This window comes from Priestia sp. YIM B13489 (assembly GCF_042787645.1).
GTDB lineage: Bacteria > Bacillota > Bacilli > Bacillales > Bacillaceae_H > Priestia > Priestia megaterium.
The window spans coordinates 3,098,777-3,154,461 of record NZ_JBHZOQ010000053.1 but is presented as its reverse complement, the minus strand read 5'-3'; the positions used below and the strand labels follow the sequence as shown (position 1 = coordinate 3,154,461).

The following is a 55,685-nucleotide window of genomic DNA, read 5'->3' as shown; positions in this document are numbered from 1 at the left end:
GCCGGGATGTTTTTTTTACCAAAGCTTATTCCACCTTTTGGGTATGTAATAGAAGTTGGAGGTTTCTTATATTTAGCTGCTGGTGCCGTAACACTCATCGTTTTAAGGTGGTTAAATAGTAAATATCAAATTACAAAATGAGATATAGGAAGCAGCGAAATGTATTGTTTAGTCTATAATCAAGAGCATTTTTAAAGAAATTTCATAATTTACGTCTATCTTGGGACAAGACATACTAAAATAATTAAAAAGGTGTTCAACGCATGAACACCTTTTTGGTAACACCATTTAAAAATTACTAACTTTAGTACGTTTAAAAATTAACCTTAGGTTCTGTACCTAATTTAATGCGTTTGAAGTTTTTAATATGCTTCCATGTAATAAAAACAAAAATAACGGCTGCGAATACCATCAATACTACATCACCTATATAGAGTGATACCAAAAAGGCAACCAATGCCCCAATAGGTGAAGACAAGGATACGTATTTAGAAATTTTGAGAGAAATTAAAAAAGCTAGAATCCCTAGAATGAAAGCTAATGGTGAAAATGCAAGGAATACACCAGCGGCAGTCGCTACAGATTTTCCTCCTTTAAACTTTGCAAAAATCGGATAGCTATGTCCAAGAATAGCAATAAATCCAGGGACAAGCATATGCAAGTGACTATTCATCATAAGCGGTAAACAGACAGCTAGCGAGCCTTTTGCTATATCGCCGATCAACACTATAATACCTGCTTTCTTTCCTAAAGTACGAAAGGTATTAGTGGCTCCTAAGTTACCGCTTCCGTGCTTGCGAACATCGGTTTTGTAAAAGCCCTTTCCAATCACTAAAGCAAAAGGAATGGACCCAATTAAATAAGCTAATAAGATAATTATAGCGTTTGTTAATACGTTCATTGTTGGCACCTCAAATTGTGTTGTTATTATTTATTTTATAGCAAGATATCAAGAGTAAAGTTTATTTTGTTTCTGAACACTTCTATTAGTATGTATTACTTCCCAGCGAGTAAATTGTGGTTTCTTAAATAGTGGAAGGTAGCTTTTATATGGATAGAGGGTGCTGGCAGTTTCGGTAGAGTATTTGTAAATTCAACTGTATTCTTAGCGGAATAGCTTCATGACTTTATGTTAAGATATTTTTGGATTTTCAAGCCTTCCTACGTATTAGGACGAATCCATATGTCCATTATAAATATGTAAAAAAAGCAAAGAGGATAGGCGGAAAGGCAAAAATAAAAAAACTTGCTACAATAACAGCAAAGTTTTTTGCGCATCAGCCGTTCTGATTTTTTCTACAAAAATAAAAACTTGTAATACAATTTTTAAAATATAACATAAATGTTTAAGGATTAAAAGATATTTTGGGTATATTGTATTAAAAGAAATGTGTTTTAATATTTTTTTATAAAAAATAAGACAAAGAAATTAACAAATCAAAAGAAATATAATAAAATGTAAAACGGTGTTTCGAAATATTAACTTCTTAAAGTTGAAAGGGGTCCTGCACTTGTTGTGGACAGATATCAAAGAACGAGAAGTAGTTATGTACAAAAACTGCCAGGCGAAAATTTTAGAAAAAAAGGTGCCGAATAAAATAGTCGTGCGCAATCTAGAATTCCCGGAAAAAGGCGATTGGATATCAGCCGAGCTTGATTTTGAAGCTGTTGAAAAATTTGAGAAGAGTCGAGAACACTAATACGAAAAACATTTTATAATACTTCTATTTGTTATATAAGAAAAAGCCGAGCTTACATTTTGAGTTCGGCTTTTTTGTTTATGTGTAATTCGTTTTCTTTACGAAGAGCTCCTCGTTATTATATATAAAACCGCGCCTTTTCCTCTCATTCATTTTCCACTATTACACTAGTCCCGTACAAAAACGTATCTTTATAAGGGACTATCGATTTATTTTTAGTACACGTATTTTTGCCACTTTTTTCATATACAACCGTTCAGAAATAAAACCTCTGTGCATACATTGAAGACAAAGGGGGAGGATACATTGGGAAAAACAAGTCGTATATTGAAATGGGTCAGCGGGGGATTAGAGGCTCTTTGGGGGATTCCCCTCCTGGGCGGCACCTTGGTTATAAGCCTAGCCTACACGCCGCTTATTCTAATGCTCGCATTGCACATCGTAGGTTTAGTATTTGCGATTAAAACAAACAAAGTTCGGACAGGGCATATCATGGGAATTGTCTGTTCTGCTATTGCGTGGATTCCAATTGTCGGCATGATTATGCATATTTTAACGGCTATTTTCTTACTGATAGAAGCAGCCAAAGATAACGAGCCATCTGAAGACGCAGCATAAAAGAAAAGCCGCCTGATTTTTAGGTGGTTTTTTGTATTTTTTAGCAAAGACTTGAAGGCTCTATTGTTTTAGAAAATCCTTTTTATGTTAGAATATTAGAAGTATTTTCCGGAAAAAGGGGGTAAACATAATAGACAAAGCCAATCAAAAAAACAAAAGACTGTTTACAGCAGGACTCATATTAGTCGCTCTTGTAAGCTTTATATTTTTACTATGGAGTAAAGGATGGGTAATTCCTAATGCGATAAGTGCCAACCGCTATGATGTAAAAGGCGTAGACGTATCTTCTTATCAAGGGCAGATTGATTGGAGTGTGCTGAGTAAACAAGATATTCAGTTTGCTTTTATCAAAGCAACGGAAGGAAGTTCATTTCAAGATCCTTTATTTAAACAAAACTGGGAACAAGCAAATCGGAAAAACATGCGGATCGGAGCTTATCACTTTTTTAGCTACGATAGCAAAGGTTCCACACAAGCGGCTAATTTTATCAAAACGGTCTCTCTTAAAAATAACGATTTGCCTCCAGTGATTGATGTAGAATTTTACGGAGATAAAAAACAAAGCCTGCCGTCTCAGAAACATGTATACAAGGAGCTTTCTAGCATGATTAAACATCTTGAATCTCATTATGACAAGCGCGTCATTCTTTATACGACGCCTAAAGCGTATAACTTGTATATTAAAAACAGATATCCTGAGTGTGATATTTGGATTCGCGATGTTGTGAAAAAGCCTACTCTTGAAGAACAGAAGAAATGGGCGTTTTGGCAGTATACGGACAAAGGGCGGTTAAGCGGCTATAAAGGTAAAGAAACGTTTATTGATGTAAATGTGTTTAACGGAAATCAAGCAGAATTTGAAAAATACTAGTTTACTAGAAAGGTAAGAGATGGAGGAAAAAATAATGCCTACTTATAACAAGCTAGTGCGAGATAAAATTCCCACGATTATTGAACAAAGCGGAAAAACCTTCAAATCACGCGTGCTCCAGCGAGAGGAATATCAACATGAGCTGACGAAAAAGGCAAAAGAAGAACTTCAAGAGTACGTAGAAGCCCAAACGCATCAGGAGGCAATTGAAGAGCTCGCGGATTTACTGGAAGTTATGCAGGCGCTAGCAGCTGTGCACGGGGCCACGCCAGAACAACTTGAGAAAGTGCGTGAGGAGAAGGCCAGGGAGCGCGGGAAGTTTGATGATCGGATTTATTTAGTGGAAACAGAAGAAGTGTAGACCCGTGTTTTGTTATCTTAAATTGGTCACCGTCCTTCCTTAGTATTTCTCTTTTCAACCCAGTTACAAAATCCCCTCTTGAAATTTTGTTCACCAAACAAGTAAACTAAAGACATAAGTTTGGTAAAATTGGGATAAGAAATTCATGAGGTAGGGGAGAACAAGTCGATGGAGATGGATCAAGAGAAATTTAATAAGGTGATTGAAGCGGCAAGGATGTATTATATTCTTGATTATAATCAAAGTGAAATTGCAAAAAAGCTTGGTGTATCAAGGCCTACGGTTTCTCGATTGCTGCAGACAGCAAAAGAAGAAGGCATTGTTCAAATTAAAATTGTGGATTCATCTATCAATAGTGAAAAATTGTCTTCTCAACTTGAACAAAAATTCAATTTAAAAAAAGCAATAGTCACACCGGTGCCTCAATATGAAAATCACATTATTAAAAGTCATCTAGGCGTGGCAGCAGCTGACTATCTCTATGACATCGTAAAAGACGGAGATATTATTGGGGTGACGTGGGGAACAACTCTTTATCAAGTGGCCATCGATTTAAAACAAAAGTATGTGAATGACGTGCAGGTTGTGCAGTTAAAAGGCGGAGTAAGCCATTCGGAAACGAGCACGTATGCTTCTGAAATTATGTACTTATTTGGAAAGGCATACAATACGCCTCCTATGCATCTTCCTTTGCCTGTAATTGTCGATCACGTGGTAGTCAAAAAAGCAATGGAAACGGATCGTCATATTAAGCGCATTTTAGATCTAGGCAAACAAGCCAATATTGCCGTCTTTACTACGGGACCCATTAAAACCGATTCGCTGCTTTTTCAGCTTGGCTACTTTTCCGAACAAGATGTAGAGATGATTTCCTCGCGAGCAGTAGGAGACATTTGTTCACGTTTTTTTGATAAAGATGGACAAATTTGCAATGAAAGCCTGGATGAACGGACGCTTGGACTTGATCTGGAAGAACTAAAGAAGAAAGAGTACGCCATTTTAGTAGCGGGCGGGGATCAGAAAATTGACAGCATTTACGGAGCACTGCAAGGGAATTTTGCAAATGTGCTCGTTACAGATCAGTTCACGGCGCGCTTTTTGTTAGATAAACAAGAGTAAGGGAGATGAAAACGCTGTTTTTTCAAGAGCAAAAGCTTCATCGGATTGAAATAGTAGAAGATATTGTATCTTATTCGGCGTCATCTCTGCAGGCGCAGCGAAACCGGTATCCTTTTCAAACAGACATCTCAAAAGACGGAGTGATTGCCAAAGGAACCACGGGCTATATCATTAAACGGTGGGGAAAAATGTACTTCTCCCCTTATGCTAATCAAAAAGGAATTGAACGGTTTACGCCGCCTGATCAGCCATACGTATTAATTCCTTATAAAAAGGTAAAGAATAAGTACCGAATCATGTTGTCATTTGTGATAAAAGCTGAAAAATAAGGGAAGACTTCCGAGTGCGGAAGTCTTTTTTTATTCACTAAAACAGCAGCTATAAATATTTTTGAACAAATGTAAATATATATGTTTACAATTGTTCAAAGCTATTATATAGTAAGGGTGTAAGTTGTTGAAAACGTTTTAGTGGATGCACAATATGCAGATACTTTTAGGGGGAAAACGTCATGAGAATGGTTGACTTAATTGAAAAAAAACGTAATGGACATGAATTAAATAAAGCTGAAATCGATTTTATTATCGAAGGTTATACAAAAGGGGATTTACCTGATTATCAGCTATCGGCATTTGCGATGGCGATTTACTTTCAAGGAATGACGCAGGAAGAACGCGTGAATTTAACGCAAGCAATGGTTGAATCAGGCGATCAAATCGACTTATCAAAAATTGAAGGTATTAAAGTAGACAAACACAGCACAGGCGGCGTAGGTGATACAACAACACTTGTATTAGGACCTTTAGTAGCTGCGGTTGATGTACCGGTTGCCAAAATGTCTGGCCGCGGCTTAGGACACACTGGCGGTACGATTGACAAACTTGAAGCAGTGCCTGGCTTCCACGTTGAAATTACAAATGAAGAATTCATTCGTTTAGTAAATACGAATAAAATTGCCGTTATCGGTCAAAGCGGAGACTTAACGCCGGCGGATAAAAAACTTTATGCACTTCGTGATGTAACAGCAACGGTTGATTCGATTCCGTTAATTGCAAGCTCAATTATGAGTAAGAAAATTGCAGCTGGAGCAGATGCCATTTGCCTGGATGTAAAAACTGGGAACGGCGCGTTTATGAAAAAGCTTGAAGATGCTGAAGAATTAGCAAAAGCAATGGTTGAAATCGGAAAAGGCGTAGGTCGAAACACCAAAGCAATCATCTCAGATATGAGCCAGCCTCTAGGTTTTGCGGTTGGTAATGCGCTTGAAGTGAAAGAAGCGATCGACACGTTAAAAGGCGAAGGCCCTGAAGATTTAACAGAGCTTTGCTTAACATTAGGAAGTCACATGGTTGTACTTGCTGAAAAAGCAAGCAGCTTAGATGAAGCGCGTGCAATGCTTCAAGAAGTAATTAAAAACGGAAAAGCATTAGAATCGTTCAAAACGTTCTTAAGCGCACAAGGCGGAGACGCTTCTGTTGCAGACGATCCGTCTAAATTACCGGATGCAGCGCACAAAATTGAAGTGCCAGCAAAAGAAGATGGCTACATTTCAGAAATCGTTGCAGAAAAAATCGGCGTAGCAGCAATGAAGCTAGGTGCAGGACGTGCAACAAAAGAATCTGAAATCGACTTAGCAGTTGGTATCATGCTTAATAAAAAAGTTGGCGACCAAGTGAAAAAAGGTGACTCTCTTGTTACAATTCACAGCAACAGCGAAAGTGTACAGGAAGTAATGGATATCGTCTATGATTCTTACAGCACGGTCGCTGAAAAAGTGGAAGCTCCAACGTTAATTTATAAAGAAATTCATTAAGAGACAGAGAGGAAGTACAAAATGAGTCAAAACATTACGGGTATTATTGATCATACATTATTAAAAGCAGATGCGACAGAAGAGCAAATTACGGTTTTAGCACAAGAAGCAAAAGAATATTCATTCGCTTCGGTTTGTGTAAATCCAACGTGGGTAAAAAAAGCAGCTGAGTTATTAAAAGATGCTCCAGAAGTGAAGGTATGTACGGTAATCGGTTTCCCTCTTGGAGCTACTACTTCAGCAGTAAAAGCATTCGAAACAACAAATGCAATCGAAAACGGTGCAGATGAAGTAGATATGGTAATCAACATCGGCGCGTTAAAAGATAAAAACTATGACTTAGTGCAAAGCGACATTCAAGCAGTAGTAGATGCTGCAAAAGGCAAAGCGCTAGTAAAAGTAATTATTGAAACAGCTCTTTTAACAGACGAAGAAAAAGCAAAAGTTTCTGAGCTAGCTGTAAAAGCTGGAGCTGATTTTGTTAAAACGTCAACGGGCTTTTCTACAGGAGGCGCAACGGTAGAAGACGTAGCACTTATGAGAAGAACGGTTGGACCAGATGTAGGTGTAAAAGCTTCTGGAGGCGTTCGAGGCTTAGAAGATGCAAAAGCAATGATTGAAGCTGGTGCAACACGTATTGGTGCAAGCTCTGGCGTATCAATTGCAAAAGGTCAATTAAGCAATTCTGATTATTAATAAATGACAGCAGGTTAGTACTAACTAACCTGCTGTAAACTAAGCAAAGGATGATGACTGTGGAGCCAAAACAATTAATAGATGAAGCAATCGCAGCAAGCAAACAGGCACATGTACCATATTCTCACTTCCATGTTGGTGCAGCTCTTTTAACAACCGATGGGAAGATTTATCGTGGATGCAATATTGAAAACGCTTCCTATGGATTGACGAACTGTGCTGAGCGAACGGCAATCTTTAAAGCTGTTTCAGAAGGGGACAAACAGTTTTCAGCTATTGCAGTTGTAGGAGATACGGACGGACCAATTTCTCCTTGCGGCGCATGCAGACAAGTATTAGCTGAGTTCTGTGATGATCACACACAAATTATCTTAGCAAACCTAAAAGGAGATTTTGTGATTACCAACATCAACGAAATCTTACCGGGCTATTTTTCATCAAAAGACTTACAAAAATAAGTAAGCAGTGGAGGATACTATGAAATATTTAATTGGCATCTTAGGGTTACTCGTTGTCTTTGGATTAGCGTATCTTGCAAGTAATAACCGTAAAGAAATCAAATATAAACCAATCGTTATTATGGTTGTGATTCAAGTTCTTTTATCAGCTTTACTTCTTAACACAAAGTTTGGTTTGATTATTATCAATGCGATTGCCAGCGTTTTTGGAAAGCTGCTTTCATACGCAAACCAAGGAGTAGAGTTCGTATTTGGAGGCATTGCGAATAAAGGATCAATGCCGTTTTTCTTAAACGTGCTACTTCCGATTGTTTTTATCTCTGTCTTGATTGGGATTTTACAGCACTTTAAAATCCTTCCGTTCATTATGAAATGGATTGGCTTAGTTCTCAGCAAGATTAACGGAATGGGAAAATTAGAGTCTTATAACGCAGTAGCTTCCGCGATTGTAGGTCAGTCAGAAGTATTCATTACTGTTAAAAAGCAACTAGACAAACTGCCGCCAAATCGTTTATATACGCTTTGTGCATCAGCTATGTCGACTGTTTCAATGTCAATTGTCGGTGCTTATATGACAATGATTGAACCAAAATACGTAGTAACAGCAATCGTTATTAACTTATTTGGCGGATTTATTATTTCTTCTATTATTAACCCTTACACAGTAACGGATCAAGAAGATATTTTAGAGGTACAAACAGGTCATAAGCAAACGTTCTTCGAAATGCTTGGCGAATACATTATGGATGGATTTAAAGTAGCAATTATCGTAGGTGCGATGCTAATTGGTTTCGTTGCGCTGATGGCTGCGATTGATAACGTGTTTGAAATGTTATTTGGTCTATCGTTCCAGCATCTTCTTGGCTATGTGTTTGCACCGTTTGCATTCATCATGGGTGTTCCTGCTTCAGAAGTTGTGGCAGCGGGTGGAATTATGGCAACAAAACTTGTAACAAATGAATTTGTGGCAATGATGAGCCTGTCGGATATGGCTTCAACATTCAGTGCTAAAACGCTTGGAATTGTATCTGTATTCTTAGTATCATTTGCTAACTTCTCATCAATTGGAATCGTGTCAGGAGCTGTTAAAGGCTTAAGCGAAAAGCAAGGAAATACAGTAGCGCGCTTTGGTCTTCGTTTACTATACGGAGCTACGCTTGTAAGCGTACTGTCAGCAATTGTTGTCAGCTTCATTTTATAAGTGTAATAGAAACAGAAAGAAAAGCAGTTTCCTTTTCAAAAGGAATTGCTTTTTCTTTTTTACATGTAAACTACAACTCCGCACATCCTAAAGAAAAACATCGACGCAGAGGAGGACAAGAAAAGCTGGGGGCTTTTCTTACTGAAAAATGGATCAAATTGGACTGTTGCTGTCAGGTGCAGCTTTATTTTTAAACGGACTGATGCTGCTTGGAAAAGCAGATGAAAAAAACGTAGGCGTATTTAACTTATTTGTTGGAGCTTTTCAAGTTATTGTTCCGTTTTATTTAATTATTACGTCAGATCAAAGCAACTGGATTTTGTATGAAAGAACGGCAATCTTTTTATTTGGCCTTACGTATTTGTATGTAGGGGTGACTGTATTAAAGGGAATGCAGGGAACAGGACTTGGCTATTACTCGCTTTGGGTATCGATTATCGCTTTAGTGTACGTTACGGTTTCTCTTGTTCACTATCATGACGTAGTTAATGCCATTACATGGATTCTTTGGTCGTTTTTATGGTTTTTATTTTATGTGCTTAATACGAGCAAAAAAGATGTATCTGCATATGTGGGGAAAGTGGCGATTGTCCAGTCGTGGGTGACGTTGACGATTCCAGCGCTGTTTTCACTAACAGGCGTATGGGGAAATAAGGATATGTACAATATGTGGGGAATCGTGCTGGTGGCGTCTATCATTTATTTCGTATATCTAGGGTATCGACTATTCTTTTCTCAGCCGCAAAAAATGATTTTGAAATAAAGTATTTACAAAAAATAGATAATAATGGTAAGATGTTAGAAATTAAATGCCGTGAAGAGAAAAGTAGACAGCGCGTATTCTTAGCAGAGAGCTCCGGAAGCTGAAAAGGAGCAAGAAAAACGCTGTTGAAACAAGCCTCTGAGCAGCGCATTGGATCTAACGTGATAGTGCGACGGCTGCTTCCGTTACAAAGCTAGAGTATAAGCGAAAGCCGTACTCGATAAGGTTTATATGGCGACATATGAACAAACTAGGGTGGCACCGCGATTCATAATCTCGCCCCTAAGACAAATGTCTTGGGGGTGGGATTTTTTTATTGATCGAAATCAATAGTGAAGCGGAGGCCTTTCTTTTATGAAAAATAAGCTGTTGTCTTGGAAATACCCGTGTTTATTACTGTTTGGAATTGGCATTAGCAATATCGGGGACTGGATTTATTTAATTGCTTTAAATGTCATGATGCTTGATATGACGAATTCGCCGCTTGCGGTTTCAGGGCTATACATGATAAAGCCGCTTGCTGCGCTATGTACAAATATATGGTCTGGAAGCTTAATTGACCGCATGAACAAACGGAAGCTTATGCTGTTTTTAGATTGGACGCGCGCGGGGATTATTGCTTGCTTTCCGTTTTTCTCATCCATACTGATCATTTATGTGCTGGTATTTATCATGAGTATGGCAAGTTCAATGTTTCGGCCAGCATCGATGGTTTATATCACAAAGCTTATTCCACGTAAAAAACGAAAAAGATTTAATTCGCTGCGCAGTTTGATTGATTCAGGCGGTTTTCTTATTGGGCCAGCCGCAGCAGGTGCGCTATTTATGATTGGAACGCCAGCGTTTGCCATTTATGCTACTGCTGCAGCGCTGGTATCGTCAGGAGTGGTTACTTTGTTTATGCCGAACCTGGATACAAAAACAGAAGTTAAAGAAAATAAGCTGTCTGTAAACACCATTCGAGAAGATTGGAAAGCGGTGTTTCGTTTCAGTAGAGCCAACAGATACATTATCACCATTTATGTATTATTCAGTTTCTTAATGGTCATGGCCACGGCAATTGATTCTCTTGAAGTTTCATTTGCAACAAAAGTCATTCCTTTGTCCGAAAGCGAATACGGATTTTTATTAAGCATAGCAGGAGCTGGCATTATGATTGGAGCAGTTGTGAATACACTGTTTGCTAAGAAGCTGTCGACGAACTTTCTCATAGGCGCCGGCAGTGTAGGGGTGTCGCTTGGTTATTTGCTGTATGCGTGTTCCTCTTCTTTTCAAACTATCGGAGCAGGATTTTTTAGCTTATCTTTTGCGTTAGCTTTTGCAAGTGCTGGTTTTCAAACCTTTTATCAAAACAGTATTCCCGTTGACATGATGGGTCGAGTAGGAAGTATATATGGACTGCTTGAGTCACTCCTGATCATTATCATGACTTTTTTATGCGGCATGGCTGCGCACATCTTTTCGATTCAGGAAGCTGTAATTGGTGGAAGCCTGGTTATGTTTTTAAGTACAATTGTATTGTTTTTGTGCACGTTAAAGCCGACGTTTTATAAAGTGAATTTGGTCAAAAAGCAAAGAATCTAACGCACGGGTACTAGTGGACAAATAAGCTAAGAAGCCGATAAAAAGAAATGAATACAGGATAAAGGATGGAAAAGCACAGTGAAAATGAAAGATGCGTTAAAGAAAAAAGGAATGTTTGTTAAAAAATTACCGAATCAAGGTGAATTCTTTCGAAAGCGATGGGAAAATGAATTTGCAAGTGCTTTAAGCGCATCGCAAAAAAAGAAAATTTATATGGACCAATTTTTGTGGCATGCGTTTAGCTATGAAAAGCTCCCTTGCTTGCAAGGAGAACAAGCGGTTCAAGCGTTCGAACAGCAAATAAAGAACGACTGTTATTTGCTGTTTGAGCATGATGAACGAGTGCTGCAGCTATCTAAATGTAAGCATCTAACAAGCGCTGATTTAAGTGAAAATACAAACATGTATTTAGAAGATTTATATGTCGTAGATAAAGACTTTACATGGACTTATGTGATTACGCATGAAAGCTCATGTGGGCCTTACTTTTACCGAACATAAGTGAAGATATGGCCTGCCGTGTTTATTAACACGGCAGTTTTTTCTATAAAAAAAACATTTTATTAATTAAAAGTAATTACAGGTATAAAATGGTTTTTAATCTAAAAACTTTGAGTATTTATTACTAATTATTATCCATCTCTCTCCTATATTTATATTACCATTTGGGATTTTTTCAAAAAATAGGATATAAAATTAAATTTTTGTATGCTAAGGTAATTACTGCTAGTAAGCTTGTCTTACAAAAATTGTTTTAAAAAAGGAGGTTTTTGTATGAAATGGTATTTACATGTACTAAAAAATTATGCAACGTTTCAAGGGAGAGCAACGCGTAAAGAGTATTGGATGTTTATCTTATTTAATTTTATTATATGGTGTGTGCTTTCAGCTATTGAACTTATAACAGATATGCCTCCGTTTTTGCGTATAGTTTATCTTGTTGCAGTCCTCATTCCATCTCTTGCTGTGACGGCACGCCGACTGCATGACATAGGAAGAAGCGGCTGGTGGCAGCTCATTAGTATTATTCCGATTGCAGGAGTTATTTGTCTATTAATTCTTCTTTGTCTAAGAAGTGAGTCGCAGCTAAATCGTTTTGATGTACCTAATAAAGTTGCGTAGGACTTAAATGATTAGGTAGTTTAATTTAATAAATAAAGAGAGGGTTTGTCATGTACTGGTATATAAAAGCGTTAAAAAATTACGCGACGTTTCGAGGAAGAGCAACGCGTACGGAGTATTGGATGTTTACATTATTTGCTTATATCTTTACGCTTGTTCTATACGCCTTGGTTTTTATTGATTCAATTGCTCTACTTGTATCTATTTTAATATTGCTCTATGGAGTAGCAATGATTCTGCCTTCACTTGCTGTTACTGTTCGCCGGCTGCATGATACAGGAAGAAGCGGCTGGTGGTATTTAATTAACTTTGTTCCAGTTATCGGAGGCATTTGGCTGCTCATCTTACTTTGTCAAAGAAGCGAAGTAACAGCCAATATTTACGATACAGACACGCAGGCATCTTAACCAGAGTAGTTTATTAGTTTAAAAGTTAATAAACTAATAGACAAATTATTTTTAGCTAAAGAAAACTCCTGTTAAAAAGGAGTTTTCTTTTTTTTATTTTCCCACACGCTGCTGGGAAGTTCTTTTCGAAGAACAGGTGCAATATCATCTGCAAAGCGCTCTAGCTGTTCGCGCTGTTCTGCTTCGCTTAGACCGTCTACGCTGATGCTCAGCACTTCGTTTCCATAAGCATGGTGATAGTCTATTATTTTTTCAATGATTTGCTCAGGGCTTCCTACTAAAGCAGGACCATGTTGAACGATATCTTCTAGTGACGTGAACGGCGATTGATTATGTTTGGCTGCTTCTGTATTGCTAAAGGCGTTATAATACGGGCGATAGCGGCGAATCGCTTCTTCCGCTGTATTAGAAATATAGAGGCTACTCGCCCCCGAACCGACGATGGCCTTGCGTGGGTCATGGCCATAATAAGCCAAACGTTCGCGGTAGTGGTCAATCAGCGCTTTATATTTAGCCTGAGGATGGAAGGAATTAGATGAAAATAGCGGCTCTCCGTATTTAGCCGCCAGTTCTGTAGACAGCGGGCTTGACGCGCTTCCATGCCACACGGGAATAGAAGTTTGAAACGGACGAGGCTGAGTCGTAACGTTTGTCAAAGGCGAACGATAACGGCCACTCCACGTGACATTTTCTTCTGTCCAAAGCTGTTTTAAAAGAGCGTATCTTTCAGCAAGAGATTCCCATTGTTCTTCTTCTGTAATACCAAAAAGCGGATAATGACGCGGGTCATTGCCTTTTCCGATAATCAGTTCAAGGCGTCCACTCGATAGGTGATCAAGCGTTGCATAATCTTCAGCTACTCGTACAGGGTCTAAAATGCTTAGAACGGTAACGGTCGTAAGGAGACGGATGTGTGACGTTTTAGCCGCAATTGCACTTAAAACAACAGGAGGAGAAGAAGACAAAAAAGGAGTTCCGTGTCTTTCGCCGACTCCGTAAGCATCAAAACCTAACTTTTCTGCCAGCACTGCTTGATTTAACACATGCTGAAACTTTTCTTGAGCAGTGAATATTTCTCCAGTAACCGGGTTCGGGATGTTTTGAATAAGACTAAATAAAGCAAATTTCATACGTTTTACCTCCAAAAGATAAAATGGTAGACGACAATAAAAAAAGCAAACGTACACGCATTATCGTGTCCATTTGCCTCCAGTTGACTGGTAGATATGTAGGTTCAATGTTTTATTAGTTGTATCTTAAGCGGTAGACACCGGGCTGTCAAGATAATCTTTTTCTAAAAACCTACTTGATTTATCGGTTAACTAGTATTATGATGTGAATAATCTTACACGAAGTAAGCCCACTGGTTAACCAGAGGCTCTTGATGAAGCAGCTGCTTCATCAAGAGCCTCTTTTTATTACATAATATAGGGATTTAGGGGAGGAACGTATGAAAAAATATTGGCTGTTTTTACTTTCAATTGTAGTAGCTGTGAGCGTGGCAGGATGCGGAACAAACGCATCTTCAAGTGCAGGAGAAAAGAAAGAAAAAGATGTTCAAACGATTGTGGTTGGAACAGGCACTCAGTTTCCTAATATTTGCTTTATCGATGATAAAGGCAAACTGACCGGCTATGATGTAGAAGTAGTAAGAGCAATCGACAAAGAGCTAAAGGATTATAAATTTGAATTTAAAACGATGGAATTTTCAAATCTGCTTCTCAGCTTAGAAAGTAATAAAATTGATATGATTGCTCATAACATGGCTCAGAACGCTGAGCGAAAGAAAAAGTTTTTATTTAATGATGAAACATATAATTATTCTCCGCTTTATGTAACAGTTCCTAAAAATCGAAATGATATTCATTCATTAAAAGATTTAGAAGGTAAAAAAATGATTGTAGGAGCTACAAGCAATGCGGCTGTCTATCTAGACAAATACAATCAAAAACACGGCAATAAAATCGATGTAGTTTACGCCGGTCAAGGTGCGGATGATGCCACAACTCAATTAAAAACAGGCCGGGCAGATGCTACGCTTGCGACACCATTTTCCATCGACTTTAGCAATCAAGCGCTGAAATTTCAGCAAAAAACGGTTGGAGATATCGTGATTAATTCAAAAGTATATTTTATGTTTAACAAAAAAGACGAAAAGTTAAAGTCGGAAGTCGATCAGGCGATTAAAAAGCTGAAAAAAGACGGTACATTAAAAAAACTCAGCACAAAATGGCTAGGAGAAGACTATACGGTGCAAAATTGACTATCGCAAAAAAGCAGCTGCCCATACAGCTGCTTTTTTTTGTATGATATAAATCCAATAGATAGAAGAAACGATCTGCAAAGAAAACAAAAATTAGTGTATAGTAGAGCTATAAGTACTATAAAAGCAGGACCGCAGTAGGAGGCAATTCATTGATTACGGATTTACAGCGCGGAGATTTCTTTCAAAAAGGACATCGTTATCGCAGAAAACAAATTCATAAGCTTTATAAAGGACAGGAACAAAGCGAAATATCAACGCCGAAAGCGCATCCATATATTTTTATTTTCACAAAAGAAAGCGGAAGTGAATACGGAACAGGACACGGGTGGAACAGAGATAAAACCGCTTTTTTCTATACAGGAGAAGGCCAAAGAGGATCGATGCAGCTCATTAAAGGCAATAAAGCGCTTCGTGAACATTTCTTATCAGGAAAAGCCGTTTACTTGTTTCACTACGTGGAGCCTGGAGTAGTAGAGTTCATTGATGAAGTGACGTATATTAATCATCAATTAGAAATCATGTGGGACTCAGACGGAGAGCTTCGTGAAGCTATTATTTTTGAACTTGAACGAAATCCTGTGATTGAGGAAAAAGCAGCAAAGCTGGATGTTTCACCTTATTCAACTGAACAGCTTCGCCATATAGCATTAGGAGAAGAAAAAAAGACAAGTATTTACGAACAAACGGCCGCTCTTAAACAATATGTTCACAAACGCGCAGCAGGTATTTGTGAAGCCTGCGGAGAAAGCGCGCCGTTTATCGCAAAAGATGGAAGCTCCTTTTTGCAAATGTACTATCTTTCAAAGCTTTCAGAGAGCGGATTCGCTAAGCCAAAGGACGCTGCGGCACTATGTCCCAACTGTTATAGTCGTCTACGCTACGGGAAAGATAGTGAAGTATATAAAGAAGAGCTGATTACTAAAATTAATGAAAAAGAAGCAAAAAATGAGTAATATTGTCTTTCTTCATTTTATAAAAAACCGTCTCTAGGCAGGGCAGCTGCCGAGGCGGTTTTTTTGTATGTAGAATGACTTCAAAAAATAAAGGCAATAAAGCGTATAAAAATAATGGAAAAACAGATAATGAAAAACTGAAGCTTTTGTTTAGAAAATAGTAAAAGTTGGGGTGATGTGCTGTGGTAGACAAGTATGACTGTGTCATTATAGGTGGAGGAATTGCAGGACTTCAAGCCGCTATTCAGCTTGGAAGATATAAGCGCAGTGTATTGGTTATTGATTCAAACGATGGCCGTTCCAATCTTTGCAAAAATTATCAAAATATATTGGGATGGCCTGAGGGAATAAGCGGGCAAACTCTAAGAGAAACGGGAAGGCAGCAAGCAAAAAGCTACGGCATTCAATTTGCAGAAGAGCGTGTCCTTCAGTGTGAAAAAGAAATAGAAGGGTTTAACGTCATTACAAACTTTGCGAACTACGAAGCAGCTACTTTACTGTTTGCGACGGGAGTAGTAGATCGGATTCCGCCTGAACTTCAGCAAGAGCTATATCCGTGCATGGGAACAACCGTATATGTATGTCCCGACTGCGATGGGTATGAAGTAAATAATAGAAGGGTATTAGTACTAGGGTCAGGAAAAGCAGGAGCCAGTTTATCTCTTACGTTAACATATTGGACAAATGACATTACGTACATTAATCATGACAAAAAAGAAATTGGACCTTTAGCAGATACCTTGATGCAAAAGGGCATTACCTATAAAGAAGCGGCAATAAAAAAAGTCATAGCTGAAGCAGACATGTTAAAAGGAGTTATCCTCGAAAACAATGAATTTATCTATGGAGAAAGAGGTTTTTTAGCGTTCGGAGGAAATAAAGTTCGAACAGAATTAGCGCATGAGCTCGGAGCAGAACTTCTAGAAAATCAGCACATTATCGTAAATCCGCGTACAAAAGAAACAAATGTTTCAAACGTGTGGGCAGCAGGAGACATTGTAGCTCATTCTGAACAAGTGACGGTAGCGATGGGAGAAGGTTTACAGGCAGCTATTTGGATACACAAACGCTTGTTAGAGCTTTATGAAAAATAATTGGTTTTTATCCGTTTCTGCACACGCTACATTCTGAGTGGGAAAAGTCGATTTTTAGTGTTTTTTGTAATAAAACTCTGTACAGTATTCTGTGTTCAATAACCTTTCTTATTCTATTTTATATTACAATCGAATAAGAGAAAAATAAGAAAGAGTGATAATAGGTGTTTATTGGATATGCACGTGTATCAACAGGATTATAAAAATAAAAGGTATTTTCTACAAATAGAAAATACCCCCCGTTGGTTGCTACATTAAAAAGGTTAGGTTTGTTATAGCGTGACTTTATTTACCTGATAGCATGGATGATTTAGGACAATAAAAAGGATTAGATTTTCTCGATGACCATTTAAAAGATGAACTATGTATAAATTTGAGAATAGAAACTTTGCAAAAACGAATAGAAGAAAGTATTAGAGCTTTTGATTTACGAAAAGTTGGATTTATTGTAAATGAATTGGCTAAAGACTCCAAATCTGACGTTAGTAAATATTCTGCACGTTCATTTGCCCAAGCCATAGCAACAGGACATATGAGAAGACAGGCAATGGTTAGCAGTGACTACGCAATAAATAAAGGTAACAAATCTTCTAACACATAACTCCTTAGATTCCTCAACAAAGGAAAGGGTAAGGCAATTAAAGATAATAGATGAATTGTTAGAATCGCCAAGCTGATAATCAACCATAAGAAACAAGGACACTATGTTTTATTCAATATAGTGTTTTTCTTTATTCAAAAAATCAACAATAAAGTTTAACAGAGCCTTATAAAACTATTATTTTTATAAATTAGTTTGTTATTTTACTCCTTTACATAGAAGATGTGATCTTTTTATTTTTAATAAATTTTATCTTATTTAAAGTATATTAACATTAGATACTTTATTATTTACTTAATGTAACGTACTTTCTGAGAAGATAGGAAGGTAATAAAAGTAATGACCATCTTTTGAAATAAATGGGTATGATATATAATAAATCTTTAATCAAAACATTTTGAAGGGAAATGTAATATGATAATTTCTAAGTCACGTAAAAAACATAAAGTGAAGCATCTGGAACCTGCAAGTATCTTGTTCGTGGGGTTTTTAGGATTAATATTGCTCGGCACCGGCTTATTAATGATTCCTGCTGCTACAAGCGATAGACATCATCTAAGCTTTATTGATGCTCTTTTTGAAGCCACTTCTGCTGTATGTGTAACAGGCCTAGCCGTGGTAGATACGGGGACAACATTTACTTTATTTGGACAGCTCATTTTGCTTGTACTCATTCAAGTTGGTGGCTGGGGATTCATGACTATTGGTATACTCATGTTTATTGTACTAGGTAAAAAAATAGGATTACAACAAAGATTAATACTTAAGGAATCTCTAAATGCTTTTTCGCTACAAGGCGTTATTGCATTAGTCCAACGTGTTGTGCTAATTACATTGGCTGTGGAAGGTATAGGAGCGCTTATCCTAGCTATTCGTTGGTCCCAAGAAATGAGCTGGGGAAAGGCTATTTATTATGGCATATTCCATTCTATCTCTGCTTTTAATAATGCAGGATTTGGTTTGGAACCAGATAATTTAAGCAAATGGGTAGGAGATCCAACCGTAAATATTATGATTACGTTACTTTTCATAATAGGAGGGACTGGATTTTTTGTCATAGCAGACATTTTTCAGAAACGAAACATAAGAAAGTTTTCTCTTCACACTAAAATTGTATTAGTTTCAACTATCCTACTAAATACCGTGAGTACACTCATTATTTTTACTCTAGAATATCATAACTCTCATACTTTAGGTCAATTAAGCATGGGGGATAAATGGTGGGCAGCTTACTTTCAGGGTGTAGTTCCTCGTACTGCTGGTTTTAATACCTTGGATATCGGGGCGCTCACATTGCCTTCAAAAGTGTATATGATGGGTCTTATGTTTATTGGAGCGGCTCCAGGTTCAACAGGCGGTGGAATTAAAATAACTACGTTTGTCTTAATATTGTTTGCTTTATGGTCAGTATTGACAAATAAAGAAGAGATTAATGTTTTTCGACGCCGAATTCCTAAATCGCTTGTGTATAGAGCTTTTTCTATTGCTACTTCTGGCATTATTTTTGTTTCTATTATTTTCTTTCTACTCACAATCACAGAAAAAGGTATAGACATGTCTACCCTTTTGTTTGAAACGTTCTCTGCTTCTGGAACAGTTGGATTAAGTGCTAACTTTACAGGAGATTTAAGTCCTATAGGCCGAATTCTGATTACAATTATGATGTTTATTGGCAGAGTGGGACCTCTTACCATTGGCTTTGTACTTGCGATTCGTTCAAACAAACAATCTAAAATTAGGTATGCAGAAGAAAAGATTCTTATTGGTTAAAAATTTATTTTAAATATATAATTTGGTCAACATATTCATGATTTAGGCACAAGTAGCCTAAACCACGAATATCTCTTTTTATTATGAACAAACTACTCAAGGTGCTGAGAATTATCTTCGATCTAAATCTCATTAACCTGTAGAAAAACTCCCTATTTATTGGAGGGAGTTTTTTCTAATTTTAAACTGTATATGATTTTNGGATTTGTTGTACCGTATATTAGTATATATTCATGTTTCTAGTGTCATTTTATCTATTGGTCCTTTCTTTATTCTCTTACCACACGTTAAAAAACTACATAGTTCAAGGGAAGAAGAAACGAATGCCTATTTGAGCACATTTCAATCTGTCGTTAGGCTCGCAAAACATACAGGCCATGTTCTTGTTATAACAGGGATACTCCTTGTTATGTGTGGTCCATGGACGTGGACTACTCCGTGGATTATAATGACACTGCTTTTCCTCTTTTGCTCATTGTTCTTTCTGGCCCGTGCGTTTTCACCAACACTTCGAAAGTACAAGGAGGAAGGGCAAAATAAAAAAGAACTGGCAACTAAACTAAAGCGATCTATTTGGATTTACATCATTCTATTAATGACTATGCTTTAGTTTATGGTTGGTAAGCCGACTTTTTGGTAAAATTATTTACATTTTTCTACGGAATAGGTAATAGTTAGAGTATTTGTAATTGAAATAGTTTAACTATTTATAATCAAATTAGTAAGATTGGTTCTGATTCAAAAACTTCAGATTACTTACAATTATCTTGGGATTTTTGAATCAAAACCCTTATTAATATCCATTTTTCAGAAACCCCTCTTTATCACAAGAGAAGCATCGTAACGCCCTATCTGAGTGAATAAGGCCATTTAAAGAGCCATTTATGCAGTATATTTCTTTTCTACATATAGTACAACTTCCCATAAACTCTTCCATTTTTTAAATCACCTTTTTAAGATGCTACTCTTGTTTTACCATATTCACCTTTATAACCAATGATTTGGATATTGCCTTGATTGAAATAAATTATTATAAATAATCGAGATAACTACTATCAGTAGGGCACCCAATAGAACAGGAATAAGAAACCCCCAACCTACTTGATTGTTAACAGCAACGAGTGCACTAGCTGCTGCTGGAGGATGCATCGTTTGTGTAAGGGCCATTAGAATTAATACAAGAGCTAATACGAGCCCAAGAGTGAATAAACTGTTACCTAATAAACACCAAATAATAATAGCAAAGGTAGTGGCAAGCAAATGCCCTCCGACTACATGTCTTGGTTGAGAAAGAGCACCCTTATGAGCACCAAATACTAAGATACAACTCGCTCCAAGGGGAGCTAATGCCATAGGATAGCCTAGATGAATAGCCATAAAACTAACCGTAATAACAGCAATAAGTGCACCTACAGCTGAAATAATAGAATCAATATAATCAACTTTAGCTTCTTGTCTAATCGTCCCTTTCATTTTTTTTAGATATGCAGCTAATCCTATGCTTGAGTGATGACTCCAATTCTTTTCAAGTTTTTTCTCCATTATAATATCCTATTATCCTTTCTAGCTAGTTTGGCAAGTAATTTTTCAAAACTTCTAACAAATAAAGTTATTTTATAGAAAAACTCTGATTATTTAAATAGATATCTAAATTTTCTTTTTTAGATCTAAAAATTAAATTGAGTTTATTTAATGGTTCGAATTTATCTTGTAAAGTGTACAAAAGCGAGTGAAGCAAAGAATAAAACTTTAAATAAATGGGAAGTACCAAAAGAAAAGATTCATTACGAAGTATGTAGCTATTTTAGGATAAGAAGTAAGTCTATCCTATAGTTAGGCCAGACTAGGGCTATTATCAGTTAAATAAATTTATTAAAAAGCCTAGTTTCAGTCTCATCAGGCTTGAAACTAGGTATCTATTATCATCCCTACCTTATTAAAAAAGCATTGTTTTCTATACTTAATTAATCATCCTATAGATTTACCGCAGATCCAAAAATTCAAAGTGAATATGTTCCGAATTAACACCTAACTCTTTCAAACTTGTTACAATACAATGAAGGAATGAAACTGGACCACAAATATAGTAATCTGCTTCATCGTCAATATATCCTTGTTTACCAAAACGAATATCCTTTACATCTTCTTCAGAGGTGTTTCCATAAACTAAGGATAATTGATAATTCGATAATATGCTCTTCAAGTCTTTTAATTCTTCCTTACATGCTTGAAGGTTTCCATTTCAGGAAGCCATCTATCCAATTTATTACTCAATTATATGATTACTTATATAAACCATAAGTAAATCACCATAACCTAATGTAAAACAATATAGTATAGTAGCTTCAAACGGATAATCAATGAATCCACTTATTAAAACTGTGAACCCTACCACTAATAAATAAGTGCTTATTAATTTCGTGAATCTCTTCTTATCTTTAATATGAAATTGCTTCCATCCAGATAACCATCTAATATATTTCTTTACACCAATAAGGTAATAAAGAAAAAAGAACAAAAATGCTAAACAAATTAAACGATAATTCATGTATAAAAACACCTCTTTATAAGAAATGGTTATTTTCAAAGCTTTATAAAAACACAAAGAGTCAATATGTTCCTTCATATAATAGGTTTCTCTCTTTTTAATACTTTATATCGTTCCCTTTTATTATCATTCTTTTTATTGTTAAGTATTTTAAATTTAATTGTCCTTATTTAGGACTCTTATAAAAAAAATCACCATATGCATGGAAAATCTCTATAACTTGATAACCTATGAGAGATATTGCTGTTAAAGAAAAGAAACCCATAATAAAAAAGCGAATCCACATAATTTATCTTCTCCTTTTGCTAGTATATCGTTAACCATTTTCTTGGCTCTCATCTAACTTAGTATAATTACCCATAACGTATTTATCTTATAAATAAAGTAGGATTTAATGTTCTACTTGAACAGTTATAGATCTACTTCATCATGTAGTAATATCGAAGGTTAAGTAGGTTACTAGATAACCACTCCTGAACTAAAGATAGGTTATCTTACCTTCGTTATTAAAAGAATAAAAGTTATTCACCCTATAAACTTCCATATTTTTTATGTAACCTGAAAAATAAGCCTATTATTTGCTATGATGGGAATTTTAAAGAATAGATGTAGCTTTACATATACAATTTACCGACCTTTACTATACTTTGTTCTGTTATTAAGAATCCTAAAAGTATCTTATCGATATTTATGTTATATGAAAAATATATTTATTGTTATAATGTTATATATATTGCATATGATTGGGTGATTGACATGGATATTAAACAACTAAAATATTTTAAAACCATTGTAGATGAAGGAGGGATTTCGAAGGCTGCCCAAGTGTTACATATGGCACAACCCCCACTTAGTCAACAACTTCAGCGTTTAGAAAAAGAACTTGGAACAACTTTAATTAAACGTTATACCCAGCAATGGGAGTTAACTGAAACTGGAAAGGTATTGTATAGTCATGCTGTTCAGATGTTGCAAGAAAGCAAGATTATTAAACAGGAAATTCAAGAAATGGAAGAAGGACTCAGGGGAACTTTGTCTATTGGTATAGCTTATACCTGCGTTTCTTACCTAATTAAACATCTAAATGCTTTCAGGGAAGTTTATCCAAATATATTTATTAAAGTCTGGCAAGGTGACTCTTCTCATTTAGAAGAATTGCTAATTGAACAAAAAATTGAATTTTCATTGATGCTTCTTCCCCAAAGATTAGAAAATTACCACGTGACATGTTTACCAGAAGAACCCTTTGTGTTAGTAGTACCTCTAATTTGGAAAGAGCGTTTTTCAAAAAACACTGTAAACTTGAAAGATATTATAGATTATCCCTTCCTTATGCTAGGTCATATGAAAGGATACTCCGTATACGAAAATATGTTGAGTAATTTTCATAAACATCAATTTTCTCCTAATATTGTAATGGAGTGTAAAGATATTTCTACGTTACTTTCTTTAGTTGCTTCCGGAGTAGGTATCTCAATTGTTCCAAAATCAGGAATTCAGGCGAGTTTTAAACATGATATCGAAGTTCTTGAAATAGAAAATTTCCAGCTCTACATTGAACCGGCTATTGTATCACTTAAAAAAAATAGTCTTACCAAGGCTGCAAGATATTTTTTAAATCACTTTACAGTTGAATAAGTACTAGTCTAACTAGAAAAGTGAATTTTAAAGCAAACATTTTTTCTAACCAAAAAAGAGCTTCTAGGGAGCTCTTTCTAAAAATGATTATTCAATAATATGGTTACTTATATACACGGTAAGTAAATCGCCATAACCTAATGTAAATATATAAACGGTAGCGTTTTCATAAGGGTAATTTACAAAGCCACTTATTAACAAGGAGATACCTACCACTAATAAGTATGTTCCTACTAACTGAGCAAACCTTTCCTGGTCTTTGACCCGAAATTGTTTCCATCTTGATAGCCCTCTAATATGCTTTTTTATTCCAATAAAATAGAATGAAATAAAAAATACAAATGATAAACCAATTAAATGATAATCCATTAGAAAGACACCTCTTTACAAGAAAATGAGTATCTATACTAAAAAAAGTATATCATAATATGTTGTTATGTTCTCTACCTGATGAAAACCCACCCATTAAATGACAATTTATTGCTAACTCTTTTATTCCTATTTTATCGAAGGCTAAAATAGGAATAAAAATCACAAGTTTTCCGTAACTAGACTAGAGTATTTAGCCGTATTATTAGGCCACTAAGGAAAGATTTTTTCCTATTATTTTATTATTTCTTCTAACATCTTCTGTAATTTCTGTTGGTTTTTCCGAATTGTTTCAACTTCTTCATTTAGCTTTTCTAATTTTTCCGTCATCGGTTCTAAAGCTTCTTGAAGCATTACTTTTAATCGAATAGTTTTTTCGCTTTCTTTTACATCCACTATTACTCGCTCCTTTTGTAAATTAAATTAACTTATCCTATATTTGTAAATTCATTTTCCTTAATATTTGTTTTGATTACTTTCTATTAAATGAGAATGAATTTCTTTCAATTGCTTTTCATCTAAATTAAAGGCATCTGTAATTTTATTGTATAGGTTTTCCGTTATTCTTCTTTTACCAACCTCCACTAAAGCAATTAATGAAAAACTACAGTTAACTACTTGAGCGAAATTACGTTGATTCATGTTGTAACTTTTTCTTATAAATTTAACCATCTCTTTATCCATTTAAATTCCTCCTATATAAAAATCATGACAATGAATATCCCATATATTAATTGCAACCCTAAAAAGTAAAGGGAAATTATAAAAATTAAAACTCTCAGATAAGAAATCTATTGAAAATGAATAGAACAATACTATGGATATAATTAGCATCAATAATATAAGTTAAGATGAAAAGTTTTTTGATTTGAGACCCTTCTATCTTCATAAATCAGAAAACTACTCGATTAGCTTAACAAATTTTCAAACATATCAAAAATATTATTTTCCTTATAATATTATATGTAAAAGATTATAAAGACGCTTATAGACATACTTAAATCTGTTCTATAGTGAAGGAAGCTTCATAGAAACATCCTGTTTAGTATTTTAAATCATCATTATTGATTAAGTTACATTATCAATGAGAACTGTCCATTTAATTACAAAAGCGATTAAGAACTAAAAACATTACCCCTATTTAGAAATAAATCATGTATACCTACACATATCTAGTCTATATAAGAAAGAGTATTGAAAATATCAAAAGCCCCTGAAATTCACAAAGGTTTCAGGGGCTTGACCTGTAGATAATTAAATGGATTGGAGGTCACTTTATTTACTTTTCTCCTAAAATGGCTACAGGGCTAAATACTTCATAATGAATCTGTTCGTTTGGTACATCCCATCTATGCAAGGCTTTCAGAATGGCTTCCATAAAAGGAATCGATCCACAGAAGTAAAAACCGGCTTCTTTTGAAGGAATAATCGATTGCAATAATTCTAAATCAACGTAACCTTCTTTATCAAAATTATCAACCAGTCGATCCTCTTCACTAGGCGAACTATAGCAGGTGAAGGAGGTAACATTTTCGTTATTCTTATCTAATTGAGCCACATGTTCTTTAAAAGCGTGTGTTTTCCCATTGATGGCTGCATGAATAAAGGTGACCTGACGTGTTGGCTGTTTTTCTACGATGGTATTCAGCATACTAAGCAAAGGTGTAATCCCTATTCCTCCACTAATGAGGACAACAGGTTGCTTGCTATCATCAAGCACGAAATCTCCAGCTGGAGCTGAAAACTTAAGCGTACCTCCTGTTTCAACTTGGTTATGTAAATAGTTTGAGACAATCCCTGCTGGAGCACCATCATGGGCATCTTCCCGTTTTACACTGATTCGATAATAATCCTTTCCTGGGGATTCAGAAAGACTATAATGACGAATATGCGTATATTTCTCTCCGGGAACGGCTGCTGCTAGTGTAAGGTATTGTCCGGCTTTATAAGAAGCAATGGCGTTATTATCCTTCGCTTTTAAATAAAAAGACGTCACATTATCGCTTTCTTCTACCTTTTTATCGATATAAAAGCTTCGATATCCTTCCCAACCTCCCGGTTGGCTCTCTGTCTCTTTGTAGAGATCTTCTTCTAGCTCAATAAAAGCATTGGCAATGTATCCGTACGCTTTCCCCCACGCTTCAATAATATCGTCTGAAGCTGCATCTCCCAAAACATCCTTTACTGCTTGAAGTAAGGTTTCACCAACAACCGGATATTGTTCTGCTTTTACTCCGATTGCACGATGTTTTTGTGAAATCCTTTCAATGACAGGTTTAATGGCTTCTAGATTGGTTATATGTTCTCCTGCAGCATAAACCGCATAACCTAAAGCTTCCTGTTGAATCTCTCTTTTTTGATTCGTTTGATTAAACATATTATACAAATCTGGTGCCTTTTCAAATAATAACTCATAAAATCTTTTCCCTATTTGTTTACTATGTTCTTTCAAAACTGGCACTGTTGATTGAACGATCTCAATTGTCTTGGAATCAAGCATGTTACATCATCCACCTTTTAAGAAGTTTGTAATATGTATCAGGACTGAACACTTCAATTAATATACCTAAATTTATCCAATCCTATACGAATCTTGGAGGTCTATAGGTAATATTCACACCTGAAAATCGTTTTAAAACATCGTTCATTTTTCACTTTGAATTATTTTAAGATGTACATGATATACAACCTTGNTGGATTTTTCAAAAGGTGCTACATTTTTTCTTAATTCAGTCGTTTTTTGTTTGCTCATGTGTTCCTCCTTACATCTTTCTTTACATTGATTAGTATTCAACTCTTCTTTATATTTATAGTAGAACATAGTAGCTGGTAATAAAAGATATAAACGTCAAGTAGTTAGTATGACAATTGTCATACATGTGTGAATGTATTTTCTTAATAAAAGGAAAAGGGTATGAAAAAATTCAGTTTCATTAAAGCATTAGCATTATTTCAGTCCTAGCTATTTAAAAGCACTCATCAGTGTGTACCTTTCTAACAGGTTTTGTGCCACTATTTTAAAATATAATGCGAACAAGTAACTACTTCTACTATAATGTCTAGGATTGGAGGTAGCTTTTCAGAGCTATGAAGTTTCAACTGTCGTGCACTTTGTTATAAAACAGAAAAACCTATTGGTTTATCCGGCACCAGTAGGTTTTTCTATTTAAAACAACAAGGATTTTAAAGTATTGGATAGATGCCTCACGGCGTCTTGTTTAGTTTGCTCGTTATAGTAGATATTATTCAATGTAGGCAATCTAAATATAATAAAATGAAAAATAATATTAGATTGTTTTTGTCAGAAATCATAACAAAGTCATAGCTTGCTTATATCGGTTTATATGTAATGTATTAAATCCAAAAGCTGCTCTTTTCTTTTTGAGTATTTTTTCTCAGTTTATTTCAGCTGATACAGCTAGCTGGGTATGTTGGGCTTATGGAACGGAGATCGTTATCGCAGTAGGTTTGTGGTTTATCTAACATTTCTCTCCCTCCCTTATGAATGAATACTATCATAAAAATAAGTAGACCATCCTACTTATTTAAATAGTTAGTTGAACTATAAGGATAAAACATCATAAACAGAGCAAACTACATGAGACGCCGTGAGGCATCAGCCAAAATCCTTACAGCAATAGAGCAGAAAAAACCTACCTTTTTGGATTGAAAAGAGATAGGTTTTTTTCTGTTTTTAGGGTGTATAAGATATACATATTTAGTTAACATAATTACTCTTTCCAAAATACAAACAAAAAAGAACCCTTGTCTCACTATAAGGGGGAACTCCCACGGTTCTTTCTCCGGAGTATGCAGTTTTTTATACATACTTGATTTAAGGTGAGAAATTAGGATTGAATGATAGCCAATTAGCTCTGGTAGCTAAAAAAATAGCTGATTATCTCGCAACACATGAGGAGCAACAAAATGAAGAGCAATACTTGCTGCAGGGGTTATGGAAAGTTGGAAACGAGAAAGAACAGCATCAACTTGCTCATATGCACTTCTTCATTCCGCATTCCCGACATTCACACAAGAAAACGCCACCTTTTACTGAACTTTTGAAGTAAGCTGAGTTGCAGTGATCATATCTTCCACTAATTTTATCCGGCAATTGAGCATAGTCGTATACTTTATAAAAATCGATTTCATGCTGCTATTTTTCTTCCAAGCTGAGCACTTTCTTAAGGATTTGAGTAGGACATCATTCTCCTTCTGATATTGTTCGAAGTGCTTTCACTGGTAACTTAACGAGCATTACCGTTGACAAAGATGTATGTTTTTAAAGAGGATGAATCAGAAAATAAAGTAGTATCATTTTCTCGGTATAGATAAGTAAGATTGTCACAGAATAAAGACGTTGGGAGATTATTTTCTTCCGAATAACTATCAATGGGGTATTCACATAATGAATAACTTACATTGATTAACGTCCTCATTTAATTTTGGACGTAATAATAGAGGCATGCTGTTTTCATCATGGAGTTTAGGAGTTGGGGCTGTTACGACTTATCCAATGACAAGAAGACATGGAAATAAGATGACACCGGCAACTGTACAAACAATGATGAGTAGATCCAATAATTGATAAAACAAATAAAAATGGAGGGAAATGTATGAACAATTTTTTTGGACTCTTTGCAGATGAGAATGAGAATGAGAAAGCACAAAATAATCATGAAAATGAAAAGCTTCGTCTTCATAAAGAGGAATTAGATATCACTAAAAATAAAATAGCTGCAGGAGAGGTAACCTTGCAAAAAGAAGTTATAGAAGAGCAACAAACGGTTGACGTTCCTGTTACTCATGAGGAAGTTGTTATTGAAAGAAGAGCTATTGACAACGAACTCAGCAATTCATCTATTAGTGATGAAGAAACCATTCACATTCCAGTCAGTGAGGAACAGGTTCAAGTAAGCAAACACACTGTAACAACAGGTGAAGTTTCAGCTTACAAGCGCAATGTAGAAGAAACGCAACATGTAGAAGAAACCTTAAAAAGGGAAGAAGCTCATGTTGATACAACTGGGCACGTTAATATAGCTTCCGACGATACAGCGTCTTCTATCGATTAAAAAAGATATAAATTAAACCCAAAAACACTTCCCAAATCGTAAGAACGATTTGGGAGGTATTTTTAGGGGAGTATTTTAAAGGATGACTTTACACCCTCTTTTTACATTGTCTTAAATAGAAAAAAACTAACTTATCTTTATTACAGTAACTATGGAGGCTAAAATATGTCAAAGGACAAAATTGCCAAATATGACTCCAATACGAATGATCGCAAAGTTTCAGAACAAGTTATTTATGATACTGACAATAGTGCAAAGCTCCAACTTCATGAAGAGAAGTTAGACATCTCTAAAGAATGGATAAAAACAGGAGAGGTAACCATACATAAAGAGATTTTTACGGAAGAAAAAACCATTACCATACCTGTGATCCATGAGGAACTGATAATTGAGAAAAAAGTTTTAGATGCAGAAAATACAGATCCAACGGCTGAACATACAGAAATTATTCGGATACCTATTAGTGAAGAGCGTATTGAAGTCATCAAACATCCAACAGTTCTAGAAGATGTTGCAATTTATAAACGTCAATTCCAAGAAACTAAGGCTGTTACAGATACCTTAAAAAAAGAAAAAGTGCATATAGAAAAGACCGGAAACCCTGAAGTAGTAGATAAGAATAGAGAAAAGTAATCACCATACACTTAAAAAAATATTCAAAACTGTTAATAAGGTGATACTCAAAGAAAGTATAATTATACTCAGTTCTGGTTTAAAAACGCTAAGGCAGCCAAACTACTATGAACCTCACCTACTACACGGACAATCTTTATGTAAAACTTCGCATCTTTTTTATAAACATCGTGACTTTATTTCAAAGCCGTAGGAAAATACGTACACGTTTGAATGAATGAGCTATTCATATGTGTATTGAGTGGATTAAGGATACCATCAAAGAAGGATGGAGCTACTTCATAAACCATCCTTCCTTCATTAAATATAGATAGGTCTATATAAACTGGTGTTAGAGGATATGTTTAGCTATTCGTTCTATTTAACAAAAAACACGTTATCGGAAATAAAAGAGCGTTAAGTTTATCAAAAACTTACGCTCTTTTTACTCACAATCTATCAACTAGAGAAACTAAATTTAGAATAGGCTGTGCGTCTTTCTTTTCTTGATATGGCTCAAAATTTATTTCACCAAGTTTTACACCTACATCATATTAACCAATTAAATTATCGAGCATAATAAACACTGCAGCAATAAACTGATCATTTTCTTCACTATATCCTTTAATGTAAATAACAATATCTAAACAATCCATTTGTTTATCTTTTCTATACGTAAAGAAGATATCTTTTGTATGTAAAACAATATTTTCAAAATAAATTTCCTGTTCACTATTTTGTCTTTGTCTAAACGCTACAATATTAAATTTCTCTAGGGTGGGAGCTTCCTCTACCAGCTTTATAACAGCAGGAAACGCTGAAACTATTCCTTCCGCACTGATAATAAATTCTCTTTTTCCTTGGTTCATCTCTACACTGAATTCAAAAGTTAAATTTTTATGGTACTTTGATAATTGTAAGCTCAATTTGTTAAATAAAAGATCATAGTTATTTTCATCTAATTGAAAATAATCGTCGCTATTTTTTTCAAACCAAGACCAGAATTCTTTTTCAGTAATTTTTTCCTTAAATAAATTCTTTAACATAAGACCTTCAGAGCTTCTACATACATTTTTAATTCAAGTATATATCAAAAGCCTCACAAGAATATATGTATATTTCATACAAAGTCAGTTCACATAGTCATCGTTATAGGAAATAAAATGTGTATCCAAAAATATCTATATATGTTATATAAAAGAATATAAACTTATCAGAGATAAAAGTGACATAAAACAATAGGAGTGAATATTATCGTTAGCCCTACAGCAATCATAATTTTATTTTTAAATTTAATAACCCTTGTTCTAGTATTTAAAGGGTTTCAAAATAGTAAAATAAACTTCACACTTCAAAAAGCTATATTAGGCCTCTTAATAACTATTTTAGTCATTAATTTGGTAATGACGTTTATTATCTAAAGTTCAAACATCTACTCATATGAATGTGAATTCTAGGCATCAAAAAAAGGTGAGACGGTATTTTGAATTTAACAAAATACCGTCTCACCTTTTTTTTCTTACCTAACAAAACAATGATCCATATTAAAACAATCGTATTGATTAATTCCAATAGATGGCTAATCCTCGCCAAAAATAAACTAATAACATTTACTTTTCACAACCTTCTAACTCAAGCTTGATTTCTAACATTTTAACATTCATATATCGCCTTTCTCCTATGAATACTATATACAACACCAGTTAACATAATACCTCCCATAGGAACCAAGCACTTCAACAAGCCTTTGTAACAGAAGAATATCTCTATAGGTCATTTGGTTTTAACCCAGTCCCAGAGGTGTATATAAAAGATAATATTCACTATATGAACATGGATCTAATCATTGATTAAATAAGAAATAGGTGAAATTGAAGACACAATTAAAAATACACCGGTGAAACCGGGGAGTAGTAATGGAACTTTTGATCACATAGCTGAAAAAATTAAGGTCGCCGTAAATAATAATCGTGATGTTATTACAGTAATACCAAGATAGGAGACTTTGAACATTAATGGAGTACAATGAATACGAACTGCTTGAGTTATTTGAAGGTAAACCTGTAGTAATGGTCGATGAACAAACTGGTATGTTTATGTATAGCAAGAATGATGACTATGGGTTTCAATTAATATTGACTACTTGGATACACGAAAACAAATGTAGTGTAAGCTTAGGATATGAACACTTTAAAGGATTAATCTTTGATTTTGAATTAGAAGATGTTAACCAAATTAAAGGTGAAAATAATCGTTTAACCATTTTGAGGAATGACGGTAACACCGAAGTGGAAATTAGTTTCAAACCACATTTTTCGTTAAAAACTGTAAGGTTGTAGTTTTATACAGTTCTCTTACTTTTTCATATAAGAGGACTTTGGATAAATCAGCAATGTATAAAAATCTGCAGATTGTCATTCACATGACAATCTTAGAGCCCTTGGTAGATAAGGGCTCCTTTTTTGTATGTGTTCCTAAAAGAGGTATTATGTAAACTGAATTTGTATATCATATGCAACAGATTTCCTAAAGTGTATCTGCTTAAATCATGTAAAAATGTAACTTTTATGTAACATATTAGCATATATTATAGGAGGCGATAGTATGAAAAAATATAATCTTTTAGGTAAGGTTACATATGTTTTAGGGGCATTGCTATTTTTAACGGGATTTTTGGCATTAACCAATAAAGTAGATTATTTTACTTTAGTACCTAATTTATCTGTTGCTATTAAATATCAAGTTGTTGGTTTCGTTTTGATTATTACAACGGAGACAGGCCTACTTCCTGTTAAAAACTAAGAGATATAAACATAAGGATATAGGAGGTCTATTATGAATATAACAAGCATCAATTGGGGAGATATTGTTTGGCAAATTTTTAATTTGGTAGTTTTATTTGGGGTTGGAGTTTTTATTTTTAATTTTATGAAGAAGCTAAAAAAGAATTAATGATAAAACCTTCTAGAAAGAGATCTAGAAGGTTTTTTGGTTCTTAGAATGTTGATTATGGTAACTCCACTTGTAGAAGATATACAGTTAAAATAAAGATCTTATGATTGTATTGCTTCAGTCAAATTTAACTTTTTGATCAATTCTTCAGTTGTTAAAACTTTGGCAAACTCATTATCTAAAGTTGCTAATGACACGGTATGTATTTGTTTAGCTGGATAATATGCATTATCTGCTCCTTTTATTGCAAATGCAGCTGTGGCATCTGATATGAGATACGTTTCAAATCCTAAATTATTACTCATTCGAGTAACAGTTGATACACAATGTGGAGTTGTTAATCCTACTATTACGACTTTTTCTATTTTGTTTTCTTTCAAATGATTCTCAATCTCCTTAACTTTTTCTGAATATTTTAACACTTTTATAGATATATGCCTTTAAAATGGTATAATATAGAGAACGTCAGTTCGGGAGGCTTAATATGCAAACAAAAAAAGTTTATATTTATGTATTTAATACAATGTCAGATTGGGAGTATGGATATTTAATTGCTGAACTAAATTCAGGAAGATATTTCAGGCAAGGTTTAGCCCCTTTAAAAGTAATGACGGTAGGAGTTAATAAAGAAATTATTAAAACAATGGGGGGGCTGAGTATACAGCCGGATATTTCTCTTGATGAGTGCACTCTTCTGGATAAAGATCTTTTAATTCTACCGGGAGGGAATACATGGAGTGAGGAGGTTCATCAACCTATATTGAAAAAAGTTGGGGAAGTTTTAGAGCTTGGTACTATTGTAGCTGCAATTTGTGGTGCTACTGATGCCCTTGCAAATAGTGGGTACTTAGATTCTAGAAAGCATACGCTTAATAACTTAGAATATACAAAAATGGTCTGTCCTAATTATAAAGGAGAGAAGTTGTATGAGATTGGACCTGTAGTATCCGATAATAACATGATTACTGCTTCAGGAGTAGCACCTCTAGAATTCGCGAGGGACGTATTAAAAAAATTAGATGTATTTGCATCAAATACATTAGATTCATGGTATAGCTTAAATAAAACTCAGAAGTCCGAATATTTTTTTCAGTTAATGAGTTCAATATAGATTCCTAATTATATACAAGGTCGATTACAATAATTTTCTTTTTTATTTTTGTAGATACCTATAATCAAACTTATGTAAACTCAAGAAAAAGCCTATGTACTTGTCAGGAGTACATAGGCTTTTAATAATTAAGACCATTAATATATACACTACTACCATTCCCTCAATAACTGCTTCATCTTCTCTTTTGTCTCATTTTCCTCACGAGGCTGATAAACAGTCACTTTTAATTGGGGTGCATCATACACTTGGAGCGTAATATGATCCATAATCATTTTTCCTGCCACAGGGTGGATAATGGTCTTTTTCCCACAAGGTGTGCCTAAAACTTCATGATTAGACCACCACTTGTAAAACTGAGGGCTTTTCTCGCTAAGTTCACTAATCATGGTTTTAAACCACTCATCCCCGACGAAACGCGTATAGGCTAGGCGGAATTGGGCAATTAGTCGTTGAGCATGATCTTCCCAATTTTGAAAAAGGTTTTGATATTCTTGGGAAGTGAAGCAACGCCACACTGCATTGCGGTTTCGCTCGTCCATCTCTTTAAAGTCTCCAAATACCATCACAGCAGCTTTATTCCAGTCTACAATATTAAGTTTTTCGTCTGTTACATAGGCAGGGCAGTGATCTAATTGGTTTAATAGATTTTTGACAACACGATCTATATTTTCTCTTTCATTCTGCATTGTTGCAGATGGAAGTGGCTGATTGCCTAGTAAAAATAAATGCTCCATTTCCTCTTTATTTAATTTAAAAATACGTGATATGGCTTCTAATACTTCAGAAGATACTTGTATATCTCGTCCTTGTTCCAGCCACGTATACCAAGTTATACCGACTCCTGCTAGTTGAGACACTTCTTCTCTGCGTAATCCTTTAGCTCTTCTCCTCGGTCCAATAGGCAAATTAAAATCTTTTGGAGACAATCGTTCTCGTCTTATCTTTAGAAAATCCCCTAATTCTTTTCTTCTTTCTTTATCGCTTACCATGTTTTTACTCCTTTGCGTAGGTAGTACTTTTACTACTAGTATAACTAGACTCCTATTACCATTATAATCCTTATTTTATGATCTAGGTAAGGGAGGTGAAACAGATGATAGTAAAAGATAGCGAAAAGACGTCTCATATATCAAGAGGCTTAGTTCTTTTAATGGCTACAGTGTGCGGGTTTACAGTGGCTAACGTTTACTTGAACCAAACTCTTTTAGTAAGCATGTCCGCCAGTTTTCACGTTTCAGCAGCCAGCATAGGCATTATAGCTACCTTAGCCCAAGTTGGATATGCACTAGGAAATCTTTTGATAGTACCGTTAGGAGACATCTTCGAACGAAAAAAATTGATTTTGTTTTTATTATTCGCTATATGTATTGTCCTAACTTTAAACGCTTTATCTGTCAACAAGACGTGGGTGATGATTACAAGCTTAGCTTTAGGAATCGTAACGGTTGTTCCTCAAATTATTGTTCCGCTGGCTGCGAATATAGCTTCAGATCATAATAGAGGAAAAGTTTTAGGAAATGTCGCCATTGGATTAGTTTGTGGTATTTTAGGCGCTCGGCTTGCTAGTGGATTTATTGATGTTCATTTTGGATGGCGAATGGTGTATTGGACGTCTGCTGTGGCTACACTTTTTATGATTTTGTTAGTTTACGTCTATTTTCCAAGAAGTAAAGGAGGAAATGCAACCAGTTATAAACACTTGCTCATGTCGTTACGTCCGCTGTTTATAAAAGAAAGAGCCCTGCAAAAAGCATGTGTAAGTCAGGGGATGATGTTTGCTTCTTTTAGCGCATTTTGGACCACGCTTGTCTTTTTATTACATACACATCCCTATTCGTATGGAAGTGACATGGTAGGGGTAATAGGGTTAGTCGGGATAGCAGGAGCGTTTGCTACGCCCATTATCGGACGTTTAATCGATACGAAAGGGGCAAAGTTTGCAAGTCTTTTGTGTATGTCCGTATCTTTACTTGCCTTTGTAGCTCTTATAAGAGGAGGGTACTGGTTGCCTGGATTAATAATAGGAGCTCTTTTTATAACGATAGGAACTCAAGCGAACCAAGTTGCCTGTCAGTTTACTGTTTTCCAATTAGGAGAAGAGAAAAGAAGTCGATTAAATGGGTTATATATGGTTTCCACATTTTTAGGAGGGTCACTAGGATCTTATGTGGGTTTACTTGCATGGAGTAAATGGGAGTGGCATGGAGTATGTGCTATAGCCATACTGATGATAGCCATTAGTTGTTGTTCTGTAATCCCACTAAACATTCCTAAAGAAACGATAGGGAATTTTAAAAATAAGAAAGGAAGTAATATGTAATGAGAACACATACAAATAACTTTCAACGAGGATTAGATATATTAGCTAAGATTGATCCAGAGAACTACAAGGACATAATGGCAGGCTTTGAACAGTCAGCTCTCCCTGATTTAGGAACGTTAGCTGTAGAGATTAATTACGGACAAATTTTCTCGAGACCAGGCTTAGACTTAAAGTAACGCCTTCTTGCTGCAGTGGCTGGCCTAACTGCATTAGGTAATACGGAACAGCTGAAATTTTATCTAAACGGGGCTTTGAACGTTGGGTGGACACAGGAAGAAATTTTAGAAGCAATGTTACAGATGGTCATTTATGCTGGATTCCCTGCAGCTTTAAATACCATTTTAACAGTAGCCAGGGAAGTATTTTCCGAAAGAACAGAAAGAAATGAAAAGGAGAAACAAAATGATTATTGATAGTCATGCACATGTGGTTTTGCCTATAGAGAAACATATTAAAATGATGGATGAAAGTGGAATAGATAAAACTGTATTGTTTTCTACTCTTGTTCATCCAGAAAAAAGCAGCAACGTTAAAGAATTCACCACGGAAATGAACAAATTAAATCAAATTCTAAATAACGAGGTGAATCCTGTACAAGCACGCTTAAATGCGCTAGAAGAAGTAAACGTTGCGATTAAGGAATACCCGAATAGGTTTGTCGGATTTGGTTCGGTTCCGCTTTCCTATTCTCCTGGTGATGTCAATCTAAACGACTGGGTAGAGAAGCTTGTCAAAGAGCAAAAGATGAAAGGTCTTGGAGAATTTACTCTTGGCCCAGATCAAATTTCATTGTTAGAACCTATATTTAAAGCAGCGAGTGACTATATGTCTTTACCTATCTGGGTACATACTTTTCATCCTTTGAACTTAAAGGATATTCAGGAGTTATTTCTTCTCACTCAAAAATATGAAAATGTGCCGGTTATATACGGGCATATGGGCGGAATTCATTGGCTACAAACGATAGAAATGATAAAAGATACTAAAAATGCTTACTTAGATATATCTGCATTTTATACAACATACGCCTTGTCTTTGGCTATAAAAGAAATACCTGAAAGAACGTTATTTAGTTCAGATTTTCCATATGGAGATCCATATTTAAATTTACAGGCTATTAAGCGGCATACATCTAGTGGAGAAGTTGCAGACAGAGTGTTAGGTGGGAATATCTCGAATCTGCTAAATATATAAATTCAGCGTTTTTGTTTGATGTTATCTTAGGTACTATAAGGTTCATGCTTTAGGCTAAAGTATGAACCTTATTCATCATTAGGCCTGATTTAAAAGCTTCTATTTTTGTTAGTATGTAATTAGCATATAAGCAATGGGGGATGGATATGAAGTTTACTATTGAAGGAATTTCAGAGCTGGCATTGCAAGTGAAATCAATGGATAGAGCAATAGATTTGTGGTCGAATAAATTGGGTTTTCCAATTGTGGAGCAGTGGGGATATGAAAACGGTCATTTTCATGAAAACAATAAGGAAGATATTTGGGCAACTTGGTTATATATAGGAGGACATACTAGACTAGGTCTTTGGCTTCCTAGAGATCTTTCACCATTAGACAGAATGGAAAAAGAAAAACCGATTTCTAACTGGAAGGGGCTTTACGATCAAGGTGGTATTCACGTCCATTTTGCTTTACATATAAAAACAGAGAACTTTGATTGTGCCATTAAAGTATTAAACGATGCTAGTATCGACCATAAGGTTATAGAAGAGGTTAATATCAATATGAAAAAAGGGAAGCGCTTATATTTTAAAGATACTGAAGATAACGTTGTAGAATTTTACACGTTGGATATGAGGGAAGATTATAAAGAGCGAATCAAATATTGATTTGCTCTTTTTTATAAATAGCTGCTAAGAATACGCTTTATGTAAAGTGAAAAAATCCTTCACTTTACATATATAAAAAACAGTGATATCCAAGAAATTACAAAAAAGGTTACAGGAAAAACTGTAACCTCAATATTAAACTTCTACTCTTCTAAAAGTGTCCCCAAGGAAGTTATTCAATTCAATAAACTGTTTTTCGATAGGGGTAAATTCATAGTTTAGCCGGGAAATGAGATAAAAGTCAGTGTACCGATAAGGTGTTGGAACTTCTAAAAAATTATGGATATTATAACGGTTTGCGATACGCTTAGATATTAAGGAAATTCCCATGCCCATTAACGCAAATTGTACTAATGTTTCTGGATCGCTAACTTCGATCATGTCACCTTGTTCAATATGTAAGCTGGCGTAAATAGTATCTAATATTGTCATGTACAAGCACTTATCTGAAAGTACCAGTATATTTTTTTGCCTTACATAGTCATTAAATGTCGTGTGCTGATCAATATCGCGACCAATGACAACCATTTCTTCTACGCCTACTTTTTTATATTTTATCTTTTGGTTGTTTAATGATCCAATTGTATAAGCTACATCGATTTGTCCAAGTAGAATTTGATTTTCGATATATTCGGTTGAACCCGTTTTTAGTGTTACTGCTAGATCTGGATAGGTGTTGTAAAGTTTGTTTAAAGCGCTTGAGAATTGAGTGCCCCCAACTGATATCATGGTGCCAATACGGAGCTTTTCATCTTGTTTCTTCATTTTATTTTCAGTTTCTTCCCAAAGAAACAATATTTTTTTAAATTGGTGATACAATTTTTCTCCTTGCGTGGTTAATTTAACGCCTTTAGAGTTTCTAATAAACAGTTCTTGATTATAATAGCTTTCTATTTTCTTTATTTTTGCGGTCATATTGGATTGAAGATGGTTTAATTTTATTGCAGCAGCAGATATACTTCTTAATTCCGCCACTGAAACAAAAGCTTTCATATTTTCAATATCCATTCATATTCACCCTCCATCAAAAAAAGTGATATAGCAATCATATTTTAACATTTAAAATGATGATTCATTTTAATTATACTTGATTAAAAGGTAATATTTTCTACAAAATATTGGAGGAATGTTCTAATGAAGGAGAAATTAATAAAAGTAGGAATTATAGGGGGGGCTTTAAATAATCAATGGGCGAGTAAAACACATATTCCAGTGCTTAAGGAAAGCCCTTTTTATCGAATAACCGCAATTGGAACATCAAAAGCGGAAACCGCCAAGGAAAGCGCGAGGGTACTTGATGCTTCCCATAGCTTTACAGACTATAAGGGATTAGCGCAATCTAAAGATGTTGATTTAGTAGTAGTTAGTATAAAAGTTCCGTTTCATTACGAAGCTTCAATTGCAGCAATAGAGGAAAAGAAACACATTTATTGCGAGTGGCCTTTAGGTGTAGATACTAAGCAAGCAATTAAACTGGCAAAGTTAGCGGATGAGGCGAACATTCATCATGCGATTGGGTTACAAGCAAGACAATCTCCCGAGGTGAATTATGTAAAGCAGGCTATTAACCAAGGGGAAATTGGAAGGACTATCTCCTGCACCATGCAGGTAGCGACACAAGGAAAAGGGGGAGTAACAGATGAAGCAAACAGCTATATCTTAAAAAAAGAAAATGGAGCGAACCTTCTTACAATCAACGGTGGCCACTCGCTTGATGTTCTGTGCTACATCTTAGGTGATTTTAAAGAGTTATCGTCGATAATGAATACGCATTATACAGAAGCTCTCATACAAGGAACAGAAGTTACGGTGCCAAAGGATACAGCGGACCAAATCTTAATACAGGGAACACTCAACGGCGATATTTCAGCGTCTGTTCATATTCAAGGCGGAGTTTATCCTGCTTTTCAATTAGAGATTAGAGGAGAAAAAGGTGTTTTTTGCTTAACCCAGAATTCTTCATCCGGTCACGTACAATTTGGTAATCTCAAAGTAGAGAAGGTTAAGTATCCTACTTATTTATTAAGTACTGAAAGTGTGTATGTTGAAGAGATAAACGTATCCTCAGCAAAAGATAATCATCCAAAAGATTACGTTAAAAAGGCTTATCAGGTGTTAGCAAACGATATATTTGAACACAAAAGTCAAATCCCAAACTTCCATGATGCTGTTAAACTTCATCAGCTATTGGATGCGGTTCGGACATCTGCGGACACTGGTGAAAGGGTAACGCTTGATAAATAAACGAAAGCCTCTTTCTTATAAAGTTAAAATGTTTATAATTTTAATAACTATCAAGTCAATTGTAGAAGGGCATTTCCTATATTTGAAGAATAGTAACACCATTAAATGAATTAAAGGTTGCCTGTATGGCTGCTAGAGCGACAGATTGAAAAATTGAATAGGGGTGTTCCTTGATGACAAACAGTAAAATGAATCCTAAGGTTGATGAATTTTTAACTAAAGCTAAAAAGTGGAAAGAAGAATATGAGACGTTGAGAAAGATTGTTCTTGACTGTGAGTTGACCGAAGATTTTAAGTGGATGAACCCTTGTTACACGTTTGAGAAGAAAAACATTGTTTTAATACATGGATTTAAAGAATACTGTGCGCTGCTGTTCCCTAAAGGTTCTCTGTTACAAGATTCTCATGGTATTCTAATTCAACAAACGGAGAATGTACAAGGCGCGCGACAAATTCGGTTTACCAATGTGCAAGAAATAGCTGAAAAGGAAGCCATCTTGAAAGCTTATATTGATGAGGCCATCGAGGTGGAAAAAGCCGGATTAAAAGTCAAAGCTAAAAAGCCTGAAGAACTCATTATTCCTGATGAGCTACAGCATAAATTTGATGAAATACCTGCTCTAAAAGATGCTTTTACTACATTGACTCCAGGACGGCAAAGAGCATATATTCTTTATTTTTCTGCGGCCAAACAATCTAAGACTCGAGAATCAAGGGTTGAAAAATGCATTCCAAACATTCTTAATGGAAAAGGATTAAATGATTAGTACACTTTATTTAAAACATGGCTAATATAGTTAATGTATTTGAGTTAAAAATGAAATAGGGCTAAGTGAACTGATTGATGTTCGATTTGTGTAAAAGTAGAGTAGATTTAAAAAATTTATTTGAGGAGAAAATGCTATGGAAGTTTTTGCAGAATATTTAGCGCGTATAGATAGCCCTGACCACCGTGACCGAACAGAGGAGGTTTTGGCTTGGATTGCTAATACGTTCCCGAATCTGGAACCACAAATCAAATGGAATACGCCGATGTTTACTGATCATGGAACATTCATCATCGGCTTTGCCTCAGCGAAACATCATTTGAGCGTTTCACCTGAAGAAATAGGGATTGCGCACTTTAATCATGACATCGCCCAGGCTGGATACAGCGCTACCAAAGGCCTATTTCGAATTCTATGGACTGAGCCAGTAAACTATGAATTACTTAAAAAAATAATCGAGTTTAATATGTTAGATAAGAAAGACTGTTCAACTTTTTGGCGGAAATAAAAAGCAGATTATGAGCGGAGAAGAAGGAGGGTACAGAACGGTGGATTTTGAAATGGTTATGAAAGAACTTGAAGCGCTTGGTACGGAACGAATTAAAAAGACTTACATAAACAACGGTGCACACGATCCGCTTTTTGGAGTGGCAACAGGAAAAATGAAGCCGATTGCAAAGAAAATCAAGAAAAATCAGGCTTTAGCCGAGCAGCTTTATGCGTCTGGCAATTACGACGCTATGTATTTTGCCGGTATCATTGCAGACCCAAAAGAGATGACTGCGGAGGATTTTGAGCGTTGGATTGATAAAGCGTATTTTTACATGCTGTCTGATTATGTAGTTGCAGTAACTTTGTCAGAAACAGATTTTGCGCAAGGTGTTGCTGATAGATGGGTGGCAAGCGATGAAGAACTTAAAATGTCGGCAGGTTGGAGTTGTTACTGCTGGCTTTTGGGTAATCGTCCTGACGATGAATTTAGCACAAGCAAGATTGCCGATATGCTTAATCAAGTGGAAAATACGATTCACGATTCTCCAGATCGAACGAAATCGGCTATGAATAATTTTATCTATACAGTCGGTATTTCATATTTGCCGCTTCATGAGAAGGCGCTTGAAACGGCAAAGGCGGTAGGTCCAGTCGAAGTTAAGAAGGATAAGAAAAAAAGTAGTATTCTTCTTGCTTCTGAAAACATTCAAAAGGATATAGATAGAGGACGGCTTGGGTTCAAACGCAAACATGTAAGGTGTTAGCATAATTTGTAATGGAGCTGCACTACCTGAAACGAAACTAACAAGCATTTAATAATAATTAGTTTACTATACGTAGGATGTTTTGTTCCTTCATAAACCATCCATTGAAGAAGTGGCAGGGGGATAAAAGCTAAAAAAGTTCTTGAGAAAAGGAGAGGTTAAAAATGAAAAACCAAAAGGGAAATCTAAGAATCTGTCATAAAGGACACAAATATTATAAAAGCAGTAACTGTCCGACCTGCCCAACTTGTGAGCAAGAACGCAAACCTGAAGATGGATTTCTTTCCATGCTATCAGCACCAGCAAGACGAGCATTGGAAAACAACGGGATAACTTCTTTGCAGCAGCTATCAACATTTAGCGAAAAAGAGATATTACAATTTCATGGTATGGGGCCGGCTTCTTTACCTAAACTTAGAACAGCTTTGCAGGCCAATGGGTTAGCCTTTGAAAATTAAATATTAAGGGTAGTTAAAACAAGAAATAGATCTGGATAAAGTGTACGAATACGCTGAATTTCTGGATATGGAAGGAGGTTAAGAGATAAAAAAGTAGTGGGAAAAAGAAGGGTTGGAGATTTAAGTTGAATCACAAACTAGATAAAGCATTAGCGTTACGAAAGGATGGAAATCACAAAGAATCTAACGAGTTGCTAAGTGAATTAGTTAAGGAATTTCCAGACGATGCTTTATATAACTATCAATGTGCTTGGAGCTTCGACATATTAGGGGAAGAAGAAAAGGCAGTGCCCTTTTACGAAAATGCCATAAAGATAGGGTTACCTTCTAAGGATATGGAAGGTGCAATATTGGGATTGGGCAGCACATATAGAGCCTTGGGGGAATATAAAAAGTCAAAAGATATATTTTTAAAAGGAATGGAATTATTCCCAGATAATCATGTAATTAAAGTGTTTTATTCCATGACCTTGTACAATTTAAAAGAACATAGTCAAGCGATGGAACTGTTATTGAAGTGCTTACTAAATACCACAAATGACAATGAAATACTAAGTTATAAAAAAGCCTTACATTTTTATTCAGATAAACTGGATCAGACTTGGAAGTAGCTTATAAAATTCACTGAATATAAGTTCGTTTTCTGAAACGAGGAGAGGACTTTTTTTGTAACAATACTGGCAGGCTTCCTGCGATAAAATGACTTTTTTAAATGATAGAGTGTGAAGAAGTACATTTAAACTATAGGGGGCGTTTGTTGAATAAGAGAGTCCTTACATATTATATATGTCTAATATGTAAGGAACCTTATTAGAAATAGATTTGAAATATGAGATCTTTGCTTTAGATCTTGCGCTTCTTTCTTTGTTGAAGCACTTATGTTTGTACCACTCTATCTCTATCCTTACTAAACTCTTCTTCAATTAGCTTATCCATGAGAAAATGATAAAAAACGTGATAATTTGTTTTAGTTAGTTTGTCCAGTTCCTGGTGAGTGATAATATTATGTTGGATGAGTAAACCTATAGCAGCTGATATACAATTTACTTTTAAATCTTCTTCCCCTAACATATAAATCACCTTCCCTTAGTTACTAAGTAACCCATTCTATATAATAGGCATACTTAAGACACGGACTTATATAAGCTCTTTTCTCAATATTGCTCTCGTGCTGATAGAAAATGATAATAAAATGTTCTTAACACTTTTTAATGCATACTGTTATTTTTATATACTGCGCTTTCTTTTCCTGCAAAAAAAACTAAACGATTTAAAATTTCCCTTATTATGGAATGTTACATTTATTTTTAACAGTTAGGGAAGCTTTTGAACACTCAGTATGTATCTGAATGCCAATACCAAGAACTTATGAACGCCATCCAAGGAAAGTGAATAATGGAATTTATTTTAATTGGTTTCTATTATTTATCTTATGTAAATGCGAAATAAATGTAGTTTTCCTGTAAGTAAAAAAGGCAATTTTAACTATGTCATAAACTTCCCTGTAGATAATTATTAAATTATATAGGGAAATTTACATCTCAATAAAATACTGTTATTACAAGTTAGTGAGGTAGAAGTATGAAAGAAACCAATAGTAAGAATTTAAAATCTGAAATTATAAAAAAGCATGAGGTATTATTTGCAAAGAGACTAAAACTTGAGAGTGAAGCAAGCCGGTTGATGTTAGAAATTAATTTATTAGATGCACAGAATACTCTTGATAAAGTAAATCAGTTAAACCAAAAGATAGATGATATAACCTCTGAAATGGATTATTTGAAACAAGCCCTTGAAGCGATCAATTAAGCTATATATCAAAGTGTAACTAATTCTATAAGTATGACCACGAGCAAATTAGAAAAAAGTGATCAACATGGAAGAGAAAGAACCGTAAGAAATAAATCTTACTAAAGTGTATGAATACGCTGAATCTCGAGATAAAATCTTATCAAGACCTAAATCATAAAAAAGCTAATTAAATTATATTGATAAACTTACTTAGTCTAATTAGACTATTGTAAACAAAGAAAGAAGGCGTTTCTATGAAATCCATATTGTTAATTGGACAATCAAATATGGCAGGCAGAGGATTTATTGAGGATGTACCGCCGATTTATAATGAGCATATACATATGTTGAGAAACGGTAGATGGCAAACGATGGCAGAACCACTTAATTTTGATCGTCACATATCTGGTGTTGGACCGGCAGCCTCTTTTGCTCAAGCTTGGACAGAAGATCATCCTGGCGAGTCCATTGGATTAATACCATGTGCCGAGGGAGGAAGCTCAATTGATGAGTGGACAATTGACGGACTATTAACAAGACACGCGATTTCTGAAGCGAAATTCGCAATGGAAACAAGTGAGTTAGTGGGAACTCTGTGGCATCAAGGAGAAAGCGACAGTTACGGAGAACGTTATAAGACGTATGAAGATAAATTGCTTTCATTATTTAAACATTTGAGAGAAGAATTGAATGCACCAGATATCCCGATTATTATAGGTGAGTTGGGGCATTATCTTGGAGACGTCGGATTTGGAAAAAGCGCTGTAGAATATAAACAAATAAACCAGATATTATCTAAAGTTGCCCACACTGAAAAAAATTGTTATTTTGTAACATCAAAAGGCTTAACAGCAAATCCAGATGGCATTCATATTGATGCCGTCTCTCAAAGAAAATTTGGATTAAGATACTATGAGGCTTTTTCAAAACACAAGCATGTTTTAGATGTTTTAGACGTTGAGCATGAATGGATTGAAAAGGAAGCAAAGCGTGAACTAACTAAAAATGAGCGTATATTTGTTGAAAGTATGAAGTTTGCCTTGGGACAAGTAAGTTTTGAGGAGTTTTCTATTAATATCTCTACTATTAATGAAAGTAAGTAAAGCAAAATTAATCCCATTTTATGAGGAGAGATCAATTGATTCCACTTTTAATCTTAGGTTTGTTAAAAGAAAACCCGGTTCATATGGATATGAACTTTTGGCAATTATGAATGAGTGGAGTTAGTATAGATTTGTTAATTATTAAAACTAAAAAAAGGAGAATCCTTTAAACAGGAACTCCAAAAAGCTGGTATTCAAGACACGCAAATTTTTCAGATGCAACTAGCGGAGAAGTTGCAGACAGAGTTTTAGGTGGGAATATTTCAAATCTGCTACATATATAAATTCAGCGTTTTTTGTTTAATGTTATATTAGGTACTATAAAAAAGACCTTGACAGGTGTGTTTCAAGGTCTTTTTTATAGTTGTTAAAATTGTTGGTTTTCCACTGTCTCTAATTTTTTATAGTGCGCAATTTTTTCTTCAATTCTCTCCGAATTTAACTCTAGTTCCTCTATCTTGCCTAAGACATCTTTATAATGTTCCTCTAACAATTCCTTTCTTGCCGTAATAGTAGAATCTCCTTGCTGTCGCAAATCAGAAAACTGCTTCATTTTAAGCATAGGCATTCCTGTAACACGTAAACGAATTAAAAACTGAATCCAAGCTAGATCAAAGTCTGTATATTGCCGATATCCGGTTTGGTCTCTTTGCACATTTTTTATTAATCCAATTTTTTCGTAATAACGCAAAGTATGTGTTGAAAGACCGGTCATACTTGCTACTTGTTGAATACTGAATAAATTTTCCATATTAATTATTATAACATGACAAATAAAATGCTTGCTTTAGAGCGCGCTCTAAAGCGTAATATCTAACTTGTAAATAAAATAACTCAGTTGTAAGGAGAGATTCAGTTGATGAATGAACGTTACGAAAATGGTTGGAAAACGTTAATGGAAGTAGATGGAGAGGGTGGGAAACGAGTAATTGAATCATTAAAAGACATTGCTCCTGACATTGGGAAATATGTCATTGAATTTGCCTTTGGAGATATTTATACGAGAGAAGGACTTAACCTACAGCAAAAACAACTAGTTACAATAAGCTCGCTCACGACACAAGGAGGGTGTGAATCACAATTAAATGTTCATATTAATGCTGCGCTTAATGTAGGTCTCACACCCCATGAAATAGTAGAAGCCATTACTCACTGTATTCCATACACTGGCTTTCCTAGAGTGTTAAATGCCATTTTTATTGCTAAACAAGTTTTTACAGAAAGAGAATTAACCGTAACTTTGAAATAAAGGCATATGGATATATGGCAAGGCGATTTTAATTGAACTTTTAAACAGAGGTACGTCTTGATTAGGATAAAATACAATAAATCGTAGTAGTACCCTGAAAAACATGATTTGTGATATAAGGTTAACCTTAGAATAAATAGACTCCTCTTTTAGTGAAAGAAGCTACCGCAAGGTAACTTCTTTTTTTATTTAATTATATTTTCACTTACGCTGTATTTTTCTCCATACCTTCTATGTGCGAAACAGTATCATAAGTATATTTATAATCACATTAAGGGCAGCATTAGCATATCTAAATCGCCTATATTTTTGCTGTTTTGATCTCTTATTTCTTTAAGTTTACTGATGTTTTTAATATAGATATTTTGATTAGACAGCTCAATCAATTTTTCTTTACTCCATTTTTGAATGGTTTTATTCACCGTAATGCGGGAAGTCCCAACGTAGCGGGCAAAGGATGTTTGGTTAAAGGGAAATTCCTCATTTTCTTTTACGAGCTTTAATAAATAATGAGCCATCTGTTGCTCAACGGGGAGATTAAGAAACGTAATAATTTCTGCTAGTAATCTAAACTTATAGAGAAGAGAATTTGTAAAGAGAATGACTGCTTTCGGTTCCTCCTCGTATATTTTTAACGTTGTTTCATTAGTAAAATAATATAAAACGGATGGAGCTGTGGTTACGGCCGTTGTTAAATAAGGCTCTTTATTAATACCGTTTTCCCCTAATAACATCCCTTCAGGAACATAGTTAACCGTACGTTCTGCTCCCTTCTCAGTTAAGAGAGTAATCTTTACGCTGCCTTTATCTAAATAATAAAATCCTTTACCAACTTCTCCTTGATAATAGATTGTGGTGTTTTCTTCTAATTTTATCATCTGTCCATACTTTAAAAAGGGACGCCATATGTATCGAAGGTTTACCATTTAATCACCTTTCTATAAACGTGTATTTTAAACGTACAGAAACATTTACTGCATCGAGCATTATTCCTTACTTTGATAACGTGACCAAAGCGTTTATCACTGAAAGAGATAGTTTTTTAACAGATCCGGGTTCTTAATTAGAAATCTTTTATTTTTACTATCTATTAGTTTTTTCTCTTTCCATTTTTTTAACGTTTTATAAACCGTAATCCTTGTTAAACCGGTACACGTTGCTAAGTCCTTTTGTGTTAAAGGAATTTCATAGTTTTTAAAGTCATGATAGATGTTTAAAAGCACAGCGGCGATTTGCTGCTCAGTAGTTAACGTATGTAAATTAATTTGTTCAGCTAAGATATGCATTTTTTGAATAATACTCTTTGTAATAAGGTTTAGTATAGGCGGGTGAATAGTTATAAGCTTTTTAAAATCGTCATAACTAAAATAATATAGTACGGAATCTTTTACCGTAGTTGCAGTAGTGAAATGAGCTTGTTGGTCCATTGCTTGGACTCCCAACAATTGACCTGGCAATACAATGTTTAACACGCGTTCTTTCCCTAATGGGGTAGAGGTATGGACTTTAATTAATCCACTGTCCAAGTAATAAAATCCTTCTCCTATGTCTCCTTGTTCATATACCACATTTTTTTGTTTCATATATTGCCTTTTTCCGTACATTAAGTAGTTTTTGAAATTATTTTCATGATTGAAGAGAATAGCCATGATACTCACTCCTTAACCAAAATATAAGATACGCCTAAGAAATTGAAAAGACAATTGTAAGATCAAGTAACACACTATAGGGTAGGGCATTTTATTTACGTTGCTATAAAAAACAAAATAAGTAAGCGCTTACAATAATGTGCGCTTTATTTGCTCTCTTTTTTAATAAGCCAATATTTTTATAAAAACGTTACGCTCTCTACAATATCTTAAAGCGAAAAATGCGTAAATGCAATAATATAAATTTCTTATTTGAGCTGCTCCGTCTATTCCAAAAATAAAAAACTCCAAAAAAATGTTAACGCGACTACACCCCTGAAAAAAATCAAATACTATAATTCAATTAATTACTATTAAACCTTAAGGGGATGAACAAATATGGGGATTCGTACAGGTGCTCAATATATTGATGCATTAAAATCACGCCAGCCAGAAATTTGGTTAGGGGGCAGAAAAATTACAAATGTATTTGAAGAAAAGGTGTTTCAACAGCCTATTTTAGAAATTGCGAAGTTGTACGATATGCAGCATGACCCGGCTTACCAAGAGAAAATTACTCATATTTGCGAAGAAACAGGTGAGAGAATATCAAATGCCTTCTTAATTCCTAAAAGTTACGAAGACTTAGTAGCTCGCCGAGAGGTGTTTGAAGCATTTGCAAAAGCTACCTTTGGACTGATGGGAAGAACACCGGATTTCTTAAATGTGGTAGTCACTTCTTTATTTCATAATGCTAGTTTCCTAGATCATTACAATGAACAATGGGGCAAAAATATAAGAGATTATTACCGTTATATTCGTGATAATGACTTGTTTTTAACTCATGCTATTATCAACCCGCAGAACGACCGAAGCAAAGCTTCCCATGAACAGCAAGACCTCTTTACTCATTTAGGTGCTGTCAAAGAAACGCCGGATGGACTTGTTGTAAAAGGAGCTAAAATGCTAGCTACACTTTCACCTATTACCGATGAAGTGATTGTTTATTCGTTCCCAGGGTTTAAACCTGGCGATGAACGTTATGCACTTGCTTTTGCGCTGCCGATTGATACACCGGGACTTCGAATTCTTTGCCGAGAAGCTATGCAAGACGGAACAAGATCAGTGTTTGATCATCCGCTAGCCTCTCGATTTGAAGAGATGGATGCAGTCTTGATTTTTAACGATGTGCTGATTCCTTGGGACCGAGTGTTTTTATATAACAATATTGAAGCTGCCAATCTTCTTTATCCTAAAACAGGAATCGCTCAGCAACCGGCACATCAATCTGGCGTAAGAGGATTAGTTAAACTTCAATTTGCAACGGAAGTAGCTTGTAAAGTAGCGGATGCAATTGGTGTAGACGGATATCTAAACGTTCAAGAGAGCTTAGGGGAGTTGATACAGTCAGTAGAATCCATTAGGGCTTTGCTTCGAACATCAGAGTATGAGTATACGATTAATGAAAAAGGAGAAGCTCTTCCAAACGAAACGGCTTTAGAAACAATTCGTGGATTGCTTCCTAAAATGTACCCTCGTGCTATTGAAGTCATGCAAACAATTGGTGCAGGCGGCTTGCTTATGTCTCCTACAGGAGCGGATTTTGAAAATCTTGAATTAAGAGAGGATTTAAATCGTTATTATGGAGGCCGAGAAGGAGTGCCTGCTGTAGACCGTGTTCACTTATTTAAATTAGCATGGGATTTATGTGGAGAAGCATTTGGCCAAAGGTTACTTCAATACGAGCGATACTATACAGGAGATCCAATCCGTAAAAGAGCTATTTTCTACAATAGCTACAAGCGCAGCCATTCATTTGCCATGGTAGATGCTGCTTTAAATACAGAAGTTAAAAAGAAAGAAGTAACAAACAGCTGATACCCATACTCCTTTTATCTAAAAATGAACTTTGTTAATAGATACAGAGTCTAGGTTCATGACGTTCTTAATAAGGGAGGTGTAAAGATGCAGCGGTATGAGGATGGAATACTAACTTTACCAGCATCAGTAATAGCTATAGGTGCATTTGATGGCGTGCATCAAGGACATCAAGCAGTGATTAAGCAAGCTGTAACTCGAAGCAAAGCTTTAAAGGTACCTAGCGTTGTTTATACATTTGATCCTCCTCCTCGCTTTCATTTTCAACAAGATCAAGTGTTAACGCCTATTGATCAAAAGGTACATCTAATAGCAGAGTTAGGAGTAGACTACGCAGTTATTATCCATTTTGATGAATTATACGCTAAGCGGCCATCAATTGATTTTATCAGTAACTTAAAAAAGCTTAATCCATCGGAGATCATCGTAGGCAACGATTTTCGTTTCGGCCGAAATAGAGAAGGAGATATTAAGCTGCTGGCAAAGCACTTTCTAGTAGATATCATCCCGCCTGTCTGTTGTGCAGAAGGAACAAGAATTTCTTCTACTAGAATTCGCCAGCTAATCCAGCAAGGCGCAATTGACCAATCAAATGATTTATTAGGCTGGTCTTTGCAAAAGGAATATGTATAAAAAAATGAGTGTTTGAAGATAAGTATGGAACTTTTTTAAAAGGAGGAAAGTGAAAGTGAAATTACTAGGCATATCAGGCACGATTATAGGTTCTAAAACAGGCGCTGTTGTTCAACAAGTATTAGAAGAAGCTAAATTGCAGCATCCAGATATCGAAATTGAATTTTTAGATTTACGAGATTATACTGTCCAATTTTGTGATGGCCGCGATCCCTCTGCTTATTCAGAAGATACTAAAAAAGTCATTGAAATTATTTCTAGCGCTGATTTTTATGTAATTGGTTCACCTATCTTCCAAGGATCAATCACGGGTGCTCTTAAGAATGTATTTGATTTAATACATCCTCGGGTTTTCCGAAATAAAGTAATGGGGTTCATCGCCACAGGCGGTACTTATCAGCATTATTTAGTCATTGAAAATCAGTTAAAGCCTATTGCGGGTTACTTTCGTGCTTTTGTGGCACCGAGTTATGTATACGCTCATACGACTCACTTTAACCAAAAGAATGAGGTAGCCGATCCGGAAGTGTTAGGTCGCATTAAGAATTTAGCAAATGAAGTCGTCTACATGCAGAAAAAACTAAAAGTAAGCGAGCTGGAAATCCTTACTTAATCACATTTTAAGATTTTAATATTTTCAAGTGTAATCAAACTAACTTTTATTTTTTGAAAATTAAAATTTATTAAAAGGAGATTATCTCAATGACAAATACTATTCAATCATCTAAACCATTAAATCTTTGGAAGTTTATCGAAGATCATAAAGATCAGTTAAAACCACCTGTAAACAATAAAGTGATATGGAAAGATTCAGAATTGATGTTTATGGTCTTGGGGGGACCCAATAAACGCCGTGATTTCCACGTAGATCCTTCCGAAGAGATCTTTTATCAATTAAAAGGTGATTGCTATGTTGAAATCATTAATGAAGAAGGCAAGCGCGAAGTTGTAACGGTGAAAGAAGGAGAAGTGTATTTACTTCCTCCAAACGTTCCGCATTCTCCACATCGTGTAGCGGATACAATCGGTATTGTTATCGAGCGAAACAGAAGTGAAGGGGAGTTAGAAGACTTTGTATGGTTCTGTGATGAATGTGATGCCGAGATGCATCGCGTGAAAGTTCAGCTAACCAATATTGAAGTTCAAGTAAAAGAAGCCATTCAGGAGTTCAACAGCAGCTTAGAATTACGCACATGTAAAAAGTGTAATCATGTTATGGCACCGGAAGCGAGTGAATGGAAATGCGAATAGATTTTCACACACATATCATTCCGGAAAGTTTCCCTGATTTTGCTCAAAAATATGGCGGTGAGCGCTGGCCCGTGCTAGAACGTACATGTACATGCGGAGCATCGATTATGGTCGGAGGGAAAAACTTCAGAGACGTAACGGACCAAGTATGGAGCCCTGAAAAACGTATAGCTGACATGGATAAAGAAGGAGTAGATATTCAAGTGTTATCTCCTATCCCTGTTACGTTCTCTTATTGGGCTCAGCCCGAACATGCATTAGAAATGGCTAAAATCCAAAATGATTTTATTGCAGAAACAGTTGCTAAGTACCCTGATCGCTTTGTTGGGTTAGGGACGGTTCCTATGCAAGACGGACCTACGGCTGTTAAAGAAATGGAACGGTGCATGAATGAATTAAAACTGCATGGAATTGAAATTGGGACAAACGTCAATGGTCAAAATTTAGACCATCCGTCTTTCATTGAGTTTTTTCAAATGGCTGAAAGGTGGGAAGTGCCCATTTTCATTCACCCGTGGGAAACGTTAGGCCGTGATCGAATGCCAAACCATAACTTTATGTATACCGTAGGAATGCCAAGTGAAACAGCACTAGCGGCTGCAACGCTTCTATGGAGCGGCATTATGGAGAAATTCCCTAAATTAAAAGTCTGTTTTGCACATGGAGGAGGATCTTTCCCTTATATTCTTCCTAGATTAGATAAAGGGTGGGAAGTGTGGCCGCACCTTAGACTGACAACACATCCTCCTAGTTACTATGCAAAGCAATTTTATTTTGATTCGTTAAACTACGATCCACTGAATATAAAGTACATGATTGAACGGTTTGGACATGAAAAAATCTTTATGGGATCGGATTATCCATTTTTACTGCGTGAAGTTGTTCCGGGAAAAGTTCTGGATGAAACGCTGGATTTAACTGAACAACAAAGATTAGATATGTTAGGTGGAAATGCTGCGAAGTTTTTAAACATCGGGCAAGAGAAAAGGAGTGACATTTATGCCAACAGTACAAACACCAGAGAATAGATTACAAGAACTTGGCTTAACGCTGTCAAAGGTTCGTCCTTCAGTAGGAAAATACGTCAGCTGTGTACGAACAGGTAATTTATTGTTTACTGCTGGCCAAGGGGTAGATCAATATCACGGCAAGTTAGGCAAGGATTTAACAATTGAAGAGGGATATAAGGCGGCTCAGCAATCCGTGCTGAATGTATTGAGTGCGGTAAGTTACGAGTTAGACGGGTTAAGCAAAGTGAAGCGTGTCGTTAAAATTCTTGGTTTTGTAAATAGTACAGAGGACTTTACGGACCAGCCTAAAGTAATGGATGGCGCTTCAGACTTGCTCGTAAAAGTATTTGGGGATAAAGGGAAACACGGCCGTTCAGCTGTAGGAATGGCTCAGCTCCCTAATAACACAGCTGTAGAAATTGAAATGGTTTTAGAGATTGAGGATGAGGAGGATATCCGATGAGTAAAGAGGCAGTTATTGAAAAAATGACGGTAAAAGATGCAAAGCTTTTTATTAATGGAGAATACGTAGACGCTCTATCCGGTCAAACCTTTGATACCTTTAATCCAGCAACGAATGAGAAATTAGCTTCTGTAGCTAATGGCGGCAAAGAAGATGCAAAGCGCGCTATTGACGCAGCTCAGCGTGCATTTGAAAGCGGTATTTGGAGCAAGATGCCTGTTGAAGAGCGCTCTGCCATCCTTTGTAAAATGGCTGACTTAATTATGGAAAAAGTAGATGAACTAGCTTATTTAGAAACGCTAGATGTAGGAAAACCTATTAAAGAAAGTCGAGAGTTTGATATTCCACGAGCAGCTCAAAACTTCCGTTTCTTTGCTGAAATGGCTAAATATATGGTGCATGAGCATTACGAAAAGCATAATGTCATGTCCTATGCCAAGTATTCACCAGCGGGAGTTACAAGCCTCATTATCCCTTGGAATCTACCATTTATGCAGATGACATGGAAAGCTTCAGCTGCTTTGGCATCTGGCAATACAGTGGTTATTAAGCCCGCTTCTTATACACCGTTAAGTGCAATAATGCTTGGAGAAATTGCTAATGAAGCTGGATTGCCTCCTGGTGTATTGAATATTATTACAGGTCCAGGGAATACGGTAGGGACTACTATGTCTACTCACCCGTCCGTTCGCCGTATTTCATTTGTAGGGGAAAGTAATACAGGAAAAACGGTCATGCGAAATGCAGCAGAAAACCTGATTCCTGTTTCGCTAGAGCTTGGAGGCAAATCAGCCAATATTGTATTTGAAGATGCGGATTTGGATGAAGCAGTAAAAGGATCTATCGAAGCAATCTATCGAAATCAAGGAGAGATATGCTTAGCAGGTTCTCGTTTACTTGTACAAGAAAGCATTTATAAGCAGTTTCTTGAAAAGTTCACAGTAGCGGTAAGAAATATTAAAGTAGGCGATCCTCTGAGTGAAGAGACAAACATGGGAGCACTTGTATCACAAAGTCACTTAGAAACGGTCGATGAATATGTCCGAATTGGTTTGGCGGAAGGAGCTAAGCTGGCATGCGGAGGAAAAAGAGTAGAAGGTTTAGAAACAGGGAATTTTTATGAGCCGACTGTTCTTTACGACGTAGATAACAAAATGCGTGTAGCTCAAGAAGAAATTTTTGGACCTGTACTTGTTGTTATTCCATTTAAAACAGAAGAGGAAGCAATTCAAATTGCCAATGATTCTATTTATGGATTAGCAGGGGTTGTCTGGACAAATGATTTACGAAGAGCACAACGTGTTGCTTCTGGAATTACTGCTGGATTGCTTTGGATCAACTGCTGGTATATTCGTGATTTAAGAACGCCGTTTGGCGGAGCAAAAGCAAGTGGAATTGGTCGTGAAGGCGGCCGGCACAGCTTTGAATTTTATACAGAAGCCAAAACAATTACAATGAAACTTTAACTCTATAAAAGAGGTGATTAACGGATGCGTACACTTATTAGTGAGCTTGCAGAAGAACTTTTAGAAGCAGAAAAGACGAATCAGCCAATTTCTCCTATTACAGAACGACATGCTGCTTTATCAGTAGCTGATTCTTACCATATTCAATTAGAGATTGTAAAAAGAAAGCTGGAAGAAGGAAAAAAGATTGTTGGTAAAAAAGTTGGTCTAACCAGTAAAGCCATGCAAGATATGTTAGGCGTTAGTGAGCCTGATTATGGACACTTATTTGATGATATGAAAGTAACGGATAATGAAATAATCAACATTCATTCAATGGTGGCTCCAAAAATTGAAGCGGAAATTGGGTTTATTCTAGAAGAAGATTTAAAAGGGCCTAACGTTACCTATTTGGATGTCTTAATGGCAACGAAATACGTGGTGCCGACCATCGAAGTCATTGATAGTCGCATTGCCGGTTGGAAAATCAAATTAGTCGATACGGTTGCAGACAATGGCTCTTCTGCCAAAGTAGTGGTAGGGAATAAATATTCCACAATTGAGCAAGCCGATTTACGTACGACTAGTATGATTCTCTATAAAAACAAGGAGCTTGTCGCAACAGGAGCTGGGGCAG

66 protein-coding genes, 2 pseudogenes and 1 other annotated feature (2 of these 69 running past the window's edge) are annotated in these 55,685 nt (G+C 35.6%); of the genes and pseudogenes, 51 read left to right on the top strand and 17 right to left on the bottom strand.

Annotated features, from left to right (window positions below):
• Positions 1-141, top strand: partial view of a DUF1129 family protein gene (locus ACFX4W_RS22035; RefSeq protein WP_043982734.1) — the 3' end only. It extends 537 nt beyond the left edge of the window; 141 of the gene's 678 nt are visible here — the last part of the coding sequence; its start codon lies off the left edge, out of view; the stop codon is at positions 139-141.
• A 172-nt stretch (positions 142-313) separates the two neighbouring features.
• Here ACFX4W_RS22035 and plsY read toward each other — a convergent pair whose 3' ends face one another.
• The gene (plsY, locus tag ACFX4W_RS22030) at positions 314-901 is read right to left on the bottom strand and encodes a glycerol-3-phosphate 1-O-acyltransferase PlsY (protein WP_043982735.1); all 588 of its coding nucleotides are present in this window, start codon (positions 899-901) and stop codon (positions 314-316) included.
• A gap of 610 nt (positions 902-1,511) precedes the next feature.
• Between plsY and ACFX4W_RS22025 the strand changes: the two genes are divergently transcribed.
• The 15 genes from ACFX4W_RS22025 (at position 1,512) to ACFX4W_RS21955 (ending at position 12,713) form a co-directional block, all read left to right on the top strand.
• Positions 1,512-1,700 carry a hypothetical protein gene (locus tag ACFX4W_RS22025; protein ID WP_225049418.1) on the top strand — a complete coding sequence of 63 codons (189 nt, stop codon included), beginning with the start codon at positions 1,512-1,514 and terminating at the stop codon, positions 1,698-1,700.
• A gap of 306 nt (positions 1,701-2,006) precedes the next feature.
• Positions 2,007-2,318, top strand: coding sequence for a hypothetical protein (locus ACFX4W_RS22020; RefSeq protein WP_098248245.1), 312 nt, complete (start codon positions 2,007-2,009; stop codon positions 2,316-2,318).
• A 130-nt stretch (positions 2,319-2,448) separates the two neighbouring features.
• Positions 2,449-3,189, top strand: coding sequence for a glycoside hydrolase family 25 protein (locus tag ACFX4W_RS22015; RefSeq protein ID WP_280560721.1), 741 nt, complete (start codon positions 2,449-2,451; stop codon positions 3,187-3,189).
• Between the two features lie 34 nt (positions 3,190-3,223).
• Positions 3,224-3,550, top strand: coding sequence for a nucleoside triphosphate pyrophosphohydrolase (locus ACFX4W_RS22010; protein ID WP_162214441.1), 327 nt, complete (start codon positions 3,224-3,226; stop codon positions 3,548-3,550).
• A 174-nt stretch (positions 3,551-3,724) separates the two neighbouring features.
• Entirely contained in the window at positions 3,725-4,669 is a 945-nt protein-coding gene (locus ACFX4W_RS22005; RefSeq protein ID WP_183128468.1) for a DNA-binding transcriptional repressor DeoR, read from the top strand.
• Positions 4,670-4,674: 5 nt separating this feature from the next.
• Positions 4,675-4,998 carry a hypothetical protein gene (locus ACFX4W_RS22000; RefSeq protein ID WP_280559839.1) on the top strand — a complete coding sequence of 108 codons (324 nt, stop codon included), beginning with the start codon at positions 4,675-4,677 and terminating at the stop codon, positions 4,996-4,998.
• 182 nt (positions 4,999-5,180) lie between these two features.
• Positions 5,181-6,482 carry a pyrimidine-nucleoside phosphorylase gene (locus tag ACFX4W_RS21995; RefSeq protein WP_280559838.1) on the top strand — a complete coding sequence of 434 codons (1,302 nt, stop codon included), beginning with the start codon at positions 5,181-5,183 and terminating at the stop codon, positions 6,480-6,482.
• 21 nt (positions 6,483-6,503) lie between these two features.
• Positions 6,504-7,178, top strand: coding sequence for a deoxyribose-phosphate aldolase (gene deoC / locus ACFX4W_RS21990; RefSeq protein ID WP_043982748.1), 675 nt, complete (start codon positions 6,504-6,506; stop codon positions 7,176-7,178).
• A 59-nt stretch (positions 7,179-7,237) separates the two neighbouring features.
• Positions 7,238-7,636, top strand: coding sequence for a cytidine deaminase (locus ACFX4W_RS21985; RefSeq protein WP_013057475.1), 399 nt, complete (start codon positions 7,238-7,240; stop codon positions 7,634-7,636).
• A gap of 19 nt (positions 7,637-7,655) precedes the next feature.
• Entirely contained in the window at positions 7,656-8,837 is a 1,182-nt protein-coding gene (locus ACFX4W_RS21980; RefSeq protein ID WP_013083603.1) for a NupC/NupG family nucleoside CNT transporter, read from the top strand.
• 148 nt (positions 8,838-8,985) lie between these two features.
• Positions 8,986-9,600, top strand: coding sequence for an AmiS/UreI family transporter (locus tag ACFX4W_RS21975; RefSeq protein WP_025751370.1), 615 nt, complete (start codon positions 8,986-8,988; stop codon positions 9,598-9,600).
• Between the two features lie 42 nt (positions 9,601-9,642).
• Positions 9,643-9,887: a binding site (T-box leader), on the top strand.
• Positions 9,888-9,954: 67 nt separating this feature from the next.
• Complete coding sequence (locus ACFX4W_RS21970) at positions 9,955-11,184, top strand: MFS transporter (protein WP_162214438.1); 1,230 nt, start codon at positions 9,955-9,957, stop codon at positions 11,182-11,184.
• An 84-nt stretch (positions 11,185-11,268) separates the two neighbouring features.
• Complete coding sequence (locus tag ACFX4W_RS21965) at positions 11,269-11,685, top strand: DUF4275 family protein (protein ID WP_377560558.1); 417 nt, start codon at positions 11,269-11,271, stop codon at positions 11,683-11,685.
• A 273-nt stretch (positions 11,686-11,958) separates the two neighbouring features.
• Positions 11,959-12,306, top strand: a complete 348-nt coding sequence (locus ACFX4W_RS21960; protein WP_280559837.1) for a DUF805 domain-containing protein — start codon at positions 11,959-11,961, stop codon at positions 12,304-12,306.
• A 50-nt stretch (positions 12,307-12,356) separates the two neighbouring features.
• Entirely contained in the window at positions 12,357-12,713 is a 357-nt protein-coding gene (locus ACFX4W_RS21955; RefSeq protein WP_043982754.1) for a DUF805 domain-containing protein, read from the top strand.
• 71 nt (positions 12,714-12,784) lie between these two features.
• Here ACFX4W_RS21955 and ACFX4W_RS21950 read toward each other — a convergent pair whose 3' ends face one another.
• Complete coding sequence (locus tag ACFX4W_RS21950; protein WP_043982756.1) at positions 12,785-13,843, bottom strand: LLM class flavin-dependent oxidoreductase; 1,059 nt, start codon at positions 13,841-13,843, stop codon at positions 12,785-12,787.
• A 320-nt stretch (positions 13,844-14,163) separates the two neighbouring features.
• On the opposite strand from ACFX4W_RS21950, the gene ACFX4W_RS21945 reads away from it, so the two are divergent.
• The 6 genes from ACFX4W_RS21945 (at position 14,164) to ACFX4W_RS21920 (ending at position 20,007) form a co-directional block, all read left to right on the top strand.
• Positions 14,164-14,976: an amino acid ABC transporter substrate-binding protein gene (locus ACFX4W_RS21945; protein WP_025751375.1), complete on the top strand. Its 813-nt coding sequence runs from the start codon at positions 14,164-14,166 to the stop codon at positions 14,974-14,976.
• Positions 14,977-15,128: 152 nt separating this feature from the next.
• Positions 15,129-15,932, top strand: a complete 804-nt coding sequence (locus tag ACFX4W_RS21940) for an SRA domain-containing endonuclease (RefSeq protein WP_043982758.1) — start codon at positions 15,129-15,131, stop codon at positions 15,930-15,932.
• A 182-nt stretch (positions 15,933-16,114) separates the two neighbouring features.
• Positions 16,115-17,026 carry an NAD(P)/FAD-dependent oxidoreductase gene (locus ACFX4W_RS21935; protein WP_043982759.1) on the top strand — a complete coding sequence of 304 codons (912 nt, stop codon included), beginning with the start codon at positions 16,115-16,117 and terminating at the stop codon, positions 17,024-17,026.
• A 388-nt stretch (positions 17,027-17,414) separates the two neighbouring features.
• Positions 17,415-17,627 (top strand): putative immunity protein, encoded by a 213-nt coding sequence (locus ACFX4W_RS21930; RefSeq protein ID WP_052500360.1) that lies wholly within the window; start codon positions 17,415-17,417, stop codon positions 17,625-17,627.
• 414 nt (positions 17,628-18,041) lie between these two features.
• Positions 18,042-19,397: a TrkH family potassium uptake protein gene (locus ACFX4W_RS21925; RefSeq protein ID WP_043977950.1), complete on the top strand. Its 1,356-nt coding sequence runs from the start codon at positions 18,042-18,044 to the stop codon at positions 19,395-19,397.
• Positions 19,398-19,602: 205 nt separating this feature from the next.
• Entirely contained in the window at positions 19,603-20,007 is a 405-nt protein-coding gene (locus tag ACFX4W_RS21920; protein ID WP_377560089.1) for a DUF2269 family protein, read from the top strand.
• A 377-nt stretch (positions 20,008-20,384) separates the two neighbouring features.
• Here the strand turns inward: ACFX4W_RS21920 and ACFX4W_RS21915 are convergent, their stop codons facing one another.
• Both ACFX4W_RS21915 and ACFX4W_RS21910 read right to left on the bottom strand, forming a co-directional pair.
• On the bottom strand, positions 20,385-20,939 hold the full coding sequence (locus ACFX4W_RS21915; RefSeq protein ID WP_043977703.1) for an HPP family protein: 555 nt from the start codon (positions 20,937-20,939) through the stop codon (positions 20,385-20,387).
• A 439-nt stretch (positions 20,940-21,378) separates the two neighbouring features.
• Positions 21,379-21,600 (bottom strand): hypothetical protein, encoded by a 222-nt coding sequence (locus ACFX4W_RS21910; protein WP_043977705.1) that lies wholly within the window; start codon positions 21,598-21,600, stop codon positions 21,379-21,381.
• A 1,101-nt stretch (positions 21,601-22,701) separates the two neighbouring features.
• Between ACFX4W_RS21910 and ACFX4W_RS21905 the strand changes: the two genes are divergently transcribed.
• Complete coding sequence (locus ACFX4W_RS21905) at positions 22,702-23,583, top strand: LysR family transcriptional regulator (protein WP_043977714.1); 882 nt, start codon at positions 22,702-22,704, stop codon at positions 23,581-23,583.
• Positions 23,584-23,670: 87 nt separating this feature from the next.
• Here ACFX4W_RS21905 and ACFX4W_RS21900 read toward each other — a convergent pair whose 3' ends face one another.
• The 4 genes from ACFX4W_RS21900 to hmpA all read right to left on the bottom strand — a co-directional run bounded on the left by ACFX4W_RS21900 (position 23,671) and on the right by hmpA (position 26,452).
• Positions 23,671-23,952, bottom strand: coding sequence for an exonuclease (locus ACFX4W_RS21900; RefSeq protein ID WP_322552744.1), 282 nt, complete (start codon positions 23,950-23,952; stop codon positions 23,671-23,673).
• A gap of 234 nt (positions 23,953-24,186) precedes the next feature.
• Complete coding sequence (locus ACFX4W_RS21895; RefSeq protein WP_377560086.1) at positions 24,187-24,348, bottom strand: hypothetical protein; 162 nt, start codon at positions 24,346-24,348, stop codon at positions 24,187-24,189.
• Positions 24,349-24,408: 60 nt separating this feature from the next.
• Positions 24,409-24,636: a helix-turn-helix domain-containing protein gene (locus ACFX4W_RS21890; protein ID WP_043977717.1), complete on the bottom strand. Its 228-nt coding sequence runs from the start codon at positions 24,634-24,636 to the stop codon at positions 24,409-24,411.
• Between the two features lie 595 nt (positions 24,637-25,231).
• Entirely contained in the window at positions 25,232-26,452 is a 1,221-nt protein-coding gene (hmpA, locus tag ACFX4W_RS21885; protein ID WP_043977719.1) for an NO-inducible flavohemoprotein, read from the bottom strand.
• A gap of 791 nt (positions 26,453-27,243) precedes the next feature.
• Between hmpA and ACFX4W_RS21880 the strand changes: the two genes are divergently transcribed.
• Both ACFX4W_RS21880 and ACFX4W_RS21875 read left to right on the top strand, forming a co-directional pair.
• Positions 27,244-27,435, top strand: coding sequence for a LysE family transporter (locus ACFX4W_RS21880; protein ID WP_318253772.1), 192 nt, complete (start codon positions 27,244-27,246; stop codon positions 27,433-27,435).
• Between the two features lie 371 nt (positions 27,436-27,806).
• Positions 27,807-27,893 (top strand): annotated as a pseudogene (locus tag ACFX4W_RS21875) (DUF3243 domain-containing protein); the annotation flags it as partial.
• 53 nt (positions 27,894-27,946) lie between these two features.
• On the opposite strand, the gene ACFX4W_RS30745 reads toward ACFX4W_RS21875, so the two are convergent.
• On the bottom strand, positions 27,947-28,066 hold the full coding sequence (locus ACFX4W_RS30745) for a DUF8096 family protein (protein WP_471873209.1): 120 nt from the start codon (positions 28,064-28,066) through the stop codon (positions 27,947-27,949).
• Positions 28,067-28,568: 502 nt separating this feature from the next.
• On the opposite strand from ACFX4W_RS30745, the gene ACFX4W_RS21870 reads away from it, so the two are divergent.
• Entirely contained in the window at positions 28,569-29,027 is a 459-nt protein-coding gene (locus ACFX4W_RS21870; RefSeq protein ID WP_028409567.1) for a YsnF/AvaK domain-containing protein, read from the top strand.
• Positions 29,028-29,192: 165 nt separating this feature from the next.
• Positions 29,193-29,660, top strand: a complete 468-nt coding sequence (locus ACFX4W_RS21865) for a YsnF/AvaK domain-containing protein (protein ID WP_034276286.1) — start codon at positions 29,193-29,195, stop codon at positions 29,658-29,660.
• 533 nt (positions 29,661-30,193) lie between these two features.
• Here the strand turns inward: ACFX4W_RS21865 and ACFX4W_RS21860 are convergent.
• Complete coding sequence (locus ACFX4W_RS21860) at positions 30,194-30,685, bottom strand: hypothetical protein (RefSeq protein WP_377560082.1); 492 nt, start codon at positions 30,683-30,685, stop codon at positions 30,194-30,196.
• A gap of 969 nt (positions 30,686-31,654) precedes the next feature.
• Here ACFX4W_RS21860 and ACFX4W_RS21855 point away from each other — a divergent pair.
• Both ACFX4W_RS21855 and ACFX4W_RS21850 read left to right on the top strand, forming a co-directional pair.
• The gene (locus ACFX4W_RS21855) at positions 31,655-31,978 is read left to right on the top strand and encodes a hypothetical protein (protein ID WP_162214736.1); all 324 of its coding nucleotides are present in this window, start codon (positions 31,655-31,657) and stop codon (positions 31,976-31,978) included.
• Positions 31,979-32,243: 265 nt separating this feature from the next.
• Positions 32,244-32,441 carry a hypothetical protein gene (locus ACFX4W_RS21850; RefSeq protein WP_323617996.1) on the top strand — a complete coding sequence of 66 codons (198 nt, stop codon included), beginning with the start codon at positions 32,244-32,246 and terminating at the stop codon, positions 32,439-32,441.
• A gap of 251 nt (positions 32,442-32,692) precedes the next feature.
• Here the strand turns inward: ACFX4W_RS21850 and ACFX4W_RS21845 are convergent, their stop codons facing one another.
• The gene (locus tag ACFX4W_RS21845; RefSeq protein WP_323617997.1) at positions 32,693-33,013 is read right to left on the bottom strand and encodes a cysteine hydrolase family protein; all 321 of its coding nucleotides are present in this window, start codon (positions 33,011-33,013) and stop codon (positions 32,693-32,695) included.
• 62 nt (positions 33,014-33,075) lie between these two features.
• Between ACFX4W_RS21845 and ACFX4W_RS21840 the strand changes: the two genes are divergently transcribed.
• Entirely contained in the window at positions 33,076-33,702 is a 627-nt protein-coding gene (locus ACFX4W_RS21840; protein WP_323617998.1) for a type 1 glutamine amidotransferase family protein, read from the top strand.
• A 152-nt stretch (positions 33,703-33,854) separates the two neighbouring features.
• Here ACFX4W_RS21840 and ACFX4W_RS21835 read toward each other — a convergent pair whose 3' ends face one another.
• Complete coding sequence (locus tag ACFX4W_RS21835; RefSeq protein ID WP_377560079.1) at positions 33,855-34,694, bottom strand: helix-turn-helix transcriptional regulator; 840 nt, start codon at positions 34,692-34,694, stop codon at positions 33,855-33,857.
• 104 nt (positions 34,695-34,798) lie between these two features.
• Here ACFX4W_RS21835 and ACFX4W_RS21830 point away from each other — a divergent pair, with 104 nt between their 5' ends.
• The 4 genes and pseudogenes from ACFX4W_RS21830 (at position 34,799) to ACFX4W_RS21815 (ending at position 37,872) form a co-directional block, all read left to right on the top strand.
• Positions 34,799-36,025, top strand: coding sequence for an MFS transporter (locus ACFX4W_RS21830; RefSeq protein WP_377560077.1), 1,227 nt, complete (start codon positions 34,799-34,801; stop codon positions 36,023-36,025).
• Positions 36,025-36,441: pseudogene (locus tag ACFX4W_RS21825) on the top strand (carboxymuconolactone decarboxylase family protein). The gene ACFX4W_RS21830 and the pseudogene ACFX4W_RS21825 overlap by 1 nt, the downstream one beginning before the upstream one ends.
• Positions 36,431-37,222 (top strand): amidohydrolase family protein, encoded by a 792-nt coding sequence (locus ACFX4W_RS21820; protein ID WP_377560075.1) that lies wholly within the window; start codon positions 36,431-36,433, stop codon positions 37,220-37,222. Before ACFX4W_RS21825 ends, ACFX4W_RS21820 begins: the two are co-directional and overlap by 11 nt.
• Before the next feature lie 146 nt (positions 37,223-37,368).
• Positions 37,369-37,872, top strand: a complete 504-nt coding sequence (locus tag ACFX4W_RS21815) for a VOC family protein (protein WP_377560073.1) — start codon at positions 37,369-37,371, stop codon at positions 37,870-37,872.
• Between the two features lie 135 nt (positions 37,873-38,007).
• Here ACFX4W_RS21815 and ACFX4W_RS21810 read toward each other — a convergent pair whose 3' ends face one another.
• Positions 38,008-38,880, bottom strand: coding sequence for a LysR family transcriptional regulator (locus ACFX4W_RS21810; RefSeq protein WP_377560071.1), 873 nt, complete (start codon positions 38,878-38,880; stop codon positions 38,008-38,010).
• A 126-nt stretch (positions 38,881-39,006) separates the two neighbouring features.
• Here ACFX4W_RS21810 and ACFX4W_RS21805 point away from each other — a divergent pair, with 126 nt between their 5' ends.
• From ACFX4W_RS21805 to ACFX4W_RS21780, 6 genes are all read left to right on the top strand, one after another.
• Positions 39,007-40,116 carry a Gfo/Idh/MocA family protein gene (locus ACFX4W_RS21805; protein ID WP_377560069.1) on the top strand — a complete coding sequence of 370 codons (1,110 nt, stop codon included), beginning with the start codon at positions 39,007-39,009 and terminating at the stop codon, positions 40,114-40,116.
• 173 nt (positions 40,117-40,289) lie between these two features.
• Complete coding sequence (locus tag ACFX4W_RS21800; protein ID WP_377560068.1) at positions 40,290-40,883, top strand: YdeI/OmpD-associated family protein; 594 nt, start codon at positions 40,290-40,292, stop codon at positions 40,881-40,883.
• A 136-nt stretch (positions 40,884-41,019) separates the two neighbouring features.
• Complete coding sequence (locus tag ACFX4W_RS21795; protein WP_098432592.1) at positions 41,020-41,391, top strand: iron chaperone; 372 nt, start codon at positions 41,020-41,022, stop codon at positions 41,389-41,391.
• Between the two features lie 40 nt (positions 41,392-41,431).
• Positions 41,432-42,139: a DNA alkylation repair protein gene (locus tag ACFX4W_RS21790; RefSeq protein ID WP_043981003.1), complete on the top strand. Its 708-nt coding sequence runs from the start codon at positions 41,432-41,434 to the stop codon at positions 42,137-42,139.
• A gap of 164 nt (positions 42,140-42,303) precedes the next feature.
• Positions 42,304-42,597, top strand: a complete 294-nt coding sequence (locus ACFX4W_RS21785; RefSeq protein WP_043981005.1) for an RNA polymerase alpha subunit C-terminal domain-containing protein — start codon at positions 42,304-42,306, stop codon at positions 42,595-42,597.
• A 125-nt stretch (positions 42,598-42,722) separates the two neighbouring features.
• A complete protein-coding gene (locus tag ACFX4W_RS21780; RefSeq protein ID WP_043981007.1) occupies positions 42,723-43,208 on the top strand; it encodes a tetratricopeptide repeat protein in 486 nt (161 codons plus the stop codon).
• 265 nt (positions 43,209-43,473) lie between these two features.
• On the opposite strand, the gene ACFX4W_RS21775 is transcribed toward ACFX4W_RS21780, so the two are convergent.
• Positions 43,474-43,668, bottom strand: a complete 195-nt coding sequence (locus tag ACFX4W_RS21775) for a hypothetical protein (RefSeq protein WP_043981009.1) — start codon at positions 43,666-43,668, stop codon at positions 43,474-43,476.
• A 510-nt stretch (positions 43,669-44,178) separates the two neighbouring features.
• On the opposite strand from ACFX4W_RS21775, the gene ACFX4W_RS21770 reads away from it, so the two are divergent.
• Positions 44,179-44,406 carry a hypothetical protein gene (locus ACFX4W_RS21770; protein WP_043981011.1) on the top strand — a complete coding sequence of 76 codons (228 nt, stop codon included), beginning with the start codon at positions 44,179-44,181 and terminating at the stop codon, positions 44,404-44,406.
• Between the two features lie 236 nt (positions 44,407-44,642).
• Complete coding sequence (locus tag ACFX4W_RS21765) at positions 44,643-45,491, top strand: sialate O-acetylesterase (RefSeq protein ID WP_377560065.1); 849 nt, start codon at positions 44,643-44,645, stop codon at positions 45,489-45,491.
• A gap of 367 nt (positions 45,492-45,858) precedes the next feature.
• On the opposite strand, the gene ACFX4W_RS21760 is transcribed toward ACFX4W_RS21765, so the two are convergent.
• A complete protein-coding gene (locus tag ACFX4W_RS21760; protein ID WP_043981015.1) occupies positions 45,859-46,242 on the bottom strand; it encodes a MerR family transcriptional regulator in 384 nt (127 codons plus the stop codon).
• A 108-nt stretch (positions 46,243-46,350) separates the two neighbouring features.
• On the opposite strand from ACFX4W_RS21760, the gene ACFX4W_RS21755 reads away from it, so the two are divergent.
• On the top strand, positions 46,351-46,740 hold the full coding sequence (locus ACFX4W_RS21755; protein WP_043981017.1) for a carboxymuconolactone decarboxylase family protein: 390 nt from the start codon (positions 46,351-46,353) through the stop codon (positions 46,738-46,740).
• Between the two features lie 266 nt (positions 46,741-47,006).
• Here ACFX4W_RS21755 and ACFX4W_RS21750 read toward each other — a convergent pair whose 3' ends face one another.
• Both ACFX4W_RS21750 and ACFX4W_RS21745 read right to left on the bottom strand, forming a co-directional pair.
• Positions 47,007-47,666: a Crp/Fnr family transcriptional regulator gene (locus tag ACFX4W_RS21750; protein ID WP_323618006.1), complete on the bottom strand. Its 660-nt coding sequence runs from the start codon at positions 47,664-47,666 to the stop codon at positions 47,007-47,009.
• A 96-nt stretch (positions 47,667-47,762) separates the two neighbouring features.
• A complete protein-coding gene (locus tag ACFX4W_RS21745; RefSeq protein WP_080781669.1) occupies positions 47,763-48,392 on the bottom strand; it encodes a Crp/Fnr family transcriptional regulator in 630 nt (209 codons plus the stop codon).
• 375 nt (positions 48,393-48,767) lie between these two features.
• Here ACFX4W_RS21745 and ACFX4W_RS21740 point away from each other — a divergent pair, with 375 nt between their 5' ends.
• The 8 genes from ACFX4W_RS21740 to ACFX4W_RS21705 form a co-directional block, all read left to right on the top strand.
• Positions 48,768-50,246: a 4-hydroxyphenylacetate 3-hydroxylase family protein gene (locus tag ACFX4W_RS21740; protein ID WP_016765059.1), complete on the top strand. Its 1,479-nt coding sequence runs from the start codon at positions 48,768-48,770 to the stop codon at positions 50,244-50,246.
• Positions 50,247-50,333: 87 nt separating this feature from the next.
• Complete coding sequence (locus tag ACFX4W_RS21735) at positions 50,334-50,879, top strand: FAD synthetase family protein (RefSeq protein ID WP_016765058.1); 546 nt, start codon at positions 50,334-50,336, stop codon at positions 50,877-50,879.
• Between the two features lie 55 nt (positions 50,880-50,934).
• The gene (locus ACFX4W_RS21730; RefSeq protein ID WP_016765057.1) at positions 50,935-51,492 is read left to right on the top strand and encodes an NADPH-dependent FMN reductase; all 558 of its coding nucleotides are present in this window, start codon (positions 50,935-50,937) and stop codon (positions 51,490-51,492) included.
• Positions 51,493-51,581: 89 nt separating this feature from the next.
• Positions 51,582-52,130: a 3-hydroxyanthranilate 3,4-dioxygenase gene (locus ACFX4W_RS21725; RefSeq protein ID WP_043981027.1), complete on the top strand. Its 549-nt coding sequence runs from the start codon at positions 51,582-51,584 to the stop codon at positions 52,128-52,130.
• A complete protein-coding gene (locus ACFX4W_RS21720) occupies positions 52,115-53,158 on the top strand; it encodes an amidohydrolase family protein (RefSeq protein WP_043981029.1) in 1,044 nt (347 codons plus the stop codon). The genes ACFX4W_RS21725 and ACFX4W_RS21720 overlap by 16 nt, the downstream gene beginning before the upstream one ends.
• Positions 53,130-53,603 carry a RidA family protein gene (locus tag ACFX4W_RS21715; RefSeq protein ID WP_377560060.1) on the top strand — a complete coding sequence of 158 codons (474 nt, stop codon included), beginning with the start codon at positions 53,130-53,132 and terminating at the stop codon, positions 53,601-53,603. The genes ACFX4W_RS21720 and ACFX4W_RS21715 overlap by 29 nt, the downstream gene beginning before the upstream one ends.
• On the top strand, positions 53,600-55,069 hold the full coding sequence (locus ACFX4W_RS21710; protein WP_043981031.1) for an aldehyde dehydrogenase: 1,470 nt from the start codon (positions 53,600-53,602) through the stop codon (positions 55,067-55,069). Before ACFX4W_RS21715 ends, ACFX4W_RS21710 begins: the two co-directional genes overlap by 4 nt.
• A 24-nt stretch (positions 55,070-55,093) precedes the next feature.
• Positions 55,094-55,685, top strand: the 5' portion of a protein-coding gene (locus ACFX4W_RS21705) for a 2-keto-4-pentenoate hydratase (RefSeq protein WP_043981033.1). Its footprint extends 188 nt past the window's final position; only the first 592 of its 780 coding nucleotides appear in the window; it begins with the start codon at positions 55,094-55,096; its stop codon lies beyond the right edge, outside the window.

Excerpts from the sequence above, each read along its gene's own strand:
- plsY (WP_043982735.1), bottom strand. The coding sequence starts at position 901 with ATGAACGTATTAACAAACGCTATAATTATCTTATTAGCTTATTTAATT.
- ACFX4W_RS22010 (WP_162214441.1), top strand. The coding sequence starts at position 3,224 with ATGCCTACTTATAACAAGCTAGTGCGAGATAAAATTCCCACGATTATT.
- ACFX4W_RS22005 (WP_183128468.1), top strand. The coding sequence starts at position 3,725 with ATGGATCAAGAGAAATTTAATAAGGTGATTGAAGCGGCAAGGATGTAT.
- ACFX4W_RS22000 (WP_280559839.1), top strand. The coding sequence starts at position 4,675 with ATGAAAACGCTGTTTTTTCAAGAGCAAAAGCTTCATCGGATTGAAATA.
- ACFX4W_RS21995 (WP_280559838.1), top strand. The coding sequence starts at position 5,181 with ATGAGAATGGTTGACTTAATTGAAAAAAAACGTAATGGACATGAATTA.
- deoC (WP_043982748.1), top strand. The coding sequence starts at position 6,504 with ATGAGTCAAAACATTACGGGTATTATTGATCATACATTATTAAAAGCA.
- ACFX4W_RS21980 (WP_013083603.1), top strand. The coding sequence starts at position 7,656 with ATGAAATATTTAATTGGCATCTTAGGGTTACTCGTTGTCTTTGGATTA.
- ACFX4W_RS21975 (WP_025751370.1), top strand. The coding sequence starts at position 8,986 with ATGGATCAAATTGGACTGTTGCTGTCAGGTGCAGCTTTATTTTTAAAC.
- ACFX4W_RS21970 (WP_162214438.1), top strand. The coding sequence starts at position 9,955 with ATGAAAAATAAGCTGTTGTCTTGGAAATACCCGTGTTTATTACTGTTT.
- ACFX4W_RS21965 (WP_377560558.1), top strand. The coding sequence starts at position 11,269 with ATGAAAGATGCGTTAAAGAAAAAAGGAATGTTTGTTAAAAAATTACCG.
- ACFX4W_RS21960 (WP_280559837.1), top strand. The coding sequence starts at position 11,959 with ATGAAATGGTATTTACATGTACTAAAAAATTATGCAACGTTTCAAGGG.
- ACFX4W_RS21955 (WP_043982754.1), top strand. The coding sequence starts at position 12,357 with ATGTACTGGTATATAAAAGCGTTAAAAAATTACGCGACGTTTCGAGGA.
- ACFX4W_RS21950 (WP_043982756.1), bottom strand. The coding sequence starts at position 13,843 with ATGAAATTTGCTTTATTTAGTCTTATTCAAAACATCCCGAACCCGGTT.
- ACFX4W_RS21945 (WP_025751375.1), top strand. The coding sequence starts at position 14,164 with ATGAAAAAATATTGGCTGTTTTTACTTTCAATTGTAGTAGCTGTGAGC.
- ACFX4W_RS21925 (WP_043977950.1), top strand. The coding sequence starts at position 18,042 with ATGATAATTTCTAAGTCACGTAAAAAACATAAAGTGAAGCATCTGGAA.
- ACFX4W_RS21915 (WP_043977703.1), bottom strand. The coding sequence starts at position 20,939 with ATGGAGAAAAAACTTGAAAAGAATTGGAGTCATCACTCAAGCATAGGA.
- ACFX4W_RS21905 (WP_043977714.1), top strand. The coding sequence starts at position 22,702 with ATGGATATTAAACAACTAAAATATTTTAAAACCATTGTAGATGAAGGA.
- ACFX4W_RS21900 (WP_322552744.1), bottom strand. The coding sequence starts at position 23,952 with ATGGATTATCATTTAATTGGTTTATCATTTGTATTTTTTATTTCATTC.
- ACFX4W_RS21890 (WP_043977717.1), bottom strand. The coding sequence starts at position 24,636 with ATGGATAAAGAGATGGTTAAATTTATAAGAAAAAGTTACAACATGAAT.
- hmpA (WP_043977719.1), bottom strand. The coding sequence starts at position 26,452 with ATGCTTGATTCCAAGACAATTGAGATCGTTCAATCAACAGTGCCAGTT.
- ACFX4W_RS21870 (WP_028409567.1), top strand. The coding sequence starts at position 28,569 with ATGAACAATTTTTTTGGACTCTTTGCAGATGAGAATGAGAATGAGAAA.
- ACFX4W_RS21865 (WP_034276286.1), top strand. The coding sequence starts at position 29,193 with ATGTCAAAGGACAAAATTGCCAAATATGACTCCAATACGAATGATCGC.
- ACFX4W_RS21860 (WP_377560082.1), bottom strand. The coding sequence starts at position 30,685 with ATGTTAAAGAATTTATTTAAGGAAAAAATTACTGAAAAAGAATTCTGG.
- ACFX4W_RS21855 (WP_162214736.1), top strand. The coding sequence starts at position 31,655 with ATGGAGTACAATGAATACGAACTGCTTGAGTTATTTGAAGGTAAACCT.
- ACFX4W_RS21850 (WP_323617996.1), top strand. The coding sequence starts at position 32,244 with ATGAAAAAATATAATCTTTTAGGTAAGGTTACATATGTTTTAGGGGCA.
- ACFX4W_RS21840 (WP_323617998.1), top strand. The coding sequence starts at position 33,076 with ATGCAAACAAAAAAAGTTTATATTTATGTATTTAATACAATGTCAGAT.
- ACFX4W_RS21835 (WP_377560079.1), bottom strand. The coding sequence starts at position 34,694 with ATGGTAAGCGATAAAGAAAGAAGAAAAGAATTAGGGGATTTTCTAAAG.
- ACFX4W_RS21830 (WP_377560077.1), top strand. The coding sequence starts at position 34,799 with ATGATAGTAAAAGATAGCGAAAAGACGTCTCATATATCAAGAGGCTTA.
- ACFX4W_RS21820 (WP_377560075.1), top strand. The coding sequence starts at position 36,431 with ATGATTATTGATAGTCATGCACATGTGGTTTTGCCTATAGAGAAACAT.
- ACFX4W_RS21815 (WP_377560073.1), top strand. The coding sequence starts at position 37,369 with ATGAAGTTTACTATTGAAGGAATTTCAGAGCTGGCATTGCAAGTGAAA.
- ACFX4W_RS21810 (WP_377560071.1), bottom strand. The coding sequence starts at position 38,880 with ATGGATATTGAAAATATGAAAGCTTTTGTTTCAGTGGCGGAATTAAGA.
- ACFX4W_RS21805 (WP_377560069.1), top strand. The coding sequence starts at position 39,007 with ATGAAGGAGAAATTAATAAAAGTAGGAATTATAGGGGGGGCTTTAAAT.
- ACFX4W_RS21800 (WP_377560068.1), top strand. The coding sequence starts at position 40,290 with ATGACAAACAGTAAAATGAATCCTAAGGTTGATGAATTTTTAACTAAA.
- ACFX4W_RS21795 (WP_098432592.1), top strand. The coding sequence starts at position 41,020 with ATGGAAGTTTTTGCAGAATATTTAGCGCGTATAGATAGCCCTGACCAC.
- ACFX4W_RS21785 (WP_043981005.1), top strand. The coding sequence starts at position 42,304 with ATGAAAAACCAAAAGGGAAATCTAAGAATCTGTCATAAAGGACACAAA.
- ACFX4W_RS21775 (WP_043981009.1), bottom strand. The coding sequence starts at position 43,668 with ATGTTAGGGGAAGAAGATTTAAAAGTAAATTGTATATCAGCTGCTATA.
- ACFX4W_RS21770 (WP_043981011.1), top strand. The coding sequence starts at position 44,179 with ATGAAAGAAACCAATAGTAAGAATTTAAAATCTGAAATTATAAAAAAG.
- ACFX4W_RS21765 (WP_377560065.1), top strand. The coding sequence starts at position 44,643 with ATGAAATCCATATTGTTAATTGGACAATCAAATATGGCAGGCAGAGGA.
- ACFX4W_RS21760 (WP_043981015.1), bottom strand. The coding sequence starts at position 46,242 with ATGGAAAATTTATTCAGTATTCAACAAGTAGCAAGTATGACCGGTCTT.
- ACFX4W_RS21755 (WP_043981017.1), top strand. The coding sequence starts at position 46,351 with ATGAATGAACGTTACGAAAATGGTTGGAAAACGTTAATGGAAGTAGAT.
- ACFX4W_RS21750 (WP_323618006.1), bottom strand. The coding sequence starts at position 47,666 with ATGGTAAACCTTCGATACATATGGCGTCCCTTTTTAAAGTATGGACAG.
- ACFX4W_RS21740 (WP_016765059.1), top strand. The coding sequence starts at position 48,768 with ATGGGGATTCGTACAGGTGCTCAATATATTGATGCATTAAAATCACGC.
- ACFX4W_RS21735 (WP_016765058.1), top strand. The coding sequence starts at position 50,334 with ATGCAGCGGTATGAGGATGGAATACTAACTTTACCAGCATCAGTAATA.
- ACFX4W_RS21725 (WP_043981027.1), top strand. The coding sequence starts at position 51,582 with ATGACAAATACTATTCAATCATCTAAACCATTAAATCTTTGGAAGTTT.
- ACFX4W_RS21720 (WP_043981029.1), top strand. The coding sequence starts at position 52,115 with ATGGAAATGCGAATAGATTTTCACACACATATCATTCCGGAAAGTTTC.
- ACFX4W_RS21715 (WP_377560060.1), top strand. The coding sequence starts at position 53,130 with ATGCCAACAGTACAAACACCAGAGAATAGATTACAAGAACTTGGCTTA.
- ACFX4W_RS21710 (WP_043981031.1), top strand. The coding sequence starts at position 53,600 with ATGAGTAAAGAGGCAGTTATTGAAAAAATGACGGTAAAAGATGCAAAG.